Genomic DNA, 45,814 nt, shown 5'->3' on the forward strand with positions numbered 1-45,814 from the left:
CGGTGCAGCAGAGGCATTGGGAAATCTGGGGGAGGCTGCCAAACCCTACGTCAAAGACATCGCTGACATCCTCAGGGATAAATCCGTTGACTCAATTGTTCGTAGAGGTGCAGCATCGGCATTGGGAAATCTGGGGGAGGCTGCCAAACCCTACGTCAAAGACATCGCTGACATCCTCAGGGATAAATCCGTTGACTCAGATGTTCGTTCTAGTGCAGCATCGGCATTGGGAAATCTGGGGGAGGCTGCCAAACCCTACGTCAAAGACATCGCTGACATCCTCAGGGATAAATCCGTTGACAAAGATGTTCGTTCCGGTGCAGCATCGGCATTAGGCAAGATAGAACAACTCAAGTTAAATAATGCTGTGGTAATTCTGGATAGCGTTTATTACGCAGGTCAATCAGAATTTGAACAGTGGCGATTTTTGACATATTTCTTGAGTGGCGGCACTGATGAAGTCAAAACCTTGCTCAGATGGCTAGGCAGACCAAAAACAACTCCCGATAAGCTGACACACACTGAAGGTATAAAAACACTCTTAATCTTTCGCCAAGCCTGGGAATTCAGCCAAGAACTAGATCAATTAAGAAAAGATTTAGCACAGCAAATTTCTGAAGTCGCTGCCAACAAACAAATTATTTGGAAAGCCGGGGATATTGGCTTACTGCAAACTCATTACAGTAATCTCAAAAAAGTTAACTCCACTCAGTCCGATGCACTACAGTCAGTAATTAATAATGTGGAATATTGGCAGTGGTTTTTCAAAGCCGGAAACACCATCCTCATTCACATTGGCTTTTGGCTAGCCCTGATTTTTGCCTACCCCAAATTTCCCCAAGTCCAAGCCATCTTCTTCTGGAACCCTTGGGTACGCCGCATTCTCGGCGTGGGCTATGTCGGCTTTCTCCTCACCTGGTTTCCACCCTTCCGCCGCAAATTATTTGAACCATTCAAACCTTCCCTATTAGCCGATGCCGGCTTAGATAATTTTCATGACCAATCATACTTCCCAGAGTCTCAAGTCAAAGTTCCCGCCTCAGGAGACATCCAGCCAATTACCGCAGCCTTACCCAGTATTCAAGGACAAATTATCTTAGAAGGAGATTCCGGCTTAGGCAAGTCGATGTTTCTCCGTCATCTGTTGAAAAGCTCCCAGCGCATAGTCGTTTATCTCCCCGCCCAGAAATGTCATAAAGGCGTAATTGAGGCAATTCAAGACAAGCTACACGGCCAAGCCCAAGATGCCGGCTTCCTGAAAAACCTAATTTATAGTGGTGCGATAGATATCTGCATCGACGGACTCAACGAAGTCACCGCCGAAACACGCGCCAAAATCTGCCAGTTTGTCGAAAGCTATTTCCGGGGCAATATTATTATGACTACCCAGCCCCTAGAGTGGACACCGCCCTCAACAGCAAAAACTTATTACTTGCAGCCGCTTGAGCAACAACAAATTCAAAAGTTTTTGATGTCCCGTCAGCCGCGACTCCCCAAAGATGCCCAAGTTCAAGGTGCTGATTACGAAAAAGCTTGCACCAATTATTTAACAGAAGTCCTCAAAGAGCAGCAAGCCCAAGAAGAGTTAGATGCTGTCGGCCGAATTCTTTCCAATCCAATGGATCTAACTGTGGTAGCGCTGATGCTATCACAAGGTAAATATCCTAACTTGTTTCGCTTGCAAGAACAGCAATACAACCTGATGGCGGCAGAATATCAGCAAGAATGGAGTCAAGAATTTCCGCTCAAAAGATTTTCCGCCGCCGTCTATCAAATGCGACTCGCAGACAAACGAGCTATACCTAAGGATGAATTTCACCAAATTGTCATGTCTTTGGAAGACGATAAATACAAGATGGTAGTCAGCCGTCAGTGGCAAGATGAAAAAAGCGAAGCCAAGAAAGAATGGTACTTCCGCCACGATAAAATCATGGATTTCTTCTTGGTGCAGAACTTTCTGGGCGAAAGTGATGCCGCCGAAGGACTATTAGTTGATAGAATGGGCGATCCGCGTTTTCGTGGGGTTTATTTCTTGCTTGCAACCTTGCTTCCTTTAGATGCAGCCAAAGAACTGCGCGAGAAGTTGATTCAATACGCCGCAGATACCAAAGACAATACGGTGAGTAATACCTTTGTGCAGTTGTTGCGGACAAGATAATTCGTAATTCGTAATTTGTAATTTTAAGGAACAATAGGCGATAATCCAATACGGTTCGGATAAGACTTGATCCCCCCAACCCCCCTTAAAAAGGGGGGCTAAGAATAGCTCTATTTCCCCCTTAAAAAGGGGGGCTAAGAATAGCTCTATTTCCCCCTTTTTAAGGGGGGGCTAAGAATAGCTCTATTTCCCCCTTTTTAAGGGGGACTAAGGGGGATCTTTTAGCTGGAATTTGTCTTCATTAAATGCTTCCAAGATGGGGTTCCAGGGTAATCGGAATCGATACCATGTTAAGTAGATGGACAAAAATATTTACAGTCATTGCGAACGAAGTGAAGCAATCCCAGCCCTTGCGATTGCTTCACTTCGTTCGCAATGACATTGTGTAATTAATTCTGTCTAACTACTTATTAGCCGTCATTGAATTTCTTAAATTGTAGTGCGATCGCGCTGTGGTGAAACAGCGCGGTCTTCTCGCCAAGAACGTTTCTACTTATTCCCGCACAATAACCCAAACCGAACTAACCCGCGCTCATAACCGCGACGCATCAACCCCAGCGATAACGCGCCTTGAATGGTAGTCCAACCGGCATTGAGTAAGCCCCAAAGCGCTTGGGGAGTGAACGCGGAATCAATGACTACATTCCAAAAGGGGGCGACGGCGGTTGACCAATCGGCGGTGCGAATATTGTTTAATGGAAGTTGATGTGCGATCGCTTCATACTCTGGCAAAGAAATCACATAAGGCAAACAATACACCCGATAAATATCCTGCAAGTGCTTTTCCTCATCCGCCGTCAGTGGTAACTTATCAGTCGCTCGATGACACCATGTCACCATAATTAGCTTGCCGCCAGGTTTCAACACCCGATAGCACTCCTGGAGAAACTTAGTTTTATCTGGCATGTGTTCACCACTTTCCAGCGACCAAACCAAATCAAAAGAATTGTCAGCAAAGGGCATTTCTTGAGCATTGGCCACCTGAAACTGAGTTCTCAGACTCAAATTCGCTTCCGTTGCGCGTTCCGTTGCTCTGGCAGCTTGCACCGGACTCAAAGTAATCCCTGTAGCCCTAGCATTAAACTTTTCTGCGAGGTATAAAGAACTGCCACCAATGCCACAACCCACATCTAAGATATTTTCTGCTGCTTGTACCCCTGCCCAATTGAGCAGTTCTTCGATTAAATCAATTTGAGCTTGCCGACGGTCTTTTTTCTGGCTGCCATCGGCACCATAATAGCCGTGGTGCATGTGTTCCCCCCAAATCTGTTCCCACAGACCAGAGGAAGCATCGTAGAACTGCTGAATTTGCTGGTAAAGTGTTGCACTCATGAAAAAAGTAGTATTGAGACGAAGTAGAATTCAAGAAAAACATACTGGTAGGCTACCACGTATATTTTTAATTAAATAAACGTGAGTTCGGCAAACCTTTCCCTGCCTTGAACTAAAGTTCAAGTCTGTGACTCTCCAAGTTGGAGAGTCACAGGTTTTGCGTACTAAAACCTGGGAGAGTTTATTGTCCGGGACTCGTTGAAGTAGACTGTGGTTCAACTGAGACAGGGTTAGCGGGCATTTCTGGTTGATTTGCCGTCTGTGGCTCAGGTGTTTGGACTACATTACTTGTAGAATCTGAACTCTGAGAAGGAGTAGCTGTTTGACTGGCTTGAGGTTGCTGTTGCCCACTTTTCTGGGCAATTTGCTGCATTAGCTGCTCAATTTTCTCGGCTTGTTGAATGTTGCCTTGCTCACGATATTCATTGTGAGCGCGTTTCAAGACTCCACTGGCTTTCTGGAGTTCGCCCTGATTATATAAAGTTACTCCCAAGTTATAGTAAGCTGAGGCATTTTTCGGATTTAGGCGAATAGCTTGCCGATAAACAGAAATAGCCTCAGAAGCTTGACCATGCATTGCCAATAAACTTGCCATATTGTTGTAGGCTGTGGCGTTTTTCGGATTTAGCTGCAAGCCTTGGCGATAAGTAGCGATCGCCGGCTCGATTTGACCTTGTTGTTGCAAGGCGATCGCTAAGTTAAAATAAGCATTGGCATTGCTGCGATCGAGACTAATTGCTTTTTGGTATGTGGCGATCGCTTCTTCTAACTGTCCTTGTTCATATAGCAACAAACCCAGATTATACAGCGCTGCTACCCTTGTGGAATCTATCACTAGGCTCTGGCGATAAGCCGTAATCGCGGCATCTTTTTCTCCTTGTCGATGCAACACTAACCCTAAGTTGTAATAAGCTTCGCTAAAATTGGGATTAACTTTAACTGCTTCTGTAAATTCTTGTAGAGCCATATCCAGGCGATTTTGCTCCATGAATATATTACCCAGATAATTCCGTGCTGCCCCAAGGTTGGGGTCATGTTGCAACGCTTGGCGAAAGGCATATTCTGCACCTTGGATGTCTTTGCGGTTATAGCGCGTGACTCCCTGCTGGAAAAAGCTAGCTGCTTCAAGATCCTGAGAAATTGCAGTTTCTGCCAGCAGCTTGCTAACTGGGAAATGAGTAATTGTCGGTGCAGCCAAGAGCAAAAATGCCGAACAGCCACCAAGTGTCACCTGACAAAATAAATTTAACCAATGAGAAAATAGGGATTTTTCAGACATGAATAGCAGACCTGTACTTATTTTTAACTCCTCATAAGTCAGAGTACCCATCACCAAAGAAAAAATTCCAAATTCTCAACTCTTAACTCTTCACTCCCACAGCTGATGGCAAAATTAATATGGCATCACCGAATGAATAAAAGCGATATCTAAAAGCGATCGCTTCGTTGTATATATTCAATAACCGTTGTCTGCCAATTAGCGCACTTACCAACATCAGCAAGCTGGAACGCGGTAAGTGAAAATTCGTAATCAAACCATCCACCACCCGCCATTGGTAGCCGGGATAAATAAACAAGTCGGTTTTTCCACAAAATGGTTGTAAATTACCAGATTTAGCCGCCCCTTCTAAAGCCCTTACTGCCGTTGTTCCCACAGCAATAATCCGACCGCCAGCAGCTTTAGTAGCGCGGATTTGCTCTACTGTCGCGGCGGGGACTTCAATCCATTCTTCATGCATCTGATGGCTAGTTACATCCTCTACTTCCACAGGGCGAAATGTGCCGACACCAACATGTAGCGTCACAAAAGCTTGATTGATTTGGCGATCGCGCAACTGTTGTAATAATTCTCTTGTAAAGTGTAATCCTGCCGTCGGAGCTGCGATCGCTCCTGGCTGTTTAGCATAAACTGTCTGATACTGCTCATCAGCAGCAACTGATGCAGTGATATACGGTGGTAACGGTACTTCACCAAATACCTCTAACAGTTGCACCAAAGTCTTTCCCTCTGGGACATCAAATTGCAACAAACGCCCCCCGGTTGCTGCATCTGTTTCTAAAACCGTAGCCGTGAGTTGGGGACTGGGGACTGGGTAAAAATCTTTCTGATCCCCAACCCCCAATTGCCTTGCTTCAAAAATAATCTTCGCTCCCTGTTTGAAGCTTTTTCCCGGCTTAACTAAAGCTAGCCAACAATTATGCTGCCGTTCTTCCAACAGCAACACCTGGATTTTCGCACCAGTGGATTTATAACCATAAAGTCGGGCTGGGATGACTCTTGTATTGTTCATAACCAACAAATCACCAGAGCGCAGCAGTGTCGGCAAATCATGGAAAATGTGGTGCAAAGGTGCTGTTTTGGTGCCTGTAGTCGGAGAATTAATTACCAGTAACCGCGAACTATCTCTAGGAACTACTGGGTTTTGGGCAATGAGTTCTGGAGGTAGTTTGTAGTCATAGCCAGCTACCGAGCAATCTAATTCCAAATCTTTTTCTTGTGGGCTAGAAGTATCTTTCAAATTGGCTTGTACTAGTTTTTGCTTTATTTAGTATTTATACTCTCTTAAAAAAGCTGGTTTGAGCTTTCCCTTCTAAAGGAACTTTAAGGCATCTTCGCTCAGTTTTGTCTCTAGGCTATAAGATTGTTACTATTAAGTAACACGGAAAACTTAACATAAAAATTGGGTAAACCTCCCCATCTAAAAACGGGGGCTTTTACCCTACCGGGAAGGGGCACTAATTGACGAATATAGATATGTAGGATTGGCTTTGATCCCAAGCACCAACAAACATGGAATACTTGTACTATCTGGCAAATGCCAGTCTAACCCTGAGGGTCGTTCAACACCTCCACGCTAGACCCCAGACACCCGTTTCGTTCGTCACCGTAATTCATCAAATTGATGGCTGGGTGGTTAGGATCAAACTCAAAGGTCAAGTCTCGCCCCAAGACGATGGCGACTTTCGGGCTTTTCTAAATGAATTAGGAATTAGCTACGAACCGCCAATGAGGGTGCAAATGGCACTTTGGAGTTTGGAAGCGGGACAGTGCCCTGTGGATGTGATGCGTCGTTATCAAGTAGCGATCGTTTCTCATGGTAGCCCAGAGAGAGACGAAATTGAAGCGTTCCGGCAACAGTTTGTCCGGGGCTTAGGCTACTGCCCAGAAACTTTGGCGTGACATTATTTGCTTGTAACGCCACTACAAAATTATTGGTCATTGATAATGAAGATATTTTATCCATTATCAATTGAAGAGTCGAAAGCTGCCAGAATGTATTCTTGCAGCTTAAACTTGTATCCGGGTACTGATGAAGTAGCTACAGCTTCCTGGTTTGCTGTAACCTCAGTCAGATTTTTTGATGTCCTTTGACAGTAGACAATAGCAACGTCAAATCTACAAGAATAATCTGCCTTCTCAGGGTACTGGGCTAAGAATATTCCAGCTGTCCGCCAGATTTTTGCCTGCTTTTGTGGGGTGATTGCGCTTCTTCCCCCGGCATCCCAACTACCTGAACTGCGGGTTTTGACTTCAACAAATGCCAATAATGAGTGCTGAGTTAGGAGTTTTTCTCCAGTTCGTCCATCATGTTGAGCAATAATATCGATTTCCCCCCAGCGGCTAGAAAAGCGACGATGGAGAATTACCCAACCTGTAGATTGCAACCATTGGGCTACTAGGTCTTCTCCTAATGAACCAATATCTGGATAATGAGATGGAGGAAAGTTAGCCATTGACTAAAAATATCATGAATTCTGTGAATTCTAGGTTAAGCGATGCCTGCGGCGGGCTACGCCAACGCACAACGGGTTCTACACTCGACTCATCCAGTACTGAGTTAGAATTGATCAAGCGTAAAACAAACCATCACATTTGGGCAAATATACTCAGCCTATTCCTCTGGGTAATAGTTAGCATCACCGCAACAGTCGGTTTTGCTCCCACAGCTTTGGCACTCGAATATAATAAAGAAATTTTGGTCGAAGCTGATTTTTCAGGACGTGATTTAACAGACTCTAGCTTTACTAAAGCTAATCTTCGCCAGAGTAACTTCAGCCGAGCTAATTTGAACGGTGTCAGTTTCTTTGCAGCAAATTTGGAGTCTGCGAATTTAGAGGGTTCTGACTTGAGAAATGCCACTTTAGACTCAGCTCGTTTAGTCAGAGCAAATTTGACAAATGCACTGTTGGAGGGTGCCTTTGCTGCTAACGCCAGATTTGATGGTGCAGTCATTGACGGGGCAGATTTTACCGATGTGCTGCTGCGTTCCGATGAGCAAAAAAAATTGTGCAAACTTGCCAAAGGAACTAATCCCATTACAGGACGAGACACGCGTGACACGTTGTTTTGTCCTTAGTATTTTCTACCTGTATATTGGGCATTGGGCATTGGGCAATTCAATTTTGGATTTTGGATTGACGATAGCGTAGCGTTAGCGAGTCCGCGATAGCGCAGCGTTAGCGAGTATTCGAGCGTCGCGTCTTTTGGATTAAATTTCAATTCTTTAATCCAAAATCTAAAATCTAAAATTCTTGCTCCCCACTCCCTACTTAACCTACCAACCATCTGCACCAATCTTTTGACAAACAATTTGCATTCCTTTGCCTGGTGAAGAATTAGCTATAAAAGGTATTTCTCCTTTTTTTTGATCCTCTTGAAGTAGCTGTCCCTCCGCTCCATAAATGGCAATGCGATTGAGAAAAAGCCGCGATTCTTTGCACGAAGCATCGAAGGTAGTTTCAAAGATGCCATCACCATACATTCCGTAAAGCTTGTATGTGGTGCCCTTAATAGTTTTTGTATCCAGGGCTACACTGTTTCCTAATTTATCATGCCCTACAGTGATATATCTTTGTGCATCTTGGGCGATTGCACTGCCATTACTCAATAGAAAAGCGATCGCTCCCACTATGCCGCCTATTTTAAAATACATACGCTTTCAAAATATAATATTTCATATATTTCTACCCGCAATCAAAGCGGTTCTGGCAGGGTAAAAGCACTGAAATCAAGACAAAGCAAGGAGTTATGGCAAGCCGAAAAACTTAGTAATTACAGGCAAAAGCTTATTACAGACTTCAACTAGCTTTTCATTAGTAGGCAAATCAGCGATGTCTACGACGGGCTACGCCAACGCACCTGATAACAAGTCAAGATTGTATCTGATTTTGTAAGTTATTTGCAAAATTTTCAAAGTTATGAATTAAAATTGTTTACATACGTGCGATAGCTAAAAAAGCGAATTATGAATACTTTTATTGTCAAAGTAAGCGCTTTTTGGGATTCTGAGGTTGATGTGTGGGTAGCTAGCAGTGATAATCTACCTGGGTTGGTTACAGAAGCTTCTACGATTGAGGTGTTAACAGCAAAACTCAAAGCGATGATTCCAGAACTTATTGAATTAAATAGAGTTGAATCTGGCAACAAAGATTACATTGATTTATACTTAACAACCCATCGTCATGAATCAATCAAAGTGGCTGGCTAATGAGTGTTTCCTTTACTCCTGAAGTTAAAAAGCTTTTAACAGAAGCCGGATGTTATTTTAAAAGGCAAGGGAAAGGAGATCATGAAATTTGGTATAGCCCAATTACAGATAATAACTTTGTAGTTGATAGTAAAATAAAATCACGTCATACTGCAAATGGAGTATTGAAACAAGCTGGTTTAGATAAGCATTTTTGAGTTTATTAATACTGTTGGCTTTGTCGAAAAAAAGGGATGTTGTTAGCATCCTTTTTTAGTGTTTAATATTCTGTGATATCCGTGAGTTTAAGCTGCTAGATTGTTCGCTTCATTGTAGAGTAGAAGCTACAGAGGTTAGAGAGCGATCGCATTTGATGCCAAAACGGGAAGCATAAGAAAATAAGCTAATCCTTCAAACCCTGTATCAATAACACAGGTGTAATGACCTGCAATTAGTTATTGCGCCTTCCATAGATGTAAGGGTGTGGGGTGTGCTTCGGGTATTCCTTTGCATCAACAATTGTAAGAGATTTTTCTTTAGATCCCTGACTGACAATCTCCCGAACTAGACATCAACCATTTACGATCAATTTTTGTTGACTCGTTAATTTTAGCACCATGCAGGTTGGCATCAATCAGATTAGCATCAATCAAGTATGCATTTCTCAAGTCAGCATAACTCAAATCAGCACCACTCAAATTAGCATCAATCAGATTAGCGTCAATCAAATCTACATTTCTCAAGTTGGTATTACTCAGGTCAGCATCACTTAAGTTAGCACCACTCAAGTTTGCATTATATAGGTCGGCATCAATTAGATTAGCGCCACTCAAGTTTGCATCACTCAAGTTTGCACTACTCAAGTCGGCATTATATAGATCAGTACCAACCAGATTAGCATTGCTCAAGTCGGCACGACACAGATTGACACGATACAAATTAACACCACTCAAGTCAGCACCACTCAAGTTTTGACCTTCAGATCCTTGATTGACAATCTCCCAGGCTAGACGCCATTTACTATCAATTTTTGTTGACTCGTTAATTTTGGCATTGCGGAGATAAACATCAATTAGGTCAGCATCAGTCAGGTCAGCATCAGTCAGGTCAGCACCACACAAGTTAGCACCACACAAGTTAGCACTACACAAGTTAGCACCTGTGAGCATAGCATTAGTAAAATTTGCACCTTGGATATCCGCATAGCTAAAGTTTGCACCTGCAAGATTTTGATCTTTAAAGAAGCACCTTTGGAGATTTTGACCAGAAAAGTCTAAAGACATTGTTAAGTTTAAAAAGTATTTGATTAAATAGTTCGGCAAACCCTACCTCACCTAAATTACGAGAATGTTACAATTAGAGCCTGTTAATAAAAATTTTTTTGTTAAGATTATGCAAATCAATTATAGTGCAACTGGTAAAGCACGTGTTCTAGATTCTTTTCTTAGATCAGAAGAGGAAGCTTATTTAGATGAGTCTGCCTTAAAAGCGCTAAAAGAAAAAAATCTACTTGATAATAATCTTCTAGAAGAAAAAGACTTTCAGATTTTCAGAGAAGATAAAACTTGGCAAATTGTACACAAATTTCCGGTTAGTCAAGCTAAGGAAGCCGTAATTGCAAGCTTTTTACCAAAACCTGACATGAGCGGCTCTGTAACCAATCAGCTAATTAATGGTAAATCAATTTATATTTGCCATTTTTAATCCTGGTCAAGTCAGGTAAATTGCTATTGTGCATTAAAAGTGACTATTCTACTCATAAGTAGTAACATAGAGAGAAATAAACCCTTACCTGCTAGTAACAAGTAAGGGAACCTTAAAGCTAAACTAAAATTCAACCCCTATGATATTTTTCATCGGGGTTATTTTTGACCAGGGATAAAAAACCCTACTACAGCACCAATTATGAAAGTAGCTATATTAAAAAAAACTAGCTTACTATGTTCATCTACAAAGGATAAGCCTAGTAAACCTGAAAGTGAAATGACTACTATGATACCCAAAATCAACTCCTTAAAGGAAGGTTTTGACGTAATTTTCATGTTGCTATTCCTAAATAACATTTCATTCCAATTTTAGTAAATAGCTTGTCAATTCTCCAAGACGTTTTTTATGAGGATATTTAATCATTTTTGAAAAAAAAATAGGGGTAAAATGGTCTAAAAAATGTCCAAGGTATCTCTAAATTAAAAAAAATAACACTTTTATTTAGTGTAAATTTATAAATAAAAATTGCCTATTTAAAATAAAATTGACTTTTAAACGTTAAAAATTGCCTCTTTTATAAAAAAAGTATATTAGTTAAGTAAGTTTTTATAAAAAGGTGCAAAAAACTCTAAAATTAGAACGAGAAGTATTATATAACCAGTTTTAAAACACTATGTAAATAACAAAGTAAGCAAAAAACGTAAAAAAATATATAAAAGATAGTTCAAAAAATTAAAACACGATTTTTCTCTCAAAAAAGAAGAAAACTAACAAAAGGGTTTTTAGGCATTAAAAAATCTTATAGGTAAAAACAAAAATGTAAAAATCAACAGTAGTAAAACAGTTAAGTTTTATAAACTTAAAGTCAAACACCTTGAACAAAGACCGATCGCAACATTGAGCAGGGACTAGCTAAAAAATAGCGTTGGCGCTAGCCTTGTCCTCAGACATCGCACTCCACCAAATACAATGAGGGCACAACACTACTTCTACCTCCAAATTTATCGAACGCTCCTAAACCACTCAGTAATTCCCTGAGCGATCGCTTTTGCCATTTTCTTCTGTTCTTCTGGGTTCACTACCTGCTCAAATTCATCAGGATTGCTCATAAAACCCAATTCCAGTAACACTGATGGTGCAGCTGTCGGACGTGTCAGCGCCAAGTTATCCCAAAACACACCATAAGAAGGTTTGCCGAGTTTTTTGACTACATAGTTCTGTAAAAATATTGCCAGGTTGTGGGCTTGGGGTTGATACCAAAAGGCGGCGAATCCCTTGATTTTCTCGGCATCGCCATCATCGGGTAGAGAATTGTGGTGTATAGAAATAGCGATCGCAGGTTCTTCTTGACTGATAATTGCCTGACGTTCTACTAGCGAAACCTCTCGATCGTCCTCCCGCGTCATCACCACCGTTGCTCCTCGCTTCACCAACTCGTCGCGCAACAACTTGGAAACTACCAAATTGACATCTTTTTCTAAATATCCAGTTGGGCCACTGGCACCAGATTCTTTACCGCCATGCCCTGGATCTAGTACAATCTTGAAATTAGCTAAAGGCTTGCGTCTTGTGTTCCCGATTTTAGGCGGATGACGCAAAGCTAAAACCAGGGTTGTACCGTCGTATCTCAGCTTGTATCCCCACTGTTGAGCTTTTTTGAGGTTAAAGGTGTATTTTACTTGTCCTGGAGCTTCCTGTTGCCAGTCTAGGCGATAAATTAGGGGGTTATCATCCAGGCGAATTATGTCTGTTTGGGCAGTGGTATTGTAGAGAGTGAGAGCGAGAGCTTGCTGACTTTGTTGTACGCTCACGGGTACGGGAACTTGCAAGGGGAAAACTATCTCTGTCGCACCAGGGAGTTGACGGTATCCGACACTGCGAATTATTGTCTGTGGCGGAACTGCACCAGGTAGAATGTGGGTTTCTTTACTATTAATCCAAGCGCCATAATCTAGGCGCAACCATTCACCTTCCCTACCTGTAACCGTTGCGCGTGTGCCTTTGGGCAGTGGTGTGAGTCGAGAATAATCGGTGCTAGGGCCAGTACGAGCAACGCCTGACTCTACTGTAACCTCAGAAACTGGCAACTGCGCTCTTGAGAGGATTTCAATCTTACCAGATCCTGGTTGAGTTATCGTCTTGCCATTGAGCGTCAGTTGAAATTGAGGTTTTCCCAGATCGGCGGCTGTTGTCACTGTAGTGCAACCTTGATAATTGCCTAGGCTAGACTGGGCATGAGGCTGATTTTGCCCTGTTAAAGCTGCCAAATTACTTGGTAGTTGTGCCTGTTGAGGTTGGGGTAAAAGGGCGATAGTTTGATTAGCCAGGGTTACAGAGACATCAGCGTTGGGGGGTGCGATTGCACTAAAACAAATTACTTCTCCGGGTAATCTGGCAATGTCAACTGCGGGAGTCAGAGAATCTTTTGCAAAGGCTACCCCCTGTGGTAGTTCAGGGCTAGTGTTAAGCCTGATCACCTTAATCTTAAGTTCTTGATTCTGGCGACGCACAGTAAAAAGATTCTCTCCCAACTGCAAGGGGAAACTAGGGGAAAAATGACCAGCTTTGCTGCGGGTAATTGGCTTACTATTGATCAAAACCTGACCATCTGGTGGTGCAGTGCCCAGAAAGAAGATTTTTTGGGCACTTGTCTGGTAGTTTGTCTGGGGAAAAACGACTATAAGAGATGGCTCTGCCAATGCTACCGAGGAGGTGAGAATACAGCCTAATATTACTAATCCTAAGAGGTTTTTCACAGCAAATCACAGAAGATGACACCACAACAACTGTGGCACAATGACGGGATGTATTTTTAGAAGTTGTTAGAAATTCAAACTACTATGACTAAGTTTATCTTTGTTACTGGAGGCGTTGTTTCCAGTATTGGTAAGGGCATTGTAGCAGCAAGTCTAGGGCGTTTGCTCAAGTCGCGCGAATATTCGGTGTCGATTCTCAAACTCGACCCTTATATCAATATCGATCCTGGCACGATGAGTCCCTTTCAGCATGGGGAAGTATTCGTTACCCAGGATGGTGCAGAGACAGATTTGGATTTGGGGCATTACGAACGCTTTACTGATACCTCGATGTCGCGCTTAAATTGTGTGACTACTGGCTCGATTTACCAGGCAGTCATCAATAAAGAGCGGCGCGGAGACTACAATGGCGGTACTGTACAGGTAATTCCTCATATTACCAATGAAATTAAAGAGCGGATTCTGCGAGTTGCTAAAAGTACAAACCCTTCTGTAGTAATTACAGAAATCGGCGGGACGGTGGGAGATATTGAATCACTGCCATTTTTGGAAGCAATTCGCCAGTTCCGTAAAGAGGTGGGACGGCAGAATGTGCTGTATATGCACGTAACGCTGGTGCCGTGGATTGCCTCTGCGGGTGAGATGAAAACTAAGCCAACTCAGCATTCAGTTAAAGAACTGAGATCCATTGGTATTCAACCAGATATTTTAGTTTGTCGGAGCGATCGCCCCTTACCCAAGGGATTAAAACAAAAATTGTCGGGATCTTGCGATGTACCGGAAGAATGCGTCATTACTTCCCAAGATGCCAAAAGTATCTATGAAGTACCGCTGAATCTGGAACGGGAAGGAATGGCAGAACAAGTGCTGAACTTGCTGCAAATGGAACAACGTAAACCAGATTTGACGCAGTGGCAAACCCTGGTACAACGGTTGCATAGTCCCAAGCACGAGGTAGAAATTGCCATTGTTGGGAAATATGTGCAGTTAAGTGATGCCTATCTATCTGTAGTGGAAGCGCTGAACCATGCGGCAATCTCCACTTATGGCAAACTGCGTCTGCGTTGGATAAACTCAGAAGATTTGGAAAGTGAACCAGCTGAAAATTATCTTCAGGGTGTCGATGGCATAGTTGTGCCAGGAGGTTTCGGGGTTCGGGGAGTGGATGGCAAAATTGCTGCCATTAAATACGCCCGCGATCGCCAAATTCCCTTTTTGGGTTTATGCCTGGGAATGCAATGTTCTGTGATTGAATGGGCCAGGCATGTAGGGGGATTAACAGGTGCCAACAGTGCCGAATTTGACGCTCATACAGTTTATCCGGTAATTAATTTATTGCCAGAACAGCAGGAAGTAGTGGATTTAGGGGGTACAATGCGCTTAGGATTATATCCTTGTCGTGTTCTCCCTGATACTCTAGCTTTTAAGCTCTATCAAGAAGATGTAATTTATGAACGACATCGACATCGCTATGAATTCAACAATGCTTACCGCGATTTGTTGTTAAAGTCTGGCTATGTGATCAGTGGTACTTCTCCCGATGGACGCTTAGTTGAAATTGTGGAATTACCCAAGCACCCATTCTTTCTTGCTTGCCAATTTCATCCAGAATTCCAATCACGCCCCAGTACCCCTCATCCATTATTTAAAGGGTTCATTCAAGCAGCGATCGCTCTTTCTCTTTCGACATCTAGCACACCAACACCATTGGAGGTGTCATAACAATTCAAAATGACGATCGAGGACTCGCTCTAAGCGTTCGCGGTAGCGTCTCGTAGAGAAGCCATGCCGTTGGCGAAGCCTCTCGAAGAGAAGGCTTTACGCTGCGCTAACAAAATTAATTACAACATTAACTTAAGGCTTCAGTAGATTTGGACATACAGGGTGCATCATTCGTAAATTTCGGACTTGAGGAGATGTTGTGGCGTACTGGGTGAAAATCCTTTACGAGAGGAGAGAATATGTATTGAATTTTGAACGTGTCCATGCTTTTTGTTATGAGCTAAATGGCAGGGTTACTTTTTGGCTACCCGATAGTGCCATTCCTATAGTGATTAACCCCCAAAGTAACTTGGAAGATTATCAAAAGATTCTCGATTATTTAGAATGTGTGACACGATTAGAATTAGATCATGCCCACTGGGTGAAAATAATTTACGAAAAAAATGAATATGTAATTAATCTCAACTGCATCAGTTCCTTTTGTCATGAACCGAACGGCAGAATAACTTTTTGGTTGCCAGATGGCACTATTCCCATCATCATCAACCCTGTGAGTAATCCTGAATCATATCAAAAAGTTGTGACATACATTAAGAAAGCAACAGGATATTCTTTGTCTTAATATTAATTGTTAACGTCAGACACGAGGAAAGATTCAATGAATACTGTTGTGCTGAATCTAGAACCGATTGCTCATTTAACCGATGAGCAATTTTATCAATTGTGTATTGCCAATAGCGATTTAAGCCTGGAAATGAATGCAGCCGGAGAATTAATAATTGTGCCACCAGTAGGAGGAGAAAGCGGAAATCAAGAAGCTGGACTAATCACCGATTTAGAAATCTGGAATCGTCAAGTTAAATTAGGCAAAGTTTTTAGTTCTTCAACTATCTTTATACTTCCAAATGGTGCAAAACGCTCCCCTGATGCGGCTTGGGTAAAGTTGGAACGGTGGGAAGCTTTAACACTAGAAGAACGAAAAAAATTTCCGCCACTTGTACCCGATTTTGCAATTGAACTGCGTTCCGAAACAGATCGGCTTGCACCTATCCAAGGGAAAATGCAGGAATACATAGAAAATGGTTTGCGTTTAGGTTGGCTAATTAATCCTCAAGATAACCAGGTGGAAATTTACCGACTTTTGAAAGCTGTAGAAGTTATTCAAATGCCGGCGATTCTTTCTGGAGAAGATATATTACCTGGATTTGAGTTGCAAGTATAGGTAGTCCATAAGCCTGATGGCATAAATTTACTTACTGCATTGTCCCAAAAAAACAATTTGGTCATTCAGGGGGTAAAAGCCCAATTAATTCTCCAAGGCGCTTCAAGATACTGAGTACTTGGTGTAGTTCGGAATCACGTTCAATTGATAGCGCATAAGATCGTGCATACCAAGGATGTTCTTGTTGAATCAATTTGATAAAAACAAATTCCCTACCGTTGATTACTAAACCAAAAGTTGCTTTTGCAGGATTTGGACAATCAAGCATATAAGCAAGTGCTTGAGGTAAGGCTGTCATCACATCAAATTTACTACTTTTAGATTCGATGACAAGCACCCAAAAACGTTTTTGGATAACAAGAACATCAATGTTTCCTTTAACGATAACAGTCTCATCTTCAGCAGAAATCTGCACAGGAGTCTCGGTTTCAATCTCAAAAGGAGGTTGATAAAACCCAGCTAAATCGAGTAAAGGAGACAGCACTACCATCTTTACCGCTTCTTCTGACATCAGACGGTGCTTATTCAAGTTTAAATAGTTACTTTTGACTCGCGCGTAGGCGTAGCCCGTCGTAGACATCGCTTCCTGTTCACTATCAGTCAGAGTTGGTAAATCTTCTGTACATTCTGGAAAGAAGTTGGTGTCTGTAGCAAGTTGCAAACCAAATTTTTCTTCTAATTCGTAAAGACTGATATCTCTAGCTGGGATTGTTTGAACCATAATTTAAAATCCCGAATAGTTTTGCCATGCCAACTTTGCTGCACCTACTATCCCAGCAAAATTGCCTAACTCCGCTGGCAATATTTGTAAACCCACCCGTGATAAAGGCTGCACTCGCTTCTCAATTTCTGCCTTCACACCTGGTAAGAAAAACTCAAAGCTACCACTGATACCCCCACCAATGACGATCGCTTGCGGTGTGAGTACATAAATCAAACTCGTCAAGCCAATTCCCAAATTATTACCATATTCTTGCCAAAAAGTCAATGCTGCGGGATCTCCTTGTTGGGCAAGAAAACCCAATTCGGCGGGTTCCTTGAGAGTGCGGCGGCGAATTGCAGTAGCACAGGCATATTGTTCCAAAGAGCCATGATTGCCACTATTACAAATTGGGCCATCAGGATTTAATGAAATTAAACCCAATTCCCCGGCGGCTCCTTGATGTCCAACAAATAGTTTGCCATCGAGGATAATTGCACCACCAACCCCAGTCCCTAAAGTTAGCAGAATCAGATTTTGAAAGTGGCGACCGGCTCCCAGCCAAGCTTCTCCTAAAAGAGCGCAATTAGCATCATTAGCGATCGCAGTCGGTTTGCCAGTTTTAGCTTCTAACCAGTCTGCTAAAGGTATATCGCGCCATCCAGGTAAGTTAATGGCGATTTTGGCAATGCGTCCTGCTGCATCAGCTGGGCCAGGAGTACCAACACCAATCGCAACAGCTTGATTCTCTGGATCAATTTGGGCGATCGCATCTATTATCACCGCCAGTACCGCCGTTGGTGTTGTGGGTTGGGGAGCCGCTACAGTCAAAGATTGCAGACAAGTACCATCAGGTGTAAAACGCCCCAGCTTAATCGCTGTTCCCCCGACATCAATGCCAATTACTTGAGAACTCACCACTTTAAAATCCTCACACCAAGCCATAGCAAACCTTTGCGTATCCTCTGCGCTTACCTTCGCGCGACGGCAGTCGCTACAACGGGGGAACCCCCGCAACGCGCTGCCTCCCCTGTGCGTTTAAATTTCACTCCTCAATTCGCCACGATTTTTTCATCACCGATATTAAGACGCGAGGCTTTCAACTCCGCTCTCTGTAAATTAGCAACAGTTGTGGTACGAAAACTCGATTGCTCCTGCCAAGCTGTAATTGGCGTACCTCGTAAGATACCAGCAAGAGCAACGGAAAGGATAAACCCGCCAGTAGCGGCAGCAATTAACGTTAGATTATCTTTCATACAAATCTCTGTATTGTTATTTGTCATTGGTCATTTGTCCAAAACTAATGACCAATGATTACTGTCGGATTCTATTTTCTCTCCGTAATCGGGGATTGACAAATTCATTTAACCCCTCACCAAGTAGTGATAACCCTACCACCATAAATGTCATCATTAAACCAGGGAAAAGCGTAGTCCACCAAATGCCAGTCGGTAAAGCTTCTAAGGCTTGCTTTAAATCATGTCCCCATTCTGCCACTTCTTCGGGAAGTCCTAGCCCCAAAAAACCCAAACCGCCCAACACCAAAATCGCATCAGCGGCGTTGAGTGTGAATAGAACTGGTACGCTTTGAATGACGTTGAAAAACAGATAACGAGAAAGTACAACCCAAGTGGAAGCGCCCATTGCTTGAGCAGCTTCGATGAACACTTCAGTTTTCACGCTCACGGTGTGGTTGCGAACAACGCGATAATATTGGGGGATGTAGGCAATGCTAATAGCGATCGCTGCATTCAATATCCCACGCCCCACCACAAACGCCAGTGTCACAGACAGCAGCAGCCCCGGTAGAGTGTAGATGCTATCCATAATAAACAGCAACACCTTATCCAATTTCCCGCCGAGATAACCACTCAGCATCCCCAAAGGCACACCGATAATCATACTCAGCGCTGTTGCCAAAATCACCACCTGCAAAGCAGCTTGAGCGCCGAACAATGTCCGGGAGAACACATCATAACCCAGGCGACTAGTACCAAACCAATGTTTAGCCGAGGGTGGCTCGTGAATTGGATTAGAGAGAAAATCTTTCGGGTTTTGCAGCCATCCCCAAGCCTGGAATACGGGAGCGAAGAATGCCAGGAAGATGAAAAATAGGGTAATGGCTAACCCGATGAGCATGAGTTTTTGGGAAAGATTGAGACTTTTGCCAAACTGTAAAAAAGTCGGTAGTCGCCGTTTTGTAATGGCCATAAAGCGATCGCCTGGATCAAGCAAGATACGCTGACTATTTTACATATTCAGATAGGGGATTGCGTAAAGTTTTTAGCTTGTGCTATGACAGCAGAGGCAGATTTTTTGATTCCGGGTGATTCTGATTTTAATCAGGCGCAAACTTTGGTAAATACAACGATTATTTCTGTATCTTTATTTAACAGGTTAGTTTGCGATGTAGGAAGTAGGAAGTGAGTATTGGGACATTGGTAATTTTTACTATTTCCCCCATTCCCCACTCCCCACTCCCCATTCTCTTACAAATTACTTTCAATCAACTGGCGGTATTCGCTCTTTTGCTTCACGCCTTTGACTTCCTTCACCAGTTCCTTGTTTTTGAACAATTGAACCGTTGGCGTTCCTGTCACACCAGCATTTTCAGCAATATCTCGGTCTTTGTCGATATCAATTTCCACAAAGTGAACTTTGCTGTCAAATTCATCCACCACTTTATTTAAAATTGGCTTCAGGGTATGACAAGGGCCACAGCCAGGAGAGACGTATTTAACAAGGAGTAAGCGATCGCTTTCATGGAATAATTTCCGTAAAGCGTAACCTCCCTCATGGCGCGTCCCATCCAAATTAAATCCAGCTTCTTCCTCAGCTTCAGTCTTTTTGGCTGGCTGATGTTGTAATTCATTATCTGCTGTTTCTGCCTGTTGATGGAATTCTTGAATCAAGCCACTAAATGACAACCAACGTTCTGCTAACATCGCCGCCATACAACCAGTACCCGCAGCCGTAATTGCTTGCCGAAACTCATGATCTTGGACGTCGCCAGCAGCAAAAACGCCCTCTACACTGGTTTCCACAGTACCGTGTTTGGTGACAACGTAACCTATCTCATCCAGTTCTAATTGTCCTTTAAATAGAGATGTATTGGGACTGTGACCAACGGCGTAGAATAAACCCTTAGCGTGCAGTTGGCTCTCTTCACCAGTTTTAGTATTGCGGACTTTCACCCCTTCCATGTGACCATTACCGAAGATATCCACGGCTTCTGTGTTCCAATGCACCTGGATTTTTGGGTTACTCAAAACCCTGTCTTGCATCGCTTTAGAAGCCCGCATCTTATCGGTGCGTACCAACATATTTACCTTGGAACCATACTTTGTGAGGTAAATTGACTCTTCCGCCGCCGAGTCGCCAGCACCAATTACAGCCAATTCTGCGCCGTGAAAAATCGGCGTCGCACCATCGCAAATCGCACAAGCGGAAATACCCCGACTCCAAAATTCATGTTCGCTGGGTAAACCCAAACGCTTTGCTGTTGCACCAGTAGCAATGACAATGCTATTGGTTTTAATTTCCCTTTCTTGCGATCGCACTGTAAAGGGACGCTGACTCAAGTCAACTGAGATCACATCTTCAGTATATAGTTCAGCCCCCCAGCGCTCCGCCTGAGCCTTCATCTGATCCATCAGTTCCGGCCCAGTAATCCCTTGGGGAAACCCTGGAAAATTCTCAACTTCCGTCGTTGTCATTAATTGCCCACCAGGTAATCCCCCAGCTTGGAAACCTTCAAATACAACGGGTTTCAGGTTAGCGCGTCCGGCATAGATGGCGGCTGTATACCCTGCTGGCCCAGAACCGATAATTACTAAGTTTTCTACTGTGGGGTTAGTCATGACCATATATAAACTCATAACGACTACGCTTAATATAGCATAATAAACTGTGATTGGCTACATCAGATGTTGAGCGATGTCTGCGACGGGCTACGCCTACGCAAAATGCCTACGGTACTATGCGCTCAACACTTGTTAAATATCCTCTTAATCGCTTAACAGGATATTTAACAAATCCTCTTCTTGGTAGCAAATACTTTGAAATCCCCCTTAAAGAAGGGGGACTTTGACTCCGGTTCCCCCCTTAAAAAAGGGGGGTTAGGGGGGATCTAGAAGTGCCTAAAATCACAGCCAACCACTTTTAAAACATCCTCTAAGACTGTTCTTGCAGATACTTCCTGATAGTTTCAACATCTAGTTCTAAAAATTCTGCTATTTCTTGAATACTCATACCTTTCTCAACACATTTTGCGACTAATTTCAATCTTGACTTTTCCAAGATGCTCTTATACAATCGAGTATTTATGAATTCATCTAAATCAAGCATGGCTTCAATGTCCTCTAAAGCAAGATTAGGAAACTTATAAAATACAATGGCTTGGATAAATGCTAGCACTTTCTTTTGAAGATTTTCATCGGCTAAGTTTTCTCTTGCCTGATTGATTAGCTGTTGGGCTAAAGAAGTAGCTTTTGTAGGTACTTCTATAAATAGTTTGCCAATTCCTACCCCCAATGAATTTTCAGCCATAGTGGAAAGTTCATTGAGATAAATGCAGCGGAGATGTTGTTCTACTAAGACCTGATAGCGCGGGTGAGCTGGGGTTTCATGAATGCGGCGATCGTAAATAACAACTGCGTACCAGTCTGAGTTTGCGGGTTTATATTGACGGAAGTAAACAAAAATTTCCCCAAAAAGCCGTTCGTAAAATTATTCATCTTTGTAGGTTTGCAATTCCACAAAGTATAAAGGTTCATTTTCAAATCCCTTGACAGTAGAAAACAACCCGTCTAAACGAAATGATTGTTGTTTTATTTCCGGTGCAATAAATGTGTAGATATTGGGATTAGTATCAGGTTTGTCAATAAGTTCAAAAAATATCTGTGGTAGTTCTTTGATAAGTTCATAAAAAATTACATATGTTTTCATTGATGCTACTAAGTAGGTAGGAACAAATAAACCTAACTATGTAACGAAAAGTAAAAGCGGTGAAAACCTTGCGATTGCTTCACTCCACTTCGTTACGTTCGCAATGACATAGTTATAAATTTTCTCACCTACCTACTTAATGGCAAACTATGCAGTCGTTTTTCTTTGAATACAATACATTTTAGCTTTCTTAGGGTAGCGGCAATTCATGAATTGCCGCTACTTATGATATATATAGAAGTATTTTCTGTAATATTATGTCTTTCACCATTACAGATTTAGAGCAGCTACAAACCGATCATCCAGAATGGCAGATGGAGTTGGTAGAGGGGAAAATCATAGTTATTGGGCCATCAGATTACGAGTCAGAGGAAATTGGCACTCGGTTGAGTACCTTCTTGAATATTTGGGTAATGTCGCGCAAGCTAGGGCGAGTGACTGGCTCTAGCGCAGGCTTCATATTACCTAGAATAGAAGAGGACGACTCGGAAAAAAGAAACTTACGTGCCCCTGACGTGTCTTTTGTTAAGGCCGATCGATTGAAGAAGACCAAGCGCGACTTTGTAGAGTTAGTTCCAGACCTAATGGTTGAGATTAAATCTAAAAGCGATAGAATCAAACCGCTTGAAGAGAAGATTCAGCTATTCTTGCAACTTGGGTCTACAGTCGGTATATTGATTGACCCTGACAAATTGACAGTAACAGTTTATCGAATAAACCAAGCTCCAGTCGTGATGCAGAATGGCGACACCCTCACACTACCAGACTTGCTACCAGGTTGGGAACTGGCAATATTAGAGTTGTGGCCACCTGAGTTTGAATAAGGGACTTCCACAATCGAAGTTGAAAATCTATCTATATATAGTCAACTTAACGTTAAGAGGGCGGTTAGAAACCGCACGCCAGTCGCCTCAACGGGGGGAACCCCCGCACAGCGCTGGCTTGTCTACACGAGGCTTTACCCACCTTTCCTTGCGGAACGCTACGCGAACGTGGGTTAAGAACCCTTGATTTTGTATTAGTCCACGGAGGTGGACTAAGTTTTGTGTAGCCGCGAATTCCATTCGCCAAGGCTATAAATATAGTCAAAAATTTTTTGGCGGGGTGATATGAAAGCAAATGGGAGTGGGTAAGTTACATCTATAACACCCAAACACTTCCTACCCCCAGGAAAACACTTATGAAAACCGAACTAAAAGCCAAGTTTCTCCAACACATCCTCGCCAAGAAGAAGGGAGATGAGGGTTTTACACTTATTGAATTACTAGTAGTAATTATCATCATCGGTATTTTATCTGCGATCGCTCTACCTTCTTTCTTGAACCAAGCAAACAAAGCCAAACAGTCAGAAGCTAAAACCTACGTAGGTTCCATGAACCGCGCCCAACAAGCTTATTACCTAGAAAATAGTACATTTTCAACTACAATTGGTACTTTAGGTCTTGGTATTGCAACACAAACCATAAATTACCAATATGTAGCTGTTGCTGCAGACGCTAGTACAGTAAACAACCAAGCAATAGTAACAAGTGCTGCTGGCAAAGCGCCTCTCAAAGCCTATATTGGTGCTGTAGAGGTGACAACCCAACAAGCTACCAGTGAAGCTACTACCGTAGCTGTTTTGTGTGAATCTAAAGACGCTATGGTTAACGGTGGTGTAAATGCAAGTGCAGCTGGCGCTGCGATTACTTACACCGCTGGATCACCTACTTGTAGCAGCAGCTACGTCTCTTTGGCTAAGTAACCAACCAAGGACAAACAGTATATAAATTGTCTCTCAATCAGATATTTTCCAAAGTGGGTAGATGCTTCTATCCACTTTATTTCCGTTATGTAAGTCGTTCACAAATATATTCCTCATAGAATTTTCTCAGAGAATTACAATGATTACTGATATATGTAATTGGCAAAATCAAGCTGAACAATACTTCATTCAAGAAAAATATTCGCAAGCAGCACAGTTATATGAACAAGCAATAGTAATAGAACCAAATACCATCTCTTATTATTGGCATTTAGGGTTACTATTGCTATTACAAGGGCAAGAAGCAGAAGCTCAAATGACTTGGATGCTACCAATAACAGAGGCAGATGAAGAACAGTTACCAATTTGGATAAATGAACTATTTAAATTTTTGCAAGTAGAAGCGGAAAGACGCGAAATACTGGCGGAATATTCTCTAGCTTGGTTAATTCGCCAGCATCTACGGGAAATTAATCCTAGTTATATAAATAATTTACTTCAAATCCTTATACTTTCTATCAAATTGGAAAAGTTTGAAGAAATTGATAATTTGAATGAGTGGAGATTAATTGAAAGCTTAAATGCAAAAGAAAATATAGAAATTAATACCGAATTATTAATCCAAGTTTTAAAAGAATTATTAAATACTGTTCCCTTACATCCAATTAATCTAGATTTAATAAAAGCTAGTCTTCCTTATTTCTCTGATACTCATCAATGCTTCTCTATACTGCTTCCTGCCGCGATCAAAATTGGTCATACTTTGCGGCAGCCTTTACTAGCAGCGTCTCTGCTACAATTGCATTTACAATTGGAGCCAGATAATGTAGAAATTTTGCGGCACTTAGCGATTTTTTACCAAGACGCTCGTAATTATTCTCAAGGAATAGAGACAGCTAGATTGTGTTATTCCTTATCAGAAGGTTTGGCTGATAAAATTTTTGCCCTCCATTTGCTGTTAAGGGGTCTAATGACAGCAGGGGGATATTGGCAAGAGATATGTACAACTTGTCAAGAATTAGAAACTGTGTTTCAACAGTTTATTAAAGCAGAACGAATTCCTTTGGAAGAAGGAAGAATATTACGGTTACTGACCCCATCTTTTGCAATACCTCACATTAAAGACGCTCCTGCTGATTTTAGAGCTATTCATAATCAGGTAGCTGAAATTTTTAACTTTTATATTAAAGCTTTTGCCCAATCAGAAGGAAAAAATTATTGTCACAAAATTATCAATAATCGAGATTTATCTTCCCCTACCAAGAAATTAAAAATTGGTTATATATCTTACGCTTTAAGGAATCATTCTGTTGGTTGGCTAGCTCGCTGGTTATTTCAACATCATGACCGAGATAAATTTGATATTCATACTTATTTTGTTAACTACACATTAGTAAATGACTATATCCAAGAATGGTATCTAAGTCAGGCAGGAAAAGCTCGTCAATTAGGCATGAATGGTCTAGAAATTGCTGACCAGATATATCAAGATGAAATTGATATTTTAATTGATCTTGATAGCATCACTCTAGATATTACTAGTGAAGTGATGGCACTCAAGCCAGCCCCAATTCAAGTTACTTGGCTGGGATGGGATGCATCAGGCATACCTGCAATTGATTACTTTATCGCAGATCCTTATGTACTGCCAAATGATGCACAAGATTACTATACAGAGAAAATCTGGCGATTACCCCAAACTTACATAGCAGTAGATGGTTTTGAAGTTGGTGTCCCAACTCTTCGCCGCGATGACTTGGATATTCCTATGGATGCCATTGTATATCTAAGCGCCCAAAGAGGATATAAACGCCATCCAGAAACAACAAGGTGGCAAATGCAAATTATCAAACAAGTACCTAACAGCTACTTTTTGATTAAGGGACTTGCTGAGGAGGAAACAATTAAACGCTTCTTTTATCAAATTGCCGAAGAAGAAGGTGTAGATTGTTCTCGGTTAAGATTTTTACCAATGGTTTATTTAGAGTCAGTTCATCGTGCTAATTTAGGCATTGCTGATATTGTATTAGATACATTTCCCTACAACGGAGCGACAACAACCTTAGAAACATTGTGGATGGGTATACCCTTGGTGACGCGAGTCGGTGAACAGTTTGCAGCGCGTAATAGCTACACCATGATGATGAATGCGGGTATCACAGAAGGTATTGCCTGGACTGATGAAGAGTATATAGAATGGGGTGTGCGCTTAGGAAAGGATGAGGCTTTACGCCAGCAGGTCGCTTTGAAGCTGAAAGCATCCCGGCAAACAGCACCACTATGGAATGGCAAACAGTTTACCCGTGAAATGGAGAAGGCTTACAAGCAGATGTGGCAGAAGTATATTGAGGCAAAATAAGCTCGTAGTTAGGGTTTTAACCCTCAAATTAAATATTAATAAAGGCTCATATCTAGCAATTGCTGACGACGAGATTCAGTAGACCTCTTGCAAAAGTCCCCTAACACCCCACCCCCAACCCCTCCCCGCTCTTCGGGAGGGGAGACTTTGACGTAAGTCAAAGGCGGGGTGGGGTTCTTTTTTTGATTTATGCAAGAAGTCTAGTGTGTATATGACACTGATGCTCGTAACAAGCTGCTGTTAATAAATAAAATTGTTTATCTTGCACAGGATGTGGTGGAGAGTGGGGTGGATAACCCTGGCTTAAGCGATATTTAAGTAGTTCAACTTTTTGTTCTGTTGTGAGTTTGCGATATTCATACATATATTTTTAAGCACTAAAGAGCTTACTACAAACAATTCAAAAGTTCGTAGTGAGGACTTTAGTCCTCCTCCTCTGAAATGATAAATTAAGCACTTCAGTGCTTACTACAAACTTATTTAAGTAAGCAAACACTATTAATTACACAATGTCATTGCGAATGCAGCAAAGCGTAATGAAGCAATCGCCAGGGCTGGGATTGCTTCTCTACGAGACGCTCCGCGAACGCTCCGCTCGCAATGACTGTAAATATTTTTGTTCATCTACTTATAAAAGGCTTCTTAAGATGCGATCAAGCTATCTACATCGCAGAATGGGAGATTTTCTGCTTTCGCTTGGGCGATCGCCTGTTGATTATCTGTTGTTAAAGCAATTCGAGTATGAATTCTAGGTAAAAGAGTTTTCCATTGTGCATCACTTATCTTACCTAGCAGAGAAATTTCTGGCCCCTCAGTTATATCTACATCACCCTCCATGAGCAAATTCATGGTCAAAGACGATAAAAGCATATCGGCTTGTTCCTCAGAAACTTTGTGAGTATCTATCAGGAGAGTTATGTGACTTTTATCTGGGTGAGTAGTGAGAGTAGAAATAACACTTGCTAAATCTTGATATAGTAGGTCTTCTGCTTGTAACCAGTCTGGGAAAATAACTAGGTTAATATCTCCTAAGCGGAAATTTTGACTCAGAGTATCTGCAAGATATTTACTAAATAGTTCTTGGAAGAGGCTGGCCATTTTAGCTGAGTAAGCGCGGCTATCCAGAAAACTAGGATTACCTTGCATTTTCTCCTTGATTTGGGCGCTCTTTTGTTGGCGTAATTCAGGGTTATTGCCGAGTGCGATCGCTAACTGTATATAAGACTCTTCACTATCTGCAACTAAACCAGGTACATCGAGTGCTTGCACCATTGCAGCCCCCATTGCAGAGCGAAAACTAGTTCCACGTCTAGCAATTACTGGTAAATTAACCTGTAGTGGTTCTATCAAAGAAGTTGTTCCGGCAAATGGAAAAGAATCTAGATAAACATCAGCAATTCTAAAGTATTCTTTAACTTCTTCGCGCTTTGGCACTGGCTGAGGATCTAAAACTATTAATTGTTCTGCTGGTATTCCATCCTTTGAAAACACTTTAATTAAGTGATTTACAAAAGCTTTTTTAGGATAATTATTTGACCAATTTGGGCCAAATGGCAGAAGTACTAAAACAGAGTTAGGAACTCCATAAATTATTTTTGCCCAAATATCAATTAGTTCAGGGATGATTTTAAAGAAGTTAGCACCAGAGATAAAAATAACTGTTTCTTCAGATATACCCAAACTTTCTCGATCAACTTTGACAGTTATATTTTCTTCTTCATTACCATAACTAAAGCAATGAGCAGACCCTTCAAGTTTCAGCAACTTTTCTTGATATTGCTGTTCTACCGTTGGCGATGGATCGGTTAGCGTACCAGAAATGTAATAATCTATATGCCGCATTCCTGTTGTTACCACAGATCCGCCACTTGTGATTTGTATTCTAGCTAACCGATGCATTGATAAGAAGCAGATTTGATTGGTTACTGCCGTCACATTGGTAGCAATAAATAATATATCGAGATCATCAGCACGAATAATATTTACCTGTTCTTCTAAATTTTGTGGTAGTAGTTTAAAGAAGTTTGCACAGCTTTGACAATATTGCTCTAATTGATGACCAGTTTGATTAAGAGAGTACAAAACTACTTCAAAATCTCTACTGATATACTCATAAACAGGAAGATAAGCAAATGTTTCCGAACCAGGTAAAAAATGTGTTGCTAGGACACCCAAGCGAATTTTTTTTCTACTTATAGGTCTATCAGCAAATTCGTAATCTACCTCATAACCTTTAAGCTTCAGTAAAAACTCTATAATCTCTCCACGTTTAACATAAATATCTTTAAGATTATGCTCATTAAAATATAGGGGGATAAAATTAGCAATGGGCGCAAAATGATTAACTATTTCATTCCACAACTGAGAATCAGAGTTTTTGAATATCGATGTGTGTAAGTAATCAATCCACCCTTGGATATAGTAATAGTAATTCTTTGCATCACCCGGTTCTTGAAAATGGACTGGGGAAGAAAATAGGAATTGTAAATAATCCTGAAGTAACCAACGGGGTATGCGAGAGAGATCATGCTGTAATTGTAACTGGTCAGCGCGGCAATACAGCATAGCTGCTAGTAAATTCTGGATTGCTTTTGGCTGCTCAAAACCTTGAGATATACTTTTAACTATATCATTAGCAAAAATCTGTTCTTCACTGGTCAGATTTTCATATTTGATGCTACTATTCACTAACATCTTATGTGTTTTACCTAGCAGACCCACATACATATTTGTTATCTGCTCATCTGAAATATTCAGACATTCTTCTGCTATTTGTTTTCGCAACTGATGCAACTCTGCATTTTGTTCACTCAAAGTCGCGTATCTATAAAGAGCTTGTTGTCTCGTTGCTTGAGGATATCGTGTATCACTGTAAATTGTCTGAAAAAGTTTTTGATAATCTAATAAAATCGCATCCTTTAAAGCAACATTTCGACGAGTTTGTTGTTGTGGGTGTATCCTAAAGTGGGATAAAACTTTGTCAACAAAACCGATTTTATATTGGCTCATAATTCTGAGCCACATTTCTAAATCCACAAGTTGACAAAATTCAGAATTAAATAATCCTACTTTCTCAAAAACATCTTTTCTAATTAGTACTGTGCTTGGCTCTCCAATTTTATTAATTGGACTGTCAAGTATATTTTGATCTAGTAAAAGTTGCTGTCCTGATTGAATTGGCTTTAATGTTGACCAAGCTTTGTATACATCTTTAGCTTCGTGATACATTAAAAAGTTTGAATCATAGACGGTGTTGCCAGTATTAGTGAAGAGTGTTCGCGGTGAGAAAACTAAACCTATCTCTTCATCTTGTTCAGCCAAATTAACCATTTCTTCAATAGCATTTGGCTCTAATAAATCATCTTGAAATAAAAACTTTATATATTTACCTTTAGCTTGAGAAATACAAAAATTCCAATTTTGAGCTAGTCCATATTGGCTATGTTCAAGAATTGAGAAATTAAAGTATAATTTCTGGTTAAATAATTTAGCAATCTCAACTGTTATATCAGTAGAATTATCATCAGATAAAATAATTTCTATATTTGGATAGGTTTGGTGTAACACGCTATTAATAGCTTCTGCAATAAATTTTTCACCATTATAAGTAGGAATACAAATACTAACCAACGGCTGTTCTTCTAATAAGTTAGCTTTCTTGTAATCAGTTTCTTGCTGTAATTTATTTAATTTTTGTTCATTTAATACACTAGCTAGTTGTTGAGAGTATAAATTTATGGATGTATTTATAATTGCTTGATATTGAGAACTAAGATTATGCTTTATAGTCTCAAGCATTCTAATAGTTTCTTTGATTTGCGATTCTCGGCTTTTACTAGACCATACTCCTTTGGGATGAACTCTATATGCTGCCATCACTTCATCAATATATCCGATTTTTCCATGCTGTGCATTTAAGATATGGAAAGTCCAATCTCCCATACTTTGTTCATAAAACCAAGCGGGAAACTCTTGTACTAAACCAGCACGGTACATTACCGAAGGAGTGGAAATAAAGTTGTTTACTAACAAATTTTCTATAGTAGATGTTTTTGGCTGATTGTGTAGAAAAATCCCAGGTGAGTGACTGTTATCTTGCCAAAATACTAATACATTGTGAAAACATATAACAAAGTCTAGGTTTTTATCTAAAAAATCTACTTGTTTTTGTAGTTTTTTACTTGAAGTCCAGTAATCATCACCTTCTAATATTGCTAGATACTTACCTTGACAGGCTTTAAATGTATTTAAAAAATTTTTGTGCGCCCCCAAGTTTACATCTGGCAGTAATAAGCGAATTTTGTCCGAATATTTTCTTTGGTAATCAATTACAATTTGACGTGTATTATCTGTAGAATAATCTTCGCCTATCACAAGTTCATATTCAAAATCGACTTTTTGCATCAATACACTTTCTATTGCTTGAGCAATAAAATTTTCATGGTTATAAGTAACCATTAAAACACTTACTTTCATACTTTTACCTCTAAGATATAAATTTTAGATGTGTGAATAATAACGGACTTTGGAAATTTCACAACTATTTGCAACGACTAACTTGATAATTTGACAAATTTTGCTAATATCTTCTGGTTTTAATGCCGTGCCTGTTGGTAGACAGAGTACTCGATTGACAAGTTTTTCAGTTTTAGGTAGTAATAGCCTATTGTAAGGAAAATAAGAACGATAAGGTTCCATATTATGGCAACCTGGATAGAAGTACTTTCGAGCAATAACATTTTCAGCTTGTAATATTTCAACTAAATAATCTCGGCTTATACCAAAATCTTTTTCATCAATTTCTAAAACAATATACTGATAATTACATTTTTGTGTTTTGTCATAAGCAATAAGTCTCAGTCCAGGAATACTCTGCAATTCTTGTTTATATTGTTGGTAATTACGATAATTGATAGCCACAAACTCTTCTAAACTTTCAAGTCCTGTCAAACCCATTGCCGCTGATGTTTCATGCATTTTCCCGTTTGTACCAATATAGATAACGTTATCCATACCGACAAAACCAAAGTTAGTCATTAGGCGAATTTTTGCAGCTAATTCATCATTATTAGTCACAATTGCTCCGCCCTCAAATGTGTTCAAAAATTTAGTAGCATGGAAGCTAAAAACTTCGGCATCTCCAAAGCTACCAATCATACGCCCTTGATGTGAACAACCGAAAGCATGAGCCGCATCAAACATTAATTTTAAGTTGTGGCTACGGGCAATTTTATTTAAAGCCTCCACGTTACAGGGACGACCCCACAAATGAACGCCAATAATGCCTGTAGTACGTGGGGTTATTAATTGCTCTATTTGCTTTGGATCGATGTTATGGGTTTTAGGATCAATATCACAAAATACAGGGGTAATTTCTTGCCATTGTAGAGCGTGTGCAGTTGCAATAAAGGTAAAAGAAGGGACAATAACTTCGCCTTTTAAACCCGCAGCGCGGATGGCTATTTCTAATGCTACTGTAGCGTTACAGCTAGCAATGCAATGCTTTACTCCGACAAATTCAGCAATGCGTTGCTCAAATTCTTGTACATAAGGTCCATTGTTTGTTAGCCATCTTCTGTCTAAAATGTCATTGATGCGATTAAGTAAGCGATCGCGGTTTCCAATATTAGGACGACCAACGTGTAATTTTTCTGTGAAGGTTGGTATACCAGTAAAGATAGCTAAATTATTCAATTGTTGTTTCATCTGAAGCATTTTTTAATTTTGTATTTGGAAAAACTTTAGAAAATATTTTAAACAAATCACTATAGGATGTTTTAAAAGTAAGGGTCTTTGATATATTAAAAAGCGAAAGTTATTTCTGCGGTTTATTCCATAACTTTGGCGTAAAGCACTGTTTCTTCTGAATGTATCGTGTAATGATCTATGTACAACTGGTAGCCAATATCTAAACTATGGATAAAAAGAGGAATATCAAAAATATCATTTGGTCTATGATATATAGAAATAGCAAGTTTTGGACGGAACTTACGGATAGTTTCTACAGCCCCATGTAAGGCACTTAACTCAGCACCTTCAATATCCATTTTAATAAAATCCACTCTATCTATACTTTTTTCATATACAAGTTGATCAATTGTGGTAGTAGCTATAGGTATTTCGGATGGAGTGTTACTAATATTTGCACCAGGTCCTTCGCCATGTAAATAAAGCTGAGTTTCTGAACTATCCGTTAGAGCATAATCACTAATAACTACTCTTTCTGCTAAATCCTCATTCTGCATCAAGTTGTAGCAAAATACATCGAAATTATGTGGCTCTATTTCAAACGAAAAAACTTTTCCTTCTGAACCAATAGTTGATGCAAAAGCTATTGCTGTATCACCAAAGCACGCACCAGCATCAATCACATAATCTCCTGGCTCAGGACAGATTTGAACATTATTTCTACTAAAGTAATACTGCTTGAACAAAAATGTCCAAGCTACATTGCCCGACCAGCAATCAATAGTAATATGTTGATTTTCAAAGCTAACCGCATACTTCTGCAATTCACCAAAAATACCAGAGTAATCTACATCAGATTCTGAAACTATCATCTCCCTAGCTTTCTGTCTGTCTCGCCAGTGTTGTTCATTATTAGTAGGTAATTTAAAGTGTAGATGTCCTACTAGTCTGAAAAGTAATAAGTTTGTTAACCAATTCTTAGACTCAGAATCAGCTAGAATTTCGTGAACTTGCTGAAGATTTTCCTGATTTTGGAAAAGAAACTTAAGATAATAACTGTATGAGTCTATAAAAATCTGCCTGTTGGTATAATCCTTTGATAAGGTTTGAAATCTCTCATAATCCCAGTTATTTTCCTGAAAATTATGAATATTTACATAAAAAGCATGGATAATATCATCGATAAATTGGGACATAATTTTGCTGTTACTATATTTCAAATGTTTCAATTTGACTCAGTTATGATAAATAAATAATCACTACTTGAACTTGTAATTTATCAAAATTTGCTATTGCTACGGTCAAAATTATAGGAGTGTTCCTTGTTATTAGATTACCCACAACTTCTTAAAAAATATCATTTTAAAATTGCTTTACTTTTTTATATCATGTATTCATACTATTTATTATTGTTTTGAATATCTTTATTATAATTACTTCTAAGAATCGCCATCACAAAAGTGTTATGGTAGCTGCCATTTTTATAAACTGCCTCTTCCAACTTTCCTTCTACAAAAAAACCAACTTTTTCATACATTCTAATAGCTCTAGTATTTTGCTCAAGAACATAGAGATAAATACGGTTAAGATTCAAATCAATAAAAGCGTGCTTAATAATTTCTCGGCACACTGCTTCTCCAATACCTCTAGACCAGTAATTCTTATTACTGATAACAATTGAAAATTCAGCAGAACGGTTAATCGATTGAATATTTGTTAAATAAACATTGCCGATAAGATTATTATTATCTGATTCAATAATAGAAAGTCTAACATTTTTATCTCTATTATTAAGATAGTTTTGATACCAATTCTCATCTACCTCTTCAGAAATATAAAGAAAATTACACCCAAGTAAATTGATAATATCATGGTCATTTCTCCATGCATTAATTATTTTTAGATCCTTTTTGGAAATCTCTCTCAACGTGAACATTCTTAGTTCCTTAATAGTTCTTTTATTGATTTAATTACATAATCTAGGTCATCAATCTCATATCTATGATCTATTGGAAGTGCAAGTAATTTTTGCGTTAAATCGCGTTCAAAATCAAATCCTTCTAATCCTCTATGCATTGTATCTTTCCATAATATTGGAATAAAAATATTTTGATCATATAATAGGTTTTTATCTATTCTATTGTTGACTAAAAGAGGATAATAGTAAGGAATAGCATTAGTTGCTAAAGGCAAATTAAATTGATTAATTTCTTCAAAGAATGAATGATAATAATTGAAGTGATGTCGACGCTTTTGAGCAACATTTAAATAATCAATACTAGCAAGTAAATATTCAGAAATCAGTGATATCTTTTTAATTTTATCATCCAAGCCCTTTTCATATTCTATAAATTCTTGATATGCTTGTTTCTGCTTACCCAATAAACGATTTAATAAATGATTACAACTCAAATCAGTATTCCTTTCATAGTCAACAGGAATATCATAAGGAGTATAAAGATATCCTCCATCTGGCACACCAAAAAACTTTCTTGCAGAATTAAAAGACCAAGCTTTACTATTTTCTTTATCAAAGAATGCTTGAGTATTATCAATGATAATTCGATCATTATACCGATTAATTAGGGCTTCAATAAATTTGCCCTTTAGTCCAAAATAATTGATATAAATTAAATACTCATTTTTTTTTAATTTCACATCTTCACTAGGTTCTAAATTTATATTAATTGAGTAAAAGCTATAGGGAGTTTGATTCGTTTGAATCGGCTTCAACAAAGCATTACAGCTGTAAAAAGGTATCCATATTCTCTCGGCTTGAATGTGTTTAAGGATGAGATTTAGGCAAGCTCTTCCATTACTAAGAGCAATTGCATTAGAATGATAGCTGCAATCTTTATTTTGAATTTCTAACTCAAAAAAACCTCCAATTGGTTTTACTCTAGACTTCATCTCAATCTTTAAAACCTCATATAAATTTATACTTATCTGAATAGGTATGAGTCTTATACGTGCTATTTATTAAATGAAATATATATTTAGTCACTTATCTTTCCTCTTCATAATCAAAAAAATATAAATATTTTTGCATTCATATTAAATCATATTCATTCAACATTTTTTGAACTTTTTGTTTGTCATTAAACATTAAAACATCAATGATTGAAAGCCAAGGAACAAACTGATTATCAAATTGACTATATTCGACAAATCTTGGCTGAAGGAATGACAACTTTATATCATTTTTTTTAAAAACCTCTCTTGAATACAATTTCTCTCCTCCAATTGAATTTATGTAATGGTCAGACCCTAAACACTTGTTTATACTGATAACCCGTTCTTCCCCTTTCAAGGTATTGTCTTTATTAAGTTCCGAAGAAAAATAAACTTCTGTACTCATATCTAAATAATCACAAATGATCTTTAGGCTATGTGTTATCATTCGTGAAATATTCATTTCATCTACAGATAAAATACTATCTAATAGTTTTTTAATGTTTGAGTAATAAGGCGCTTTTCTATAAGATAACTCCACTATATTTAATAATCTTCTTCTTTCTTTATCAAAATTTTCTGTAAAAAACCTCTGATTGATGTTCAAAAAAGCAGAATCATTTTTTATGCTTAATGTAAAGAGGTAAGCTTCTCTATTTAATAGAATTCGGTTTCTATTGATCCAGCCTCCTTTTATGTACTGTACATCATCATGAATTACAAATTTGTCTGCTATATTTATAAGCTGAAAATACCCTAGATACGGAAATAAGTACGGCTGCATTATAGTAATCTTCATAAATAGACCTTCGTTTAGACCAGTGAGGCATAAAAAATAGACCTTGCTGATAAGATATGTAACCTATTAGATACGACCTTTTTCGCAAACCATAAAAATGCTAGCGCAGAGATCAGGGTATTGCATTCCTAATTTGTAGCAACCTTCTAGATATGAGTCTGAAATTATGTCAGTACTTAATAATTTGTCAAATTGAAAGTTGGCTAATGCTTTGAAAAATATACCGCCTCGATGAACAATGTTAAGACCAGCATCAATAGTATCTTTTTCTAAGCTATCAAAAGCGTAAGTTTTTCGATGTCCATGAGCAAACTCTGCCTCAGTAACTGCCGTATTGTGAGAAATAAGACCCATCTTAACGGCAATTTGCCGAGATGGAGCATTCGCATTGGGCACAGCTAAGAAAAGTAGTCCCTGGTCTGATAACCATGAATTAATTTTACGTAGAATGAAGACCGGATCATCTAAATGTTCAAGCGTATGAATTAGAAAAATAGCATCGTACTTATCTTGTAATTCCACTGTTTCAAAGACTGAGTTAATGAATTTAACCTTATATCCCACACGATTTCTTACATATTCTACTAACGTGTCAGCAGCTTCAACAACGGTGATATCTGTGAAGTGATCGATCAGCATCTCAGTAAATTCTCCTTGAAAGCAACCTAATTCTAATGCCTTACCTGATAACAAAAATGGTAGAAAAGAGCGCAGCATATAGCGTCTTAGGAGTTTGTCAAAGCTATACTCATACTTGTTGTCGGGGTCATTAGTATTAAAGGTTGAATATTCTTTATTATAATTTCTCATAGTAACTCTCTCTTTATATTGGTTGTGATGTATTAATAAATTAGCCTTGTCCTGGTTTGTAAAATCTCTTTTCTGGGGGTTGATACCATTCTTCCAAATTGGTTGGAACTAGGGCATTATATCCAAGTACCTGCTTCATTTCTTCCGATAAATGGGTTCTATAGTCATATCCAAAATATCGAGGTAAATCCAACTGTTGTTTGACAAAAGGCTTAGTAAAACACAGTGTAAGAGCGCGTCTGGGGTCATCCGTCTGATTGGTTCCTGCCGCGTGCCAAAGGTTCGCATCAAAAAGAACGATGCTACCACTTTTTCCAACAGCGCGACTGGAATTTTCGTAGAATAATTTTTCCGATGGACGGTCAGCTACATAATGTCCTCCATTCATAAAGTAAGTTGCACCATTTTCTAGTGTGAAATCATCCAGCATGACAATCATCTGAAGCATCAATTTTAGGTTTCCTGTGAAACTGCGAACATCTCGATGAATATTCAAAAGATAAGAAGGGCGATTCTTAAGATTATTTACACCACCAAAAATATTCAAAATGTAATTGCCACAAAAGTAATGTGTTATTGTTTGTTTCAAATACATTCGCTCTAAAAACTCCATAAAGCTATCGCCCAATCCTAAGAGGTGATTAATCGTCCCATCAGTATTTTGTGCTACACCATTCTTGATTTGAATCTGACGAGCTATTGCATTTGCTTTATCGAGGTCTAGCCTCAACCTTTCAACTAATTGATCATCAACAATATTCTCAAATAATACCCATCCTTGTTTTTCAAGTTCTTTTCCTGCTAATACAGATGAAAAGAGATAAGTTTCATTATTGACATACTCACTTTGAGAGTTGGAAGACATATCATACTACCTTTAGAGGTTGACCAATGCGCCCCATTTTTATTGAGCGGCGACGCCATTACCCTCTTGCTTCTTAATCTGCTCTAATACAACTTTGTAATCTTGCCGATCAGGGTGCAACTTTACCAGCTTCTCTAAAGGTGCGATCGCACCTTTAGTATCCTTCAATTGCAACCGCAGTACAGATAGTTTCTCTAAAGCAAGTTGGTTTTCTGGTTCCCGTTGTAAAACCAACTCGTAGCCCCGCGCCTGTTGCTGTAATCCTGACTCAGGAGAAGGAGATGCAATTGCTGGCTTGGGTTGACTAGCCTGTTGAATTGCCGGAATGATTGCAAATACCGTAGAACCAAAAAACGAGAACATCGACACGATCATGACAATCTTTTGTCGCCGCTGAATCTGCTTTTTGCGGGTAATTAGGTATTCTGCATCCGAACTAGCCATGCCTCACATACTTGCTGTGGTAAATACTTAGGTATCAGCAAGCCTCCCGTTCTGAGGATACCCATCTGCTCAACAGAAACTAACATCCTCGCTAAAAATTTTTTACACAAACTTCAAACGATCGCTCTGAACACGAGGCAACTTTATGCTAAACCCATACTGCACCGACATTTTGCCGTAGTTTACCGCCGTAGGCATCGCTCCCATACCTCAAAGCTCCAGGTTTTATTCCCTCAGCAAAACATTAAAATTATATAAAGATTTGCAATTAATTTGCCTAAAGCCAGATGTTTGCGATACTATAAACAACGTTTAAATCAACAGAAAGAGTAGACGTTTCTACTCAATCACAAATTTCCCTCTCAGTCAAAAACTTTCAAACTAGCCCGTGTCTTATGGGTTCTTCAACAAGCAAGTATATTTTTCGTGATTCAAACAAATAGAATTTTCCCAGTCGTCCTCAGTCACACTACTTAGTGGAACTTCCCTGAGGAATAATTATTCTGCTTGGCGTCCACAATAGATATCTTACAAAAGGTAGTGTTGCACCCTTGTGGAAAAAAGGTAAAGGTAAAGAAGAAAAACAAAAGGGGCAAAGGTTAAAGGAAAAAGGGGAAACAGAAACATCCCTTACCCCCTTCAATCCCTTAACCCTTATCCCTATACTTTTGTCTGGCTTCTGCAAAAGGTTTAAGGACTGCTCGGTAAAATCGGGGTTTTCTGGTGGTAATTACCGTACAAAACCGAATTTACCAGTAACTTAGTAGAGTTTGTTATGGTATAGTTAAAAAGTTAAGACTAGCTTTACCAAATTAAACCACTCTACGGCCCGGCAACAATTGCAGAATGGGAAGCAGTTTTGATTAAGTATTTACCAACAAAATCTGAATTCAATCGAGAGTTATGACTCAGCAAGTGATTCACCCAATGGTGAAATTGCAGCGCAACGTGCAATCACTCATAGAATCGAATATTATCAAGCCAAGCGATAGCATCTGGAAAATCGCTTTGCTCTACGGTAATGAATGGCAGCACTGGAAACAGGAACTGCAAGACTTTGGCTTTAGTATGCAAGACCCAGTTAGTGAATTGCTAGCTGTAGAAACTTGGGATGAAGAGTAGGCAATAGGGAATAGGGATTTTCAATATTCCTAACTCCCTACTCCCCACTCTCTAAACTTTGCAAGCAGCTAAAGCCGCAGCTAACTCCTTTGCATTTTGATAGCGATCGCGTGGCAATGGTTCTGTAACGCGATCAATCACATCTCTTAATTGGGAACTAATGGTGGGAACTTTTGCCACATCAAACCTGAAGTTTCGCCCTCGTTGGCGGTAATACTTGAACGGGTTTTCGCCTGTGAGCAGAAAAATCAGCGTTGGCCCAATGGCATACAAATCAGATTGAGTCAAAGGTTGTCCTCGTTCTTGTTCAGGAGCGCAGTAACCTTCTGCACCAATTCGAGTACCGGGCGCTGTGCCAATTTCCTTAACTGCGCCAAAATCTAGCACCACTATGCGATTTACTGAACTTCGCACCATTAAATTGGCGGGTTTAATATCGCGGTGAATCAGTGGAGGGCTTTGGCTATGAATATATTCTAAAATATCGCAGGTTTGGATCATCCAAGCGATCGCTTGGTTTGGTGTCACTGGGCCAGTGGTATAGACACGTTTCTCCAAATCTTGTCCGTGGATTAGTTCCATTGCCAAGTATTTTTTTCCGTCTTCTACAAAGAAGTCATAATACTTGGGAATTCCAGGATGGTTAAGGGATTTGAGAGTGTACGCCTCTCGCTCAAATAACTCTTGAGCTTTGACAATTTTCACCATATCAGCATTCATTTGCTTCAACACTAGCAGTTGTGGCATACCCGCAATCAGACCAGCCTCATCCCAAGCGAGATAAGTAGTACCCATACCTCCTTGGCCGAGAGTTTGCAACACCTGATAATGGCGAATTCTCTGTTGGACAGAGAGAGGTTGACCGCAGTGGATGCAAAACAGATTTTTTGGGGAGTTGCCTTCGTGCGTGCAAGTGGAGGATGAATTTGCCAGATTTTTTGCTGAGTAAAGTGTCTCGGCGGCGTTTTCTTCTGTCCCTTGCATTTGTGGCGATTGTGGCGATCGCAAACCAGTTTCCAGTACTGTTACCTCCTGAATTTGGAATTGCAGTATTGGGCCTCCCTGTGCCAATTGCAAAAGGGAATTATCTGGTAACGGACTCTGAATTACAAGGATACCGTTGAGAAAAGTCCCATTTGTACCCTGACTAATCAGTTGCCAAGCATCGCCATTGCTAGCCGAACCAACTTGTCTAAGTTCTAGATGATGCCGCGAAACTAAACTATCAGTTAAAACAACGTGATTATCTGCCGCTCGACCAATCCGAATTATGGAGGAGTTCTCAAAGCACCACTGCTGAAGGGGCGTTTTCTGTTGCGGTTCTAACAGGGTCAGACTAACCACAATACAACCTACAAGGTAAGAGGATCAGGGATTAGGGAAGGTGGGGCCCCCTCTGGGGATAAGGGGTAATGGGGATTAGTGATTGGAGAGTAGAAAAATTATTTCCCAGTTCCCAGTCCTCAATCCCTTAATTTTCAACTTTCCAGATTTGGGCGTACTTTTGCCCGAATAAGTATACCAGTAATATTGTCGTGACCGTTGTGTTGATTTGCCAAATCAATTAAATCTGTAACGCCCCGTTCTAGGTTAGCGCTAGAACTAAGTAAGGGTTCTAAGTGAGTCTGCCAATGGGTTTCTAGTAAATCATTATCTGATAGACCGTCCGATGCCAACAGCAGAAGAGTATCTTCATTGATATCGAAAAAGCCTACGTCGGGATTAATCGAGTTTTCATCACGAGGCCCCAAGGCTTGGGTGAGTTGGTAGGCATCTGGGCGGGCGTAAGCTATGCTTGCTTCCACTCCTCGGTTAATTTCCCGTTGCCCAACTTCGTGATCTACCGTGACTTGTTCTAGTCCCTGCTTGCGCGTCAGGCGATAGAGACGGCTATCTCCCACATGAGCGACTACTGCTTGAGTATCTTGAATTAAAAGCATTACTAAAGTTGTACCCATGCGCCCAACTCCAGAACGGGCATCTTGTTGATTGAGCTTGTAAATCGCCTCATTAGCTAAATACACTGCCTCACGAATGCTATCTTCTGTTGGCAGCTGGTTGGCAATCCAGTGTTCTTGAAAGTATTGCCGTAGGGTGTTGACTGCTAACTCGCTGGCTATCTCACCGCCAGCGTGTCCACCCATACCATCACAAAGAATATACAAACCATGCCCTTCTAAGACTCTACTTTTGGGGAACTCCAGTTTATGAATTTTGGTTTTAATGCCAAAGTAGTCTTCGTTATGATGACGTTGACGCCCCACATCTGTGCGCCCTGCATCTTCTAAGCTACTTAACTGCATCGCCAGCACAACAGTTGGCATATCATCAATTTTGCTAATGATATCTTCTGACTCATCTGATTGCGGGATAGTGGACACAGCAGTATTTTTCTCCTTTATTGGGGGCAAAGTTGCGCTTGCTAGTGCTTCCAGTTCAATAGAGATTTCCTTCAAACGCGATCGCAATTGTGCGATCGTCTGAATCTTACCTACCTCTAAATCCCCCAACATCTGGACTACAGAGCCAAATTGAGTCCGTTGAGATTGTCTAAATAGCGCTTGCCAAACCCGTCCCAAAGCTTGGATAGTTAATGGCTCCTCTAGAATGGCAGATGTTTGGGTTTGGGCATCTTCTGGCGACTCCGTGGCAGGCTGAGAATTCGATGATTCCAGATACAACCTTTGTAGCGCCAACGTTTGGTCTTCATCCAATCGCAAATTCGACAAATCTAACAGGCTTTGACGACAATTTACTGGTTCCAATACTGCCCAAAGTTGGGTCATTTCATAACACCAGTGTAAAATTTTTAACGAACTGGTTGTTTCTTCTTGCCACAGGTCGAGTAAATGCTGCCAATCCGAGCGGTTTTCGATTATTAATACCTGTATATCACCTTGCTGCCATGCGTCGTGAATCGGAGGTATCCCCCGCTCACCTTGGGATTGTAAGGCAATATAAAGTTTAGCAAGGCGAGGAATTTCACTTGCTTCCACTGATGGCGTTAGCAAATCTGATTCCTGACTTGCTAGTATTGCCTCAATGGGTGATATTTGATACGGCTGGCAGTCTAAAACTCTCGCACCCACATCACTAATAATGGCGGTTTCCGTTTGGGCAGGTAGCGGATCTAACAATTGATAGCGTTCTTGGGAGTCTAAATAGGAGCCTAATGTAATCTGAGAAATAGGAGATGAGGAGGCTATTGCTTGCTCATCTCCCTCACCTCCCACATCTCCTACATTCCCTATTTCTCTCAAAGCTTCCCCAGTCGTTTCTTTAGCAATAATTGCCCAAAACACTGTTCCACATTCTGTATCACAGTTATGACAACGTAGTGCATTCACCGGTACATCATCGGTACTGCATTCAGGACAGACCTTGTGAGTCAGGGACGTGCCACAGTTTTGACAGAATTTGTTGCTATTGGGGTTTTCAAATTTACACTGAGGGCAAATCAGCATAGTGGAAGTTCCTTTATTCCCGTTCGTTCCAAGGTGCTTCTAGCCACTAAGATCCAAGGTGCCACAATTGGCTGTCCCTGACTACAGTAGATTGTAGTTTTTCAATGAATTTTGGTGGCAGTATTAATTGTGACGCATATTAGATAAATATTTCATATATTGGCAGGCAATTCCTTATAAATTGGGCATAGGGCATGGGGAATGGAGAAGATGACGGGGATATGAGGGCAGAAGAGTTTCTCTAATGCCCAATACTTCTCTACCAGAGGCTGCGCCAATGCCCTATTGTCAAGAGTCTGGTAATTGTGGAGGTTCTGCGTCAAACCATTTTTGATAAATTTGCTTGTAAGTGCCATTGGATAACAAAGTCGCCATACCTTTGTTAATTGCATCCAAATGGGGAGAGTCTTGAGGTGTAGCAATCCCATAGTATTCTTGGGTAAGCAGAACGAGCTAGAAATCTGACACCATCAACCTATGGTACAGAGTTAACCAAAATCATCACTGTCAGCTTTGCCTACAGTCTAGCTGACCCAATTCTTTTTCCCCATGCTGACTTGGCTGCTACAAGTGCTGCTGTGCTGGCACAAAAGGCTGCGATCGCTCTCAATTACGGGCCACCTTCAGCCCAACTTTATGAGCAAATTATCCTCTGCTTGTAGGCTCAAGGAATCGCTGCCGATCGCGATCGCGCCATCTAAATTTACAATTTTGTCAACTTTAAAAAATTTGCTCCAAGCGCTGGAAATCGCGCTGCACTTCATACCAGAGACTTTTATTATGAGGATCTGTTTTCAAAGCTTTTTTGAGATAAATTCTGGCTTTAAGTAGTTGTTTTTCGGAAATTAGTGCCCGTCCCCAAATTTGATAGACGATCGCTAGCCATTGACGAACTTCTGCATCTGTTGACAAACGCTCTGCTAAAGCTTCCGCCAGGGCGATCGCTTGCGGAAATCGTCTTTCTTGCAAAAATCGCTGCAATTGCTCATAAGTTTTCCACTTCAGCCGTTCTTCTATTTCCAACAGATTCGGCGGCTTTGGTTTCTCTGGTTGTTGGCTTGTCACCGTTGTTACTGGTGTTTTCTGCCACTGCGTTGCTTTGGCGTCATCACGTCTAGACGTTGACACCTGACTTGAATGTGCGCCAATTTCCTCTGGTAGTACTACCGTCAGCAGGAGTTTGTAAGCCTCTGTCAAGGCAATAAACTTATCTTTGGCTTTGTTGTCATCTGGGTTGATATCGGGATGATATTGCTGCGCCAGTCGTCGGTAAGACGCTTTGATGTCAGCAAAAGAAGCTCCCGATCTTAAACCTAGTAAACGGTAGCAATCTCCAAGATCCATCTCGATCTATCAGCTATCGAATATTTAGCTATCGGCTATTATCTGTCAGTATCAGCTTCAAGCCTGGACTATTAATGATAAGGGCTAATTTTCTATTTTAAAGTTCAATCTTGACAGTTTGGCTAGAGGAGGGGAGTGGGGAGTTAGCAGTTAGGAGTTAGAATTCTTCGCCTGCTTCCTCATCCCCCTACTTTCAATACACTTCGGTTAAGCATTCTTCACTTTCCTTGTGGTCTGGGGATTGGTTTTGGGGTAAGGGGTAAAGGATGTATTCAAAACCTTTACCCTTTCCCCTTTCCCCTTTAACCGAACCGTATTGCCCCTATTCCCTAGTCTCTACTCCCTACTCCCCTGTTACTACGGAGGTTCGTTCTTCAATCACACGGTCAATTAAACCGTATTCCTTAGCCTCTTGAGCAGACATGAAAAAGTCACGATCCATATCTTTTTCAATTTTTGCTATGGTCTGACCGGTTTTATCGGCATAAATGCCATTGAGCTGGTGACGAATCCGCAGAATCTCTCTAGCTTCAATTTCGATATCGGTTGCTTGTCCACGGGTGCCACCTGAAGGCTGGTGAATCATAATCCGTGAGTGAGGCAATGCTAACCGTTTGCCTTTGGTGCCAGCTGCCAGCAGAAAAGACCCCATTGAAGCAGCTAAACCGACGCAAATAGTCACTACATCTGATTTGATATGTTGCATGGTATCAAAAATAGCCATGCCAGATGTAACCATCCCACCGGGGGAATTGATGTATATATAAATATCTTTACCTGGATCATCTGAATCCAGATACAGCATTACAGCGATAATTTGATTGGCTATTTCATCATCAATATCTCGCCCCAAAAAAATAATCCGTTCCCGGTAAAGGCGATCGTAAATGCTAATCCAATCTGTATATTGTCCACCGGGCATCCGGTAAGGAACTTTAGGAACGCCTATAGGCATAATTTACTCCGTTTTTAATAATTTGCAGACGGTAGGAGAGTTAGGAATAACTCATAACTCCTAACTTAATAACTCAGCACGGGCTAAACGCCCCGCTATCGCTAACAGCACTCACTAAAGGACACTGGCAGGGAGTGGGGGATTTGCGAGTTCTTCTTTCTCAAAAACTCGGTCAATCAGACCGTATTCCTTCGCTTCGTAGGGTGTTAAATATAACAACCGATCCATGTCTTTAGTAATTTTTTCTGGAGGCTGTCCAGTGGTGCGATGCAAGATATCAACTAATGCCCCTTTATTTACCAAAACTTCCCTAGCGCGAATTTGAATATCCGTTGCTTGACCTTGGGCGTAGCTCTTGGGCTGATGCAGGATAATCGAGGAGTGAGGTAAACTAGCGCGGCAACCTTTTGTACCAGCACTGAGGAGCATCGCTGCCATACCCATCGCGGAACCGACGCAGATGGTGTGGATCGGAGGTTTGATATATTTCATGGTGTCAAAGATGGCGAAGGCTTCGGTTTCAAAGCCAATGGGTTCGCCACTGTAACCGGAAGTGCCGGTGGAATTGATATAGATTTTAATTGGCTTTTCGGGGTCGTCGGATTGCAAAAACAGCAATTCGGCCACGATTAATTCGGTGACAGCAGGCACCAGTGGCATCCCAATATAGACAATTCGCTCCTTCAATAAGAGGGAAGGTAAATCTGGCGGCGGTGTCCGGTAAAAGTTATCGCCGTAATATGGGGCTTGAACAGCCTTGATTGGGGAAATGTCCATAGCAACTGATCGCCTGAAACTATGCCGTTAACTGTAATACATCCTAGCGCGATGCTAGCCTGACTCAAGGTGCGGATTTCTCCCTAATGCTGAAGGCGGCTTCGCATCTGCCAATGCTTCGCTTCTAAGATATTCTGATTTTGACACTTTTAGGTCTAAAGACACTGAGATTCTTTAATCAACGAGCCAACTTGCTCAGGCAGGATTACTCCAACCCAAGTAGAGGTTAATTCTCCTAAAGCTTGACACTCCTCGACCGTCGCGGACGAGGATTCTTTAATCTAAGACATGACTTGCTCAATCAGGCTTTCACCAGAAAGAGTAGAGGTCTTATCTCCTAAAGCGTTGCTTGCGTCTAGCGCAAAGGTTCCTGTATGCCCTACAGTACCCAATCCTCGATTAAGGATAATTAAAGTCAGTGAAGGAGTTGCCCCCTCCACTGCTCTCCAAAACGGAACGTGATAGTTTCCCATCATTCC

40 protein-coding genes and 2 pseudogenes are annotated in these 45,814 nt (G+C 40.6%); 13 read left to right on the forward strand and 29 right to left on the reverse strand.

All coding sequences use genetic code 11. From position 1 onward, the window contains the following. Nucleotides 1–2,158: PBS lyase (locus tag V7K62_RS14485; RefSeq protein WP_334865037.1), on the forward strand; the 2,158-nt coding region annotated here is incomplete at its 5' end. A gap of 489 nt (nucleotides 2,159–2,647) precedes the next feature. On the opposite strand, the gene V7K62_RS14490 is transcribed toward V7K62_RS14485, so the two are convergent. The 3 genes from V7K62_RS14490 to queA form a co-directional block, all read right to left on the reverse strand. Next, a complete protein-coding gene (locus V7K62_RS14490) occupies nucleotides 2,648–3,490 on the reverse strand; it encodes a methyltransferase domain-containing protein (RefSeq protein WP_334865039.1) in 843 nt (280 codons plus the stop codon). Nucleotides 3,491–3,671: 181 nt separating this feature from the next. After that, a complete protein-coding gene (locus V7K62_RS14495) occupies nucleotides 3,672–4,769 on the reverse strand; it encodes a tetratricopeptide repeat protein (RefSeq protein ID WP_334865041.1) in 1,098 nt (365 codons plus the stop codon). Nucleotides 4,770–4,851: 82 nt separating this feature from the next. Further along, on the reverse strand, nucleotides 4,852–6,009 hold the full coding sequence (gene queA / locus V7K62_RS14500; protein ID WP_442937284.1) for a tRNA preQ1(34) S-adenosylmethionine ribosyltransferase-isomerase QueA: 1,158 nt from the start codon (nucleotides 6,007–6,009) through the stop codon (nucleotides 4,852–4,854). A 272-nt stretch (nucleotides 6,010–6,281) separates the two neighbouring features. Here queA and V7K62_RS14505 point away from each other — a divergent pair, with 272 nt between their 5' ends. Beyond that, complete coding sequence (locus tag V7K62_RS14505; protein ID WP_334865043.1) at nucleotides 6,282–6,671, forward strand: hypothetical protein; 390 nt, start codon at nucleotides 6,282–6,284, stop codon at nucleotides 6,669–6,671. Nucleotides 6,672–6,727: 56 nt separating this feature from the next. Here V7K62_RS14505 and V7K62_RS14510 read toward each other — a convergent pair whose 3' ends face one another. Next, nucleotides 6,728–7,225 carry a YraN family protein gene (locus V7K62_RS14510; RefSeq protein WP_334865045.1) on the reverse strand — a complete coding sequence of 166 codons (498 nt, stop codon included), beginning with the start codon at nucleotides 7,223–7,225 and terminating at the stop codon, nucleotides 6,728–6,730. A 23-nt stretch (nucleotides 7,226–7,248) separates the two neighbouring features. Here V7K62_RS14510 and V7K62_RS14515 point away from each other — a divergent pair, with 23 nt between their 5' ends. Next, on the forward strand, nucleotides 7,249–7,848 hold the full coding sequence (locus V7K62_RS14515; protein WP_442937285.1) for a pentapeptide repeat-containing protein: 600 nt from the start codon (nucleotides 7,249–7,251) through the stop codon (nucleotides 7,846–7,848). Nucleotides 7,849–8,046: 198 nt separating this feature from the next. On the opposite strand, the gene V7K62_RS14520 is transcribed toward V7K62_RS14515, so the two are convergent. Then, complete coding sequence (locus V7K62_RS14520; RefSeq protein WP_334865047.1) at nucleotides 8,047–8,424, reverse strand: hypothetical protein; 378 nt, start codon at nucleotides 8,422–8,424, stop codon at nucleotides 8,047–8,049. A gap of 312 nt (nucleotides 8,425–8,736) precedes the next feature. Between V7K62_RS14520 and V7K62_RS14525 the strand changes: the two genes are divergently transcribed. Together V7K62_RS14525 and V7K62_RS14530 are read left to right on the forward strand one after the other, a co-directional pair. Next, the gene (locus V7K62_RS14525; protein WP_334865049.1) at nucleotides 8,737–8,979 is read left to right on the forward strand and encodes a DUF1902 domain-containing protein; all 243 of its coding nucleotides are present in this window, start codon (nucleotides 8,737–8,739) and stop codon (nucleotides 8,977–8,979) included. Further along, complete coding sequence (locus tag V7K62_RS14530) at nucleotides 8,979–9,176, forward strand: type II toxin-antitoxin system HicA family toxin (RefSeq protein WP_229456128.1); 198 nt, start codon at nucleotides 8,979–8,981, stop codon at nucleotides 9,174–9,176. Before V7K62_RS14525 ends, V7K62_RS14530 begins: the two co-directional genes overlap by 1 nt. 318 nt (nucleotides 9,177–9,494) lie before the next feature. On the opposite strand, the gene V7K62_RS14535 is transcribed toward V7K62_RS14530, so the two are convergent. After that, entirely contained in the window at nucleotides 9,495–10,241 is a 747-nt protein-coding gene (locus tag V7K62_RS14535) for a pentapeptide repeat-containing protein (protein WP_334865051.1), read from the reverse strand. Between the two features lie 64 nt (nucleotides 10,242–10,305). Between V7K62_RS14535 and V7K62_RS14540 the strand changes: the two genes are divergently transcribed. Next, entirely contained in the window at nucleotides 10,306–10,662 is a 357-nt protein-coding gene (locus tag V7K62_RS14540; RefSeq protein ID WP_334865053.1) for a hypothetical protein, read from the forward strand. Between the two features lie 1,004 nt (nucleotides 10,663–11,666). Here the strand turns inward: V7K62_RS14540 and V7K62_RS14545 are convergent. Continuing rightward, nucleotides 11,667–13,421 (reverse strand): N-acetylmuramoyl-L-alanine amidase, encoded by a 1,755-nt coding sequence (locus V7K62_RS14545; protein WP_334865055.1) that lies wholly within the window; start codon nucleotides 13,419–13,421, stop codon nucleotides 11,667–11,669. Nucleotides 13,422–13,505: 84 nt separating this feature from the next. Here V7K62_RS14545 and V7K62_RS14550 point away from each other — a divergent pair, with 84 nt between their 5' ends. The 3 genes from V7K62_RS14550 to V7K62_RS14560 all read left to right on the forward strand — a co-directional run bounded on the left by V7K62_RS14550 (nucleotide 13,506) and on the right by V7K62_RS14560 (nucleotide 16,365). Next, a complete protein-coding gene (locus V7K62_RS14550; RefSeq protein ID WP_334865056.1) occupies nucleotides 13,506–15,143 on the forward strand; it encodes a CTP synthase in 1,638 nt (545 codons plus the stop codon). Nucleotides 15,144–15,342: 199 nt separating this feature from the next. After that, nucleotides 15,343–15,765, forward strand: a complete 423-nt coding sequence (locus V7K62_RS14555) for a hypothetical protein (protein ID WP_334865058.1) — start codon at nucleotides 15,343–15,345, stop codon at nucleotides 15,763–15,765. A gap of 36 nt (nucleotides 15,766–15,801) precedes the next feature. After that, entirely contained in the window at nucleotides 15,802–16,365 is a 564-nt protein-coding gene (locus tag V7K62_RS14560; RefSeq protein WP_334865060.1) for a Uma2 family endonuclease, read from the forward strand. A gap of 61 nt (nucleotides 16,366–16,426) precedes the next feature. Here the strand turns inward: V7K62_RS14560 and V7K62_RS14565 are convergent, their stop codons facing one another. The 6 genes and pseudogenes from V7K62_RS14565 to V7K62_RS14590 form a co-directional block, all read right to left on the reverse strand. Then, nucleotides 16,427–17,086 (reverse strand): type I restriction endonuclease subunit R, encoded by a 660-nt coding sequence (locus V7K62_RS14565; RefSeq protein WP_334865062.1) that lies wholly within the window; start codon nucleotides 17,084–17,086, stop codon nucleotides 16,427–16,429. A gap of 3 nt (nucleotides 17,087–17,089) precedes the next feature. Further along, on the reverse strand, nucleotides 17,090–18,010 hold the full coding sequence (locus V7K62_RS14570; RefSeq protein ID WP_334865064.1) for an ROK family protein: 921 nt from the start codon (nucleotides 18,008–18,010) through the stop codon (nucleotides 17,090–17,092). Between the two features lie 107 nt (nucleotides 18,011–18,117). Further along, the gene (locus V7K62_RS14575) at nucleotides 18,118–18,321 is read right to left on the reverse strand and encodes a hypothetical protein (RefSeq protein ID WP_334865103.1); all 204 of its coding nucleotides are present in this window, start codon (nucleotides 18,319–18,321) and stop codon (nucleotides 18,118–18,120) included. A 58-nt stretch (nucleotides 18,322–18,379) separates the two neighbouring features. Then, nucleotides 18,380–19,276: an ABC transporter permease gene (locus V7K62_RS14580; protein WP_334865066.1), complete on the reverse strand. Its 897-nt coding sequence runs from the start codon at nucleotides 19,274–19,276 to the stop codon at nucleotides 18,380–18,382. A gap of 278 nt (nucleotides 19,277–19,554) precedes the next feature. Further along, entirely contained in the window at nucleotides 19,555–20,925 is a 1,371-nt protein-coding gene (gene trxB / locus V7K62_RS14585) for a thioredoxin-disulfide reductase (protein ID WP_334865105.1), read from the reverse strand. A gap of 313 nt (nucleotides 20,926–21,238) precedes the next feature. After that, nucleotides 21,239–22,012: pseudogene (locus V7K62_RS14590) on the reverse strand (DUF2887 domain-containing protein). A gap of 257 nt (nucleotides 22,013–22,269) precedes the next feature. On the opposite strand from V7K62_RS14590, the gene V7K62_RS14595 reads away from it, so the two are divergent. The 3 genes from V7K62_RS14595 to V7K62_RS14605 all read left to right on the forward strand — a co-directional run bounded on the left by V7K62_RS14595 (nucleotide 22,270) and on the right by V7K62_RS14605 (nucleotide 26,115). Further along, complete coding sequence (locus V7K62_RS14595; protein WP_334865068.1) at nucleotides 22,270–22,836, forward strand: Uma2 family endonuclease; 567 nt, start codon at nucleotides 22,270–22,272, stop codon at nucleotides 22,834–22,836. 356 nt (nucleotides 22,837–23,192) lie between these two features. Then, a complete protein-coding gene (locus tag V7K62_RS14600; RefSeq protein WP_334865070.1) occupies nucleotides 23,193–23,756 on the forward strand; it encodes a type IV pilin-like G/H family protein in 564 nt (187 codons plus the stop codon). 139 nt (nucleotides 23,757–23,895) lie between these two features. After that, a complete protein-coding gene (locus V7K62_RS14605; protein WP_334865072.1) occupies nucleotides 23,896–26,115 on the forward strand; it encodes an O-linked N-acetylglucosamine transferase, SPINDLY family protein in 2,220 nt (739 codons plus the stop codon). Nucleotides 26,116–26,757: 642 nt separating this feature from the next. On the opposite strand, the gene V7K62_RS14610 is transcribed toward V7K62_RS14605, so the two are convergent. From V7K62_RS14610 to V7K62_RS14650, 9 genes are all read right to left on the reverse strand, one after another. Beyond that, nucleotides 26,758–30,591: a glycosyltransferase gene (locus V7K62_RS14610; RefSeq protein WP_334865074.1), complete on the reverse strand. Its 3,834-nt coding sequence runs from the start codon at nucleotides 30,589–30,591 to the stop codon at nucleotides 26,758–26,760. 24 nt (nucleotides 30,592–30,615) lie between these two features. Next, the gene (locus V7K62_RS14615; protein ID WP_334865076.1) at nucleotides 30,616–31,821 is read right to left on the reverse strand and encodes an aminotransferase class I/II-fold pyridoxal phosphate-dependent enzyme; all 1,206 of its coding nucleotides are present in this window, start codon (nucleotides 31,819–31,821) and stop codon (nucleotides 30,616–30,618) included. A 122-nt stretch (nucleotides 31,822–31,943) separates the two neighbouring features. After that, the gene (locus V7K62_RS14620; RefSeq protein WP_334865078.1) at nucleotides 31,944–32,999 is read right to left on the reverse strand and encodes an FkbM family methyltransferase; all 1,056 of its coding nucleotides are present in this window, start codon (nucleotides 32,997–32,999) and stop codon (nucleotides 31,944–31,946) included. A gap of 203 nt (nucleotides 33,000–33,202) precedes the next feature. Next, a complete protein-coding gene (locus V7K62_RS14625; protein ID WP_334865080.1) occupies nucleotides 33,203–33,730 on the reverse strand; it encodes a GNAT family N-acetyltransferase in 528 nt (175 codons plus the stop codon). 11 nt (nucleotides 33,731–33,741) lie between these two features. After that, a complete protein-coding gene (locus V7K62_RS14630; protein WP_334865082.1) occupies nucleotides 33,742–34,713 on the reverse strand; it encodes a hypothetical protein in 972 nt (323 codons plus the stop codon). Nucleotides 34,714–34,852: 139 nt separating this feature from the next. Next, nucleotides 34,853–35,539, reverse strand: coding sequence for a WbqC family protein (locus V7K62_RS14635; protein ID WP_334865084.1), 687 nt, complete (start codon nucleotides 35,537–35,539; stop codon nucleotides 34,853–34,855). Nucleotides 35,540–35,620: 81 nt separating this feature from the next. Further along, the gene (locus tag V7K62_RS14640; RefSeq protein ID WP_334865086.1) at nucleotides 35,621–36,364 is read right to left on the reverse strand and encodes a class I SAM-dependent methyltransferase; all 744 of its coding nucleotides are present in this window, start codon (nucleotides 36,362–36,364) and stop codon (nucleotides 35,621–35,623) included. 40 nt (nucleotides 36,365–36,404) lie between these two features. Further along, the gene (locus V7K62_RS14645) at nucleotides 36,405–37,229 is read right to left on the reverse strand and encodes a phytanoyl-CoA dioxygenase family protein (RefSeq protein WP_334865088.1); all 825 of its coding nucleotides are present in this window, start codon (nucleotides 37,227–37,229) and stop codon (nucleotides 36,405–36,407) included. A 39-nt stretch (nucleotides 37,230–37,268) separates the two neighbouring features. Continuing rightward, complete coding sequence (locus V7K62_RS14650; protein WP_334865090.1) at nucleotides 37,269–37,673, reverse strand: tetratricopeptide repeat protein; 405 nt, start codon at nucleotides 37,671–37,673, stop codon at nucleotides 37,269–37,271. Nucleotides 37,674–38,576: 903 nt separating this feature from the next. Here V7K62_RS14650 and V7K62_RS14655 point away from each other — a divergent pair. Further along, entirely contained in the window at nucleotides 38,577–38,795 is a 219-nt protein-coding gene (locus V7K62_RS14655) for a DUF4327 family protein (protein WP_094347581.1), read from the forward strand. Nucleotides 38,796–38,846: 51 nt separating this feature from the next. On the opposite strand, the gene V7K62_RS14660 is transcribed toward V7K62_RS14655, so the two are convergent. From V7K62_RS14660 to V7K62_RS14690, 7 genes and pseudogenes are all read right to left on the reverse strand, one after another. Then, complete coding sequence (locus V7K62_RS14660) at nucleotides 38,847–40,139, reverse strand: protein kinase domain-containing protein (protein WP_334865092.1); 1,293 nt, start codon at nucleotides 40,137–40,139, stop codon at nucleotides 38,847–38,849. A 134-nt stretch (nucleotides 40,140–40,273) separates the two neighbouring features. After that, entirely contained in the window at nucleotides 40,274–42,259 is a 1,986-nt protein-coding gene (locus V7K62_RS14665; RefSeq protein WP_334865094.1) for a serine/threonine phosphatase, read from the reverse strand. A gap of 288 nt (nucleotides 42,260–42,547) precedes the next feature. Continuing rightward, nucleotides 42,548–42,706, reverse strand: a complete 159-nt coding sequence (locus V7K62_RS14670) for a transporter substrate-binding domain-containing protein (RefSeq protein ID WP_334865107.1) — start codon at nucleotides 42,704–42,706, stop codon at nucleotides 42,548–42,550. Nucleotides 42,707–42,979: 273 nt separating this feature from the next. Beyond that, nucleotides 42,980–43,603: a J domain-containing protein gene (locus V7K62_RS14675; RefSeq protein WP_334865096.1), complete on the reverse strand. Its 624-nt coding sequence runs from the start codon at nucleotides 43,601–43,603 to the stop codon at nucleotides 42,980–42,982. A gap of 343 nt (nucleotides 43,604–43,946) precedes the next feature. After that, the gene (locus V7K62_RS14680; RefSeq protein WP_334865098.1) at nucleotides 43,947–44,558 is read right to left on the reverse strand and encodes an ATP-dependent Clp protease proteolytic subunit; all 612 of its coding nucleotides are present in this window, start codon (nucleotides 44,556–44,558) and stop codon (nucleotides 43,947–43,949) included. A 114-nt stretch (nucleotides 44,559–44,672) separates the two neighbouring features. Continuing rightward, nucleotides 44,673–45,335, reverse strand: a complete 663-nt coding sequence (locus V7K62_RS14685; RefSeq protein ID WP_069072491.1) for an ATP-dependent Clp protease proteolytic subunit — start codon at nucleotides 45,333–45,335, stop codon at nucleotides 44,673–44,675. A gap of 281 nt (nucleotides 45,336–45,616) precedes the next feature. Beyond that, nucleotides 45,617–45,814 (reverse strand): annotated as a pseudogene (locus V7K62_RS14690) (hypothetical protein); the annotation flags it as partial.

The sequence above is a fragment of the Nostoc sp. genome (assembly GCF_036917935.1).
GTDB lineage: Bacteria > Cyanobacteriota > Cyanobacteriia > Cyanobacteriales > Nostocaceae > Nostoc.

Excerpts from the sequence above, each read along its gene's own strand:
- V7K62_RS14490 (WP_334865039.1), bottom strand. The coding sequence starts at position 3,490 with ATGAGTGCAACACTTTACCAGCAAATTCAGCAGTTCTACGATGCTTCC.
- V7K62_RS14495 (WP_334865041.1), bottom strand. The coding sequence starts at position 4,769 with ATGTCTGAAAAATCCCTATTTTCTCATTGGTTAAATTTATTTTGTCAG.
- V7K62_RS14505 (WP_334865043.1), top strand. The coding sequence starts at position 6,282 with ATGGAATACTTGTACTATCTGGCAAATGCCAGTCTAACCCTGAGGGTC.
- V7K62_RS14510 (WP_334865045.1), bottom strand. The coding sequence starts at position 7,225 with ATGGCTAACTTTCCTCCATCTCATTATCCAGATATTGGTTCATTAGGA.
- V7K62_RS14520 (WP_334865047.1), bottom strand. The coding sequence starts at position 8,424 with ATGTATTTTAAAATAGGCGGCATAGTGGGAGCGATCGCTTTTCTATTG.
- V7K62_RS14525 (WP_334865049.1), top strand. The coding sequence starts at position 8,737 with ATGAATACTTTTATTGTCAAAGTAAGCGCTTTTTGGGATTCTGAGGTT.
- V7K62_RS14530 (WP_229456128.1), top strand. The coding sequence starts at position 8,979 with ATGAGTGTTTCCTTTACTCCTGAAGTTAAAAAGCTTTTAACAGAAGCC.
- V7K62_RS14535 (WP_334865051.1), bottom strand. The coding sequence starts at position 10,241 with ATGTCTTTAGACTTTTCTGGTCAAAATCTCCAAAGGTGCTTCTTTAAA.
- V7K62_RS14540 (WP_334865053.1), top strand. The coding sequence starts at position 10,306 with ATGTTACAATTAGAGCCTGTTAATAAAAATTTTTTTGTTAAGATTATG.
- V7K62_RS14550 (WP_334865056.1), top strand. The coding sequence starts at position 13,506 with ATGACTAAGTTTATCTTTGTTACTGGAGGCGTTGTTTCCAGTATTGGT.
- V7K62_RS14560 (WP_334865060.1), top strand. The coding sequence starts at position 15,802 with ATGAATACTGTTGTGCTGAATCTAGAACCGATTGCTCATTTAACCGAT.
- V7K62_RS14565 (WP_334865062.1), bottom strand. The coding sequence starts at position 17,086 with ATGGTTCAAACAATCCCAGCTAGAGATATCAGTCTTTACGAATTAGAA.
- V7K62_RS14570 (WP_334865064.1), bottom strand. The coding sequence starts at position 18,010 with ATGGCTTGGTGTGAGGATTTTAAAGTGGTGAGTTCTCAAGTAATTGGC.
- V7K62_RS14575 (WP_334865103.1), bottom strand. The coding sequence starts at position 18,321 with ATGAAAGATAATCTAACGTTAATTGCTGCCGCTACTGGCGGGTTTATC.
- V7K62_RS14580 (WP_334865066.1), bottom strand. The coding sequence starts at position 19,276 with ATGGCCATTACAAAACGGCGACTACCGACTTTTTTACAGTTTGGCAAA.
- trxB (WP_334865105.1), bottom strand. The coding sequence starts at position 20,925 with ATGACTAACCCCACAGTAGAAAACTTAGTAATTATCGGTTCTGGGCCA.
- V7K62_RS14595 (WP_334865068.1), top strand. The coding sequence starts at position 22,270 with ATGTCTTTCACCATTACAGATTTAGAGCAGCTACAAACCGATCATCCA.
- V7K62_RS14600 (WP_334865070.1), top strand. The coding sequence starts at position 23,193 with ATGAAAACCGAACTAAAAGCCAAGTTTCTCCAACACATCCTCGCCAAG.
- V7K62_RS14605 (WP_334865072.1), top strand. The coding sequence starts at position 23,896 with ATGATTACTGATATATGTAATTGGCAAAATCAAGCTGAACAATACTTC.
- V7K62_RS14610 (WP_334865074.1), bottom strand. The coding sequence starts at position 30,591 with ATGAAAGTAAGTGTTTTAATGGTTACTTATAACCATGAAAATTTTATT.
- V7K62_RS14615 (WP_334865076.1), bottom strand. The coding sequence starts at position 31,821 with ATGAAACAACAATTGAATAATTTAGCTATCTTTACTGGTATACCAACC.
- V7K62_RS14620 (WP_334865078.1), bottom strand. The coding sequence starts at position 32,999 with ATGTCCCAATTTATCGATGATATTATCCATGCTTTTTATGTAAATATT.
- V7K62_RS14630 (WP_334865082.1), bottom strand. The coding sequence starts at position 34,713 with ATGAAGTCTAGAGTAAAACCAATTGGAGGTTTTTTTGAGTTAGAAATT.
- V7K62_RS14635 (WP_334865084.1), bottom strand. The coding sequence starts at position 35,539 with ATGCAGCCGTACTTATTTCCGTATCTAGGGTATTTTCAGCTTATAAAT.
- V7K62_RS14640 (WP_334865086.1), bottom strand. The coding sequence starts at position 36,364 with ATGAGAAATTATAATAAAGAATATTCAACCTTTAATACTAATGACCCC.
- V7K62_RS14645 (WP_334865088.1), bottom strand. The coding sequence starts at position 37,229 with ATGTCTTCCAACTCTCAAAGTGAGTATGTCAATAATGAAACTTATCTC.
- V7K62_RS14650 (WP_334865090.1), bottom strand. The coding sequence starts at position 37,673 with ATGGCTAGTTCGGATGCAGAATACCTAATTACCCGCAAAAAGCAGATT.
- V7K62_RS14655 (WP_094347581.1), top strand. The coding sequence starts at position 38,577 with ATGACTCAGCAAGTGATTCACCCAATGGTGAAATTGCAGCGCAACGTG.
- V7K62_RS14665 (WP_334865094.1), bottom strand. The coding sequence starts at position 42,259 with ATGCTGATTTGCCCTCAGTGTAAATTTGAAAACCCCAATAGCAACAAA.
- V7K62_RS14675 (WP_334865096.1), bottom strand. The coding sequence starts at position 43,603 with ATGGATCTTGGAGATTGCTACCGTTTACTAGGTTTAAGATCGGGAGCT.
- V7K62_RS14680 (WP_334865098.1), bottom strand. The coding sequence starts at position 44,558 with ATGCCTATAGGCGTTCCTAAAGTTCCTTACCGGATGCCCGGTGGACAA.
- V7K62_RS14685 (WP_069072491.1), bottom strand. The coding sequence starts at position 45,335 with ATGGACATTTCCCCAATCAAGGCTGTTCAAGCCCCATATTACGGCGAT.